This is a genomic window from Paenibacillus sp. Soil750 (genome assembly GCF_001428045.1).
Taxonomy (GTDB): domain Bacteria; phylum Bacillota; class Bacilli; order Paenibacillales; family NBRC-103111; genus Paenibacillus_E; species Paenibacillus_E allorhizoplanae.
In genome coordinates this window covers 56,329-113,999 of sequence record NZ_LMSD01000004.1, presented here as the reverse complement: position 1 = coordinate 113,999, position 57,671 = coordinate 56,329, and the positions used below count along the sequence as shown (strand labels likewise).

General features: G+C 47.9%; 55 protein-coding genes and 2 pseudogenes (2 of these 57 only partly in view). 37 read left to right on the top strand and 20 right to left on the bottom strand.

Annotated features, from left to right (window positions below):
- Positions 1-152, bottom strand: partial view of a TetR/AcrR family transcriptional regulator gene (locus tag ASL11_RS05850; RefSeq protein ID WP_063795483.1) — the beginning only. 430 nt of this gene lie to the left of the window's left edge; 152 of the gene's 582 nt are visible here — the first part of the coding sequence; it begins with the start codon at positions 150-152; its stop codon lies beyond the left edge, outside the window.
- A 281-nt stretch (positions 153-433) separates the two neighbouring features.
- On the opposite strand from ASL11_RS05850, the pseudogene ASL11_RS37975 reads away from it, so the two are divergent.
- The 4 genes and pseudogenes from ASL11_RS37975 to ASL11_RS05835 all read left to right on the top strand — a co-directional run.
- A pseudogene (locus tag ASL11_RS37975) lies at positions 434-613 on the top strand (YiaA/YiaB family inner membrane protein); the annotation flags it as partial.
- Positions 590-904: a YiaA/YiaB family inner membrane protein gene (locus ASL11_RS37970; RefSeq protein ID WP_235550400.1), complete on the top strand. Its 315-nt coding sequence runs from the start codon at positions 590-592 to the stop codon at positions 902-904. The pseudogene ASL11_RS37975 and the gene ASL11_RS37970, both read left to right, overlap by 24 nt.
- Positions 905-989: 85 nt before the next feature.
- Positions 990-1,637, top strand: coding sequence for a hypothetical protein (locus ASL11_RS05840; protein WP_056610950.1), 648 nt, complete (start codon positions 990-992; stop codon positions 1,635-1,637).
- Entirely contained in the window at positions 1,634-2,371 is a 738-nt protein-coding gene (locus ASL11_RS05835; protein ID WP_056610947.1) for an S-layer homology domain-containing protein, read from the top strand. The genes ASL11_RS05840 and ASL11_RS05835 overlap by 4 nt, the downstream gene beginning before the upstream one ends.
- A gap of 339 nt (positions 2,372-2,710) precedes the next feature.
- Here the strand turns inward: ASL11_RS05835 and xylA are convergent, their stop codons facing one another.
- Positions 2,711-4,030, bottom strand: a complete 1,320-nt coding sequence (gene xylA, locus ASL11_RS05830; RefSeq protein WP_056610944.1) for a xylose isomerase — start codon at positions 4,028-4,030, stop codon at positions 2,711-2,713.
- A gap of 173 nt (positions 4,031-4,203) precedes the next feature.
- Between xylA and ASL11_RS05825 the strand changes: the two genes are divergently transcribed.
- The 3 genes from ASL11_RS05825 to ASL11_RS05815 all read left to right on the top strand — a co-directional run bounded on the left by ASL11_RS05825 (position 4,204) and on the right by ASL11_RS05815 (position 6,609).
- A complete protein-coding gene (locus ASL11_RS05825; protein WP_056610941.1) occupies positions 4,204-5,379 on the top strand; it encodes an ROK family transcriptional regulator in 1,176 nt (391 codons plus the stop codon).
- A gap of 146 nt (positions 5,380-5,525) precedes the next feature.
- Positions 5,526-6,032 (top strand): HPP family protein, encoded by a 507-nt coding sequence (locus ASL11_RS05820; RefSeq protein ID WP_056610938.1) that lies wholly within the window; start codon positions 5,526-5,528, stop codon positions 6,030-6,032.
- Between the two features lie 73 nt (positions 6,033-6,105).
- Positions 6,106-6,609, top strand: coding sequence for a Crp/Fnr family transcriptional regulator (locus ASL11_RS05815; protein ID WP_056610934.1), 504 nt, complete (start codon positions 6,106-6,108; stop codon positions 6,607-6,609).
- Positions 6,610-7,189: 580 nt separating this feature from the next.
- Here the strand turns inward: ASL11_RS05815 and hmpA are convergent.
- Complete coding sequence (gene hmpA / locus ASL11_RS05810; protein WP_056610931.1) at positions 7,190-8,407, bottom strand: NO-inducible flavohemoprotein; 1,218 nt, start codon at positions 8,405-8,407, stop codon at positions 7,190-7,192.
- Between the two features lie 108 nt (positions 8,408-8,515).
- Between hmpA and ASL11_RS05805 the strand changes: the two genes are divergently transcribed.
- On the top strand, positions 8,516-10,672 hold the full coding sequence (locus ASL11_RS05805) for a hypothetical protein (RefSeq protein WP_082595279.1): 2,157 nt from the start codon (positions 8,516-8,518) through the stop codon (positions 10,670-10,672).
- A gap of 444 nt (positions 10,673-11,116) precedes the next feature.
- On the opposite strand, the gene ASL11_RS05800 is transcribed toward ASL11_RS05805, so the two are convergent.
- A complete protein-coding gene (locus tag ASL11_RS05800; protein ID WP_056610925.1) occupies positions 11,117-11,752 on the bottom strand; it encodes an FMN-dependent NADH-azoreductase in 636 nt (211 codons plus the stop codon).
- 254 nt (positions 11,753-12,006) lie between these two features.
- Here ASL11_RS05800 and ASL11_RS05795 point away from each other — a divergent pair, with 254 nt between their 5' ends.
- The 5 genes from ASL11_RS05795 (at position 12,007) to ASL11_RS05775 (ending at position 17,159) form a co-directional block, all read left to right on the top strand.
- Positions 12,007-13,047, top strand: a complete 1,041-nt coding sequence (locus ASL11_RS05795; protein ID WP_235550396.1) for an agmatine deiminase family protein — start codon at positions 12,007-12,009, stop codon at positions 13,045-13,047.
- A gap of 6 nt (positions 13,048-13,053) precedes the next feature.
- Positions 13,054-13,929 (top strand): N-carbamoylputrescine amidase, encoded by an 876-nt coding sequence (gene aguB / locus ASL11_RS05790; protein ID WP_056610921.1) that lies wholly within the window; start codon positions 13,054-13,056, stop codon positions 13,927-13,929.
- Positions 13,930-13,931: 2 nt separating this feature from the next.
- Positions 13,932-14,558: a LysE family translocator gene (locus ASL11_RS05785; protein ID WP_056610918.1), complete on the top strand. Its 627-nt coding sequence runs from the start codon at positions 13,932-13,934 to the stop codon at positions 14,556-14,558.
- A gap of 209 nt (positions 14,559-14,767) precedes the next feature.
- Complete coding sequence (locus ASL11_RS05780; RefSeq protein WP_056610915.1) at positions 14,768-16,477, top strand: methyl-accepting chemotaxis protein; 1,710 nt, start codon at positions 14,768-14,770, stop codon at positions 16,475-16,477.
- A gap of 175 nt (positions 16,478-16,652) precedes the next feature.
- Entirely contained in the window at positions 16,653-17,159 is a 507-nt protein-coding gene (locus ASL11_RS05775; RefSeq protein WP_056610912.1) for an ankyrin repeat domain-containing protein, read from the top strand.
- 48 nt (positions 17,160-17,207) lie between these two features.
- Here the strand turns inward: ASL11_RS05775 and ASL11_RS05770 are convergent, their stop codons facing one another.
- Entirely contained in the window at positions 17,208-17,726 is a 519-nt protein-coding gene (locus ASL11_RS05770) for a DUF2812 domain-containing protein (protein WP_056610909.1), read from the bottom strand.
- Positions 17,719-18,051, bottom strand: a complete 333-nt coding sequence (locus ASL11_RS05765; protein WP_056610906.1) for a PadR family transcriptional regulator — start codon at positions 18,049-18,051, stop codon at positions 17,719-17,721. Before ASL11_RS05765 ends, ASL11_RS05770 begins: the two co-directional genes overlap by 8 nt.
- Before the next feature lie 180 nt (positions 18,052-18,231).
- Between ASL11_RS05765 and ASL11_RS05760 the strand changes: the two genes are divergently transcribed.
- Together ASL11_RS05760 and ASL11_RS37380 are read left to right on the top strand one after the other, a co-directional pair.
- A complete protein-coding gene (locus ASL11_RS05760; RefSeq protein ID WP_056610903.1) occupies positions 18,232-18,555 on the top strand; it encodes an EthD family reductase in 324 nt (107 codons plus the stop codon).
- Between the two features lie 53 nt (positions 18,556-18,608).
- Positions 18,609-19,000 (top strand): annotated as a pseudogene (locus tag ASL11_RS37380) (6-phosphogluconolactonase); the annotation flags it as partial.
- A gap of 63 nt (positions 19,001-19,063) precedes the next feature.
- Here the strand turns inward: ASL11_RS37380 and ASL11_RS05750 are convergent.
- Together ASL11_RS05750 and ASL11_RS05745 are read right to left on the bottom strand one after the other, a co-directional pair.
- On the bottom strand, positions 19,064-19,693 hold the full coding sequence (locus tag ASL11_RS05750; protein WP_056610901.1) for a carbohydrate-binding family 9-like protein: 630 nt from the start codon (positions 19,691-19,693) through the stop codon (positions 19,064-19,066).
- A gap of 96 nt (positions 19,694-19,789) precedes the next feature.
- Positions 19,790-22,060, bottom strand: coding sequence for a helix-turn-helix domain-containing protein (locus ASL11_RS05745; protein ID WP_056610897.1), 2,271 nt, complete (start codon positions 22,058-22,060; stop codon positions 19,790-19,792).
- 286 nt (positions 22,061-22,346) lie between these two features.
- On the opposite strand from ASL11_RS05745, the gene ASL11_RS05740 reads away from it, so the two are divergent.
- The 5 genes from ASL11_RS05740 (at position 22,347) to ASL11_RS05720 (ending at position 33,042) form a co-directional block, all read left to right on the top strand.
- On the top strand, positions 22,347-23,330 hold the full coding sequence (locus ASL11_RS05740) for an ABC transporter permease (RefSeq protein WP_082595277.1): 984 nt from the start codon (positions 22,347-22,349) through the stop codon (positions 23,328-23,330).
- A gap of 16 nt (positions 23,331-23,346) precedes the next feature.
- Entirely contained in the window at positions 23,347-24,213 is an 867-nt protein-coding gene (locus tag ASL11_RS05735; protein WP_056610893.1) for a carbohydrate ABC transporter permease, read from the top strand.
- A gap of 56 nt (positions 24,214-24,269) precedes the next feature.
- Entirely contained in the window at positions 24,270-25,841 is a 1,572-nt protein-coding gene (locus ASL11_RS05730; protein WP_056610888.1) for an extracellular solute-binding protein, read from the top strand.
- A gap of 42 nt (positions 25,842-25,883) precedes the next feature.
- Entirely contained in the window at positions 25,884-31,154 is a 5,271-nt protein-coding gene (locus ASL11_RS35365; protein WP_063795482.1) for a cadherin-like beta sandwich domain-containing protein, read from the top strand.
- A 100-nt stretch (positions 31,155-31,254) separates the two neighbouring features.
- Positions 31,255-33,042 carry a glycoside hydrolase family 20 zincin-like fold domain-containing protein gene (locus ASL11_RS05720; protein WP_056610885.1) on the top strand — a complete coding sequence of 596 codons (1,788 nt, stop codon included), beginning with the start codon at positions 31,255-31,257 and terminating at the stop codon, positions 33,040-33,042.
- A 165-nt stretch (positions 33,043-33,207) separates the two neighbouring features.
- Here ASL11_RS05720 and ASL11_RS05715 read toward each other — a convergent pair whose 3' ends face one another.
- On the bottom strand, positions 33,208-34,428 hold the full coding sequence (locus ASL11_RS05715; protein ID WP_056610882.1) for an MFS transporter: 1,221 nt from the start codon (positions 34,426-34,428) through the stop codon (positions 33,208-33,210).
- 227 nt (positions 34,429-34,655) lie between these two features.
- Between ASL11_RS05715 and ASL11_RS05710 the strand changes: the two genes are divergently transcribed.
- On the top strand, positions 34,656-35,375 hold the full coding sequence (locus ASL11_RS05710; protein WP_056610879.1) for a hypothetical protein: 720 nt from the start codon (positions 34,656-34,658) through the stop codon (positions 35,373-35,375).
- Between the two features lie 86 nt (positions 35,376-35,461).
- On the opposite strand, the gene ASL11_RS05705 is transcribed toward ASL11_RS05710, so the two are convergent.
- Entirely contained in the window at positions 35,462-35,653 is a 192-nt protein-coding gene (locus ASL11_RS05705) for a CDGSH iron-sulfur domain-containing protein (protein ID WP_056610876.1), read from the bottom strand.
- A gap of 259 nt (positions 35,654-35,912) precedes the next feature.
- On the opposite strand from ASL11_RS05705, the gene ASL11_RS05700 reads away from it, so the two are divergent.
- Complete coding sequence (locus ASL11_RS05700) at positions 35,913-36,347, top strand: DUF1232 domain-containing protein (protein WP_056610873.1); 435 nt, start codon at positions 35,913-35,915, stop codon at positions 36,345-36,347.
- Positions 36,348-37,174: 827 nt separating this feature from the next.
- On the opposite strand, the gene ASL11_RS05695 is transcribed toward ASL11_RS05700, so the two are convergent.
- Positions 37,175-38,245, bottom strand: coding sequence for a branched-chain amino acid aminotransferase (locus tag ASL11_RS05695; RefSeq protein ID WP_056610870.1), 1,071 nt, complete (start codon positions 38,243-38,245; stop codon positions 37,175-37,177).
- 132 nt (positions 38,246-38,377) lie between these two features.
- Here ASL11_RS05695 and ASL11_RS05690 point away from each other — a divergent pair, with 132 nt between their 5' ends.
- Entirely contained in the window at positions 38,378-39,268 is an 891-nt protein-coding gene (locus tag ASL11_RS05690) for a LysR family transcriptional regulator (RefSeq protein ID WP_056610867.1), read from the top strand.
- Positions 39,269-39,290: 22 nt separating this feature from the next.
- Positions 39,291-40,289, top strand: a complete 999-nt coding sequence (locus ASL11_RS05685) for a TRM11 family SAM-dependent methyltransferase (protein WP_235550395.1) — start codon at positions 39,291-39,293, stop codon at positions 40,287-40,289.
- A 6-nt stretch (positions 40,290-40,295) separates the two neighbouring features.
- On the opposite strand, the gene ASL11_RS05680 is transcribed toward ASL11_RS05685, so the two are convergent.
- The 5 genes from ASL11_RS05680 to ASL11_RS05665 all read right to left on the bottom strand — a co-directional run bounded on the left by ASL11_RS05680 (position 40,296) and on the right by ASL11_RS05665 (position 45,019).
- Positions 40,296-40,934 carry a DUF3298 and DUF4163 domain-containing protein gene (locus tag ASL11_RS05680; RefSeq protein WP_235550394.1) on the bottom strand — a complete coding sequence of 213 codons (639 nt, stop codon included), beginning with the start codon at positions 40,932-40,934 and terminating at the stop codon, positions 40,296-40,298.
- Positions 40,935-41,092: 158 nt separating this feature from the next.
- Complete coding sequence (locus ASL11_RS36300) at positions 41,093-41,257, bottom strand: hypothetical protein (protein ID WP_157256827.1); 165 nt, start codon at positions 41,255-41,257, stop codon at positions 41,093-41,095.
- A gap of 128 nt (positions 41,258-41,385) precedes the next feature.
- Positions 41,386-42,486, bottom strand: coding sequence for a Ger(x)C family spore germination protein (locus ASL11_RS05675; RefSeq protein WP_056610864.1), 1,101 nt, complete (start codon positions 42,484-42,486; stop codon positions 41,386-41,388).
- A complete protein-coding gene (locus ASL11_RS05670; protein WP_056610861.1) occupies positions 42,483-43,583 on the bottom strand; it encodes a GerAB/ArcD/ProY family transporter in 1,101 nt (366 codons plus the stop codon). Before ASL11_RS05670 ends, ASL11_RS05675 begins: the two co-directional genes overlap by 4 nt.
- A complete protein-coding gene (locus ASL11_RS05665; RefSeq protein WP_056611335.1) occupies positions 43,580-45,019 on the bottom strand; it encodes a spore germination protein in 1,440 nt (479 codons plus the stop codon). Before ASL11_RS05665 ends, ASL11_RS05670 begins: the two co-directional genes overlap by 4 nt.
- Before the next feature lie 209 nt (positions 45,020-45,228).
- Between ASL11_RS05665 and ASL11_RS05660 the strand changes: the two genes are divergently transcribed.
- The 6 genes from ASL11_RS05660 (at position 45,229) to ASL11_RS05635 (ending at position 50,776) form a co-directional block, all read left to right on the top strand.
- Positions 45,229-45,798, top strand: a complete 570-nt coding sequence (locus ASL11_RS05660) for a pyridoxamine 5'-phosphate oxidase family protein (RefSeq protein WP_056610858.1) — start codon at positions 45,229-45,231, stop codon at positions 45,796-45,798.
- Between the two features lie 95 nt (positions 45,799-45,893).
- On the top strand, positions 45,894-47,294 hold the full coding sequence (locus tag ASL11_RS05655) for a spore germination protein (protein ID WP_056610855.1): 1,401 nt from the start codon (positions 45,894-45,896) through the stop codon (positions 47,292-47,294).
- A gap of 20 nt (positions 47,295-47,314) precedes the next feature.
- On the top strand, positions 47,315-48,484 hold the full coding sequence (locus tag ASL11_RS05650) for a Ger(x)C family spore germination protein (protein ID WP_056610852.1): 1,170 nt from the start codon (positions 47,315-47,317) through the stop codon (positions 48,482-48,484).
- 22 nt (positions 48,485-48,506) lie between these two features.
- A complete protein-coding gene (locus ASL11_RS05645) occupies positions 48,507-48,728 on the top strand; it encodes a hypothetical protein (protein WP_056610849.1) in 222 nt (73 codons plus the stop codon).
- Positions 48,729-48,750: 22 nt separating this feature from the next.
- Positions 48,751-49,848 carry a GerAB/ArcD/ProY family transporter gene (locus tag ASL11_RS05640; protein ID WP_056610846.1) on the top strand — a complete coding sequence of 366 codons (1,098 nt, stop codon included), beginning with the start codon at positions 48,751-48,753 and terminating at the stop codon, positions 49,846-49,848.
- A gap of 91 nt (positions 49,849-49,939) precedes the next feature.
- Positions 49,940-50,776 (top strand): DUF2935 domain-containing protein, encoded by an 837-nt coding sequence (locus ASL11_RS05635; RefSeq protein ID WP_056610843.1) that lies wholly within the window; start codon positions 49,940-49,942, stop codon positions 50,774-50,776.
- On the opposite strand, the gene ASL11_RS05630 is transcribed toward ASL11_RS05635, so the two are convergent.
- Positions 50,773-51,165 (bottom strand): acyl-CoA thioesterase, encoded by a 393-nt coding sequence (locus ASL11_RS05630; RefSeq protein ID WP_056610840.1) that lies wholly within the window; start codon positions 51,163-51,165, stop codon positions 50,773-50,775. The two genes, ASL11_RS05635 and ASL11_RS05630, sit on opposite strands and share 4 nt — an antisense overlap.
- Positions 51,166-51,363: 198 nt before the next feature.
- Here ASL11_RS05630 and fumC point away from each other — a divergent pair, with 198 nt between their 5' ends.
- On the top strand, positions 51,364-52,752 hold the full coding sequence (gene fumC / locus ASL11_RS05625; protein WP_056610836.1) for a class II fumarate hydratase: 1,389 nt from the start codon (positions 51,364-51,366) through the stop codon (positions 52,750-52,752).
- Between the two features lie 335 nt (positions 52,753-53,087).
- On the opposite strand, the gene ASL11_RS05620 is transcribed toward fumC, so the two are convergent.
- Complete coding sequence (locus ASL11_RS05620) at positions 53,088-53,501, bottom strand: hypothetical protein (protein ID WP_056610833.1); 414 nt, start codon at positions 53,499-53,501, stop codon at positions 53,088-53,090.
- 45 nt (positions 53,502-53,546) lie between these two features.
- A complete protein-coding gene (locus tag ASL11_RS05615; RefSeq protein ID WP_056610830.1) occupies positions 53,547-53,870 on the bottom strand; it encodes a YtxH domain-containing protein in 324 nt (107 codons plus the stop codon).
- Between the two features lie 256 nt (positions 53,871-54,126).
- On the opposite strand from ASL11_RS05615, the gene ASL11_RS05610 reads away from it, so the two are divergent.
- The 3 genes from ASL11_RS05610 to rsbW (ASL11_RS05600) all read left to right on the top strand — a co-directional run bounded on the left by ASL11_RS05610 (position 54,127) and on the right by rsbW (ASL11_RS05600) (position 56,114).
- Positions 54,127-55,263 carry a SpoIIE family protein phosphatase gene (locus tag ASL11_RS05610; protein ID WP_056610829.1) on the top strand — a complete coding sequence of 379 codons (1,137 nt, stop codon included), beginning with the start codon at positions 54,127-54,129 and terminating at the stop codon, positions 55,261-55,263.
- Positions 55,264-55,341: 78 nt separating this feature from the next.
- Positions 55,342-55,674: an STAS domain-containing protein gene (locus tag ASL11_RS05605; RefSeq protein ID WP_056610825.1), complete on the top strand. Its 333-nt coding sequence runs from the start codon at positions 55,342-55,344 to the stop codon at positions 55,672-55,674.
- Positions 55,671-56,114 carry an anti-sigma B factor RsbW gene (gene rsbW / locus ASL11_RS05600; RefSeq protein ID WP_056610822.1) on the top strand — a complete coding sequence of 148 codons (444 nt, stop codon included), beginning with the start codon at positions 55,671-55,673 and terminating at the stop codon, positions 56,112-56,114. Before ASL11_RS05605 ends, rsbW (ASL11_RS05600) begins: the two co-directional genes overlap by 4 nt.
- Before the next feature lie 28 nt (positions 56,115-56,142).
- On the opposite strand, the gene ASL11_RS05595 is transcribed toward rsbW (ASL11_RS05600), so the two are convergent.
- Complete coding sequence (locus tag ASL11_RS05595; protein WP_235550393.1) at positions 56,143-56,607, bottom strand: Dps family protein; 465 nt, start codon at positions 56,605-56,607, stop codon at positions 56,143-56,145.
- Between the two features lie 169 nt (positions 56,608-56,776).
- On the opposite strand from ASL11_RS05595, the gene ASL11_RS05590 reads away from it, so the two are divergent.
- The 3 genes in view from ASL11_RS05590 to rsbW (ASL11_RS05580) are tightly spaced (at most 14 nt apart) and all read left to right on the top strand, a layout consistent with a single transcriptional unit that may run on beyond the window.
- Positions 56,777-57,235: a DUF948 domain-containing protein gene (locus ASL11_RS05590; protein ID WP_056610815.1), complete on the top strand. Its 459-nt coding sequence runs from the start codon at positions 56,777-56,779 to the stop codon at positions 57,233-57,235.
- Positions 57,236-57,249: 14 nt separating this feature from the next.
- On the top strand, positions 57,250-57,621 hold the full coding sequence (locus ASL11_RS05585; RefSeq protein ID WP_235550392.1) for an STAS domain-containing protein: 372 nt from the start codon (positions 57,250-57,252) through the stop codon (positions 57,619-57,621).
- Positions 57,618-57,671: the 5' end (the start) of an anti-sigma B factor RsbW gene (gene rsbW / locus ASL11_RS05580; RefSeq protein ID WP_056610812.1), read on the top strand. The gene runs 393 nt beyond the window's last position; only the first 54 of its 447 coding nucleotides appear in the window; its start codon is at positions 57,618-57,620; the stop codon falls past the right edge of the window. The genes ASL11_RS05585 and rsbW (ASL11_RS05580) overlap by 4 nt, the downstream gene beginning before the upstream one ends.

Here is a 57,671-nt window from a genome sequence, read left to right as displayed (position 1 = left end):
CTTTTGAAATAATAGTAAATATTCGTCTTAGACACCTTGCTGGTGATCACGATTTCATCCATACTCGTCGCCAAATAGCCTTGAGTCAGAAAGAGATTCCTGGCGGTGAGAAGTACAACATCACGATTGGTTATTTTTTTTGTTTTTATCATGAATAGTACTATACAGTACTAAAAAGTCGATGTCAAATCGTTCCATGTTGTGTAGGCGAGGTGTTGGTCGAGCTGTAGTGATGTTTTTCACGCTTACAGCAGGTGAAACGAGGGCTGGAGGGGTGTTGGTAGCTGTGTGTGTATAAGTAGACTTTAGGTTTAGTCTTAGGATCAGGTACTACTTAAAAATAGTACTATTTGGAAAAGGCGCGGCACCATATACTCAGTATCAAGAGCAAGTCATTCATAACGTTGCTTGGCAACGATAGGGGGATTTTAACATGATGAATCAGCGGAAACGGAATACAACAGCGTTTACTTTTATGGCGTGGGCGTCCTTTATTGGAGCTTTCGTAGCAATGTTTATTGGGATATATACACTTGAAGAATCGCTTAGTGTGAAGGGGTATTTCGCCGTGTGCGCACTTTTTCTTACCATGTCGGCGTTCGTGCTGCAGAAGGTCATTCGTGATAATTTGGAGGATGGATACGAATCTCGCAAACGGAATACATCGGCTTTTACATTCCTAGCATGGAGCTCGTTTGCCTTAGCTTTGCTAGGCATGTTCATCGGCATCATTAATCTCGATCAGATTCTTTCGGTCAAAGGGTACTACGCCGTCACGGCTTTGTTCCTGACCATGTCCTCGTTTGTTCTGCAAAAAACAGTCCGTGATAATAACGATGACGATGCGCTGACTTCTACTGTAAATACACCTTTTCATTCAAATGAAATTAAAGTAGAAGAGTAGTCTTCATTTGCTAATTGCCTATAGCTTATGACATATTGCCAACCTCCCGCTCATCTAGTAATCTATGAGTTGGGAGGGATTTGGTATGATTAGGAAAATAAGTAAAGTAATCTCTGTGTTTATGCTAATAGGCTGTCTTGGCTTTACAGTTCCTGTGTGGGGGGCTGAGCAAGTCGTCACTAAGCCCGGCAGTATTACGTATGAGATGCAGGATATTCAGGTACAGTATGCGGCCGAATTTACTGCATATCCGCAAGCAATGGTGGGGAAACCATCGGTATCCAAGTCAGTCTACGATGCAGTTTACAATGACTCGGCTAAGCCATTGCAAGTGTTGTATGGTGTGGTTAAGTTGACGATGCCGACGGGCTACTCCTTCACAGAGGAGTTCATTAGCGTTACGGATGGCGTGAATATTGCGCGTGGTTTATCTAATGGTGGGGGTCCTATTTACAACTTGAATAACCAAGTAAGAGGGCAGAACACCGAGTTCGTTACAGGAAAAAAGCTAACCGATAAAAGCGTCGTAAAGGACTACTCCGATGGTTGGAAAACGATTAGACTGACGCGCAAATGGGATGATTATGGGAATCCAATGGATTTTGCCATCAGCTTTAAATGGGATTTGATGGGTTCGGTAGATCCCTTTTTTCAAAGGCTAACGGAGACTTCCTACGTGATTGATCTCTCCACGCTTCGTCATAAAGGCGCGAATCAGGCGGTGCAGCGATGATGGGATCCTTACGCAAGGCATTTATGGTCAAGAAGTTGGCTATGACAGTGGTTGGAACTGTGCTTCTATCCACGCTGCTTGCCGCAGGAGCTTTGGCAGCGGACGCTGGGGTGAAGCACACGGCGGAGGCCGACAGCTTGAACAAGCTGCAGCTGTTCCAAGGCACAGATCGCGGCTACGATCTCGAGCAGACGCTAACACGGGCGCAAGGCGCCACGATGCTGCTGCGTCTGTTCGGCTGGGAGACCGCCGCCGCGAATACGCAAGGGCTGAGTTCACCGTTCACGGATGTGCCGGCGACGCACTGGGCCGCGAAGTCCGTCGGCTTCGCGTTTAGTAAAACGTTGGTGCACGGTGTGAGCGACGTGCACTTTGCGCCGGATGCGAGCATCACCGGCGAGCAGTTCTTGGCGCTGACGCTGCGCGCCCTCGGCTATGCAGAGGCAGAGCCGCAGACGGCTAGCGAGCTTGCGGCGACAAGCGGTCTGCTCAGCGCGAGTGAGGCGCAGCTGATCGCGCAAGGCGCTGTGTTCCGCCGCGACGAGATGGTCGCGGTGGCGTATCGCGCCATCCAGACCAAGCTCAAGGGCAGCGCGCGCACGCTGCTGCAGAAGCTGGTCGAGGATGACAAGGCAGTGAGCGTAGGCGCAGCTGTAGCTAGCGGACTTTACAAGGCGCCGAGCAGCGACCCGATGGATCAGATCGAAGATGCGATCCGCGATGCATTGAAATAGGCGCGATCGAAGTAGGCCGCGATGTGTCGAATAATCCCGCACGACGAGGTACTTAACTGCAAAAACTACAGCTAATTTTCTTCAAATCAGTTAATTTAGACGAATAGATGGAAGATATACAGTTAAAATTACCGTATTCGCTGATTTCGGACTGATGCGACTAAATTAGCTTCATTTTATCCATTTATACCAATGAAATGAGCATTTACCATGAAATTAGCTACAGAAAATCCAGTTATTTCATCGGGGGAGCAAGGTTCATACGTTTCAGTGACTCAAATCCAAAAAAATCCCGCCACAGCCCAATGGCTGAAGCGGGATTTTGTCGTCTATAACAATTTAAGCGTTAAGCAAATATTGATTCACAGTTGCTTTGATCAATTCCAAACGACCGGATTGGTTCACAATCGGAGCATTGTTCTCAAGTGCATAAGCTTCAAGGGACTTGAAGTCTGCTTTGCCAGACACGATGTCTGCGCCGATGCCGGACTTGAAGGAACCGTAGCGCGTATCAAGGATGCCCTCAAATACTTTATCTTCGATCAATTTAGCTGCTACTTGTAAGCCACGAGCGAATGCGTCCATACCTGCGATATGTGCATACACAACGTCGATAGGTTCGAAAGAAGTACGGCGAACTTTTGCGTCGAAGTTCACGCCACCACGGCCGATGCCGCCTTCGTTCAAAAGGATTTCGTACATCGCCATCGTTGTCGAGTACAAGTCAGTTGGGAACTCATCAGTATCCCAACCTAGCAATAAGTCACCTTGATTCGCATCGATGGAACCAAGAATGCCGTTAACGCGAGCTACGCGAAGCTCGTGCTCAAACGTGTGACCTGCAAGCGTAGCATGGTTAGCTTCAAGGTTTAATTTGAAGTAAGGAAGCAGGTCGTATTTTTGCAAGAATGAAAGTGTTGTCGCTGCATCGAAATCATATTGGTGCTTGGAAGGCTCTTTCGGTTTAGGTTCGATCAAGAATTGACCTGTGTAGCCGATTTCTTTGGCATAAGCAACGGCCATGTGCAGGAAGCGAGCAAGGTTGTCGAGCTCAAGACCAAGATCCGTGTTCAAAAGCGTTTCGTAACCTTCACGCCCACCCCAGAACACATAGTTTTCAGAGCCAAGCTCTTTCGCGTGGTCCAAAGCTTTTTTCACTTGTGCAGCTGCATAAGCAAAAACTTCTGCATTATTGGAAGTAGCAGCCCCGTGAACGAAGCGCGGGTTGGTGAACATGTTGGCTGTGTTCCATAGAAGCTTTTTGCCTGTGGAAGCCATTTTATCTTTGATCAACCCAACGATTTCGTCGAGGTTAGCATTCGTTTCTTGCAGGGTGTTGCCTTCTGGCGCGATATCGCGATCATGGAATGCGAAGTAGTCGACACCTAGAATGTTTAGAAGCTCGAAGCAAGCGTCAACGCGAGCTTTCGCCAGCTCTAAGCCGTCGTATTTGTCCCAAGCACGGATGTTAGTACCCGCACCGAATGGGTCGGAACCATTAGCAGAGAAAGAATGCCAGTAAGCAACTGCGAAACGCATATGCTCACGCATTGTTTTGCCTAGAATAACTTGATCTGGGTTGTAAAATTTAAAGGAAAGTGGGTTCGTGGATGTCGGGCCCTCGTAATTAACTGGTTGAATGTTGTCAAAGTAGCTCATGAATTCAGCCTCCGTATAAATGAATGATAAGTGCTTATGAAGTCATCATAGCATCATTCCGAAAGTTTGTAAATTCATTAAACAAACTTAGTTAGTGCGCGAAAAAGTCTTCTATGTTAGAATCATTTCCATAGCGAAGACTCGTAGCATTTGGAACGGTATGGGGGATAATTATGAAACAAACAGGCGACTTAAACCTCGTGAAAAAGATAAATAAAACGATCGTTTTGCATCACATCCGCACGGATTCGCCGATCTCACGCGCTAAAATCGCTGAGATTACAGGACTGACGAAAGCGACGGTATCTAGTCTTGTGAATGAGCTGATCGAAAGCTCCCTCGTCCAGGAGATCGGCGCTGGAGAATCGAGCGGCGGGCGCAAGCCGATGATGCTTCTTTTTAATGGCATGGCAGGATATGCGATAGGCGTTGATCTGGGTGTGCATGATATGTTGGCTGTTCTCACCGACTTAACGGGTAAAGTGATTCGGGAAAACCGCATCCAGCATCACAATGAATCTGTCGAGCAGGTTACGCATCTACTCAAAACGACGATCCGTGAGCTGATCGAAACAGCACCAGAGAGCGTTTATGGTGTGATTGGTATTGGTCTTGGTGTGCCAGGCATCGTTGATGAGGAAGGGAATTTGTTGTTTGCCCCGAATTTGGGCTGGGAGAATGTGCCGCTGCAGAGCCAGTTAGAAGCTGAATTCGGACTTCCTGTTGTGATTGATAATGAAGCGAACGCTGGGGCAGTAGGCGAGAAACAGTTCGGTGCAGGGAAAGATACTGCGAATCTCATCTATGTATCTATCGGTATGGGGATCGGTGCGGGCATTATTATCAAAAACGAGCTGTATCGCGGGGCGACGGGTTTCTCCGGCGAGATTGGCCACATCTCGATTCAGCATGATGGTCCGAAGTGCCGCTGCGGCAGCTTAGGTTGTTGGGAGCTATACGCATCGGAGCATGCCTTATTGGAGCAAGCAGGGAGAGAGCTAGGGCGCGAAGTCGACCTAAAAAGTCTGCTTAGCAAAGCCGAAAGCGGCGATGCAGGGGTCATCAAGCTTTTTGAACGGCTGGGCTACTACCTCGGGGTCGGTGTTGTGAACATTATTAACGGATATAATCCGGAATTTATCATTCTTGGAGGCCGGTTGGCCGGTGGCGAGAAGTGGCTGATGAAGCCGCTTTTGGATCTGCTAGAGAAGCGATCATTACCGCATCCGCGCAAGCAGTTGAAGGTGGAGTTTTCGGAGCTTCGTGATCGATCTACTGTGCTTGGTGCGGCGTCTTTTGCGGTGACGAAGTTCTTTGCTTCGACAACCGTGTCGGTGGAACGGAACTAATCAAGTGAAAAATGAGGAAAAAATGACATAACATAACATGTAAAGTTATTGACTGATTCTCTGTCTATTTTGTAAAATGGGAAAGGTCTGGTTTAGAACATGAACGGGCCTCATGAATCCCATATAGAAAAGGACGGGAACCAACGATGTTTCTTCGTTCACTTATCATTTGCTGTTATCTGATGGGAGCTTATTGGGCATCCTATCACTTTCCATCGATGAAGATGGTTTTCTACCCAACGCTGGGCGCATTTAGTTTTCTATTCATGCATCGTGTAGACAACATAAGAGAAATACGTCGCATTATTATCGGAGCCATTATTGCGGTTACGATGGGCAGTATTTTTTATACCATTAGCACGGGAGCCGTTTCCTTTTTCCTAACAGCCCTTGTGACGATTACGTTAATTCAATTTTTCAAATGGAATGCGGCGCCAATCTTAGCGGTTTCATTCATCCCTTATTTCGCTCATCCAGTCTCCATGTGGGCATTGCCGATTGCGGTTCTCGTGTCGCTTACAGGTTTACTGGTATCCATTTGGCTGATTGGCAAGGTCGAGCAGTTGAATTGGTACGTGAGCTTATCGGGCAAAATAACACAGGCACGTCTGCAAATTCGGACTCCTTTTGAGTCTTTGAAAAAGGAAATATAGTCGTTCAAGATATTCATAAAAGCGATCAGCCCCAAGCGTGCTGTCGCTTTTTCTCGTTAAAGGGGATACGAAGATGAAATTGCATAAAGGGGAAATCCTGTTCCGCCAAGGCGAGATGGGTTCACTATTCAAGCTACATTCGGGACTGTTGAAAATTGTCCGTTCACATGAAGATGGTAACACGACACTTGTGAATATCATTGTACCTGGTGAGACAATTCCGCATCATTCGCTAATTAGTCCAAGTGCCTACTATGCAACGGCGATCGCACTCGTGACAAGTGAGGTTGAAGTGCTGCCTGCGGAGCCCTGGTATGAGGACTTGGAACGCAACCCAGACCACTTTCGTACGATCGCGCGTCAATTGCAGGAGAAGCTGCGCATGATGCAGCAGCGGATTGATCAGCTAACAGCAGTTGCTCCAGCGGCTAAATTGTTGAAAATGGAGGCATGGTTTCAAACGTATATTGGTACTTTGAAGCTGACCGACGTGCTTACCCAAGAGGAAATAGGGCAGTTCATTGGACTTCGCCGAGAAACGGTGAATCGGCTGCTACGCGAAAAGGGGAGAAAGTAAATATACAATTGGGAATTAGCAGGGAAAGGAATGAGTGCTAGGGGCAAATCTTCGGTCAAAGTATGGGAGGGGATAATCTTAAACAAATGAACCGCAGAACTTCCGGCAGATAGATTGCTGACCCTCCAACAAATGGACCGCACACCCTCCAGCAAATGCCAAGTACACCCTCCAGTAAATGCCCCCACACATTCCGACAAATGGGCCGCTCACCCTTCAACCAATAGACCGCTCCGCCCTTCAACAAATTTGATGGATTTTATGATGTTAAATTAGTGGAATCTGGAGCGAAAAGAGGAATAGCTGGATTATATGTAGTTATTTTTAGTGATTTCTCTCCAGATTGAGAAAAGTGGCGAAATTACCTGTATAAAATCCAGTTAACCACCTTTTTCGCACAAAATGAGCGCAATTAGATGGACAAGATCCAGTTATTTGGATTCTCATCCTTCGATGAGATCCCCGCTCTACCCAGATGTCTACAAACAAAACGGCCCTGTCGCATTATGCGAACAGAGCCGTTTTTCATGTAGGGTCCGAGAAAATTGCTGCAATTCATGGACAGTAGGCACTTATGTTACTAGGAAAGAGCACCGGAAGGTCCGAAGAATTCGTAATGACGGTCTGATTCAGGAACACCCCACGCGATGAGCGATTGGTTCACGGCTTTCATGAACGGCAGGGGTCCACAGAAGTAAAAGCTGCCATCCACAGATGGAACAAGGCTTTGGATCCATGGGAGATCTACATAACCCTCTTTGTGGTAAGACTGCTCCTCGGTATCGGCAGCTGTCGGTTGCGCGTAACACCAAGCAAATGTGACTTGAGGATGCTCTTCAGCCAGCCGTTCGATCTCTTTGCGAAGCGCGTGATGCCCCCCATTTTGAGCAGCATGGATAAAAGTAACCTTTCGATTCGGCTGCGTGGTGACGAGTGAATGCAGCATACTCACCATAGGGGTGAGTCCGACACCGCCGCTAAGAAGCGTAACAGGTCGTGTATCCGTTTGATCTAATGTAAAGTCACCTGCTGGCGCGGAGAGCCATATAACATCTCCCTCTTGAACTTGATTGTGCATAAAGACGGAAACTTTGCCCGCAGGCACAGCTGGATTGGTGTTTTCGCGTTTAACCGAGATTCGGTAGAACGGTTGTCCAGAAGCATGAGAGAGGCTGTATTGACGAATATGTGTGTAGGCATCGCCGGGTATTTGGACACGAACACTGACATACTGTCCAGCTTCGAATGCAGCAATCGGACCATGATCCTGCGGCGTTAGGTAAAAGGAGGTAATGACGTCGCTTTCTCTGTCTTTGCGGGCGATGACAAAGGGTCTGAAATCGGACCATCCCCCAGGCTGCAGAGCGGAATTGGTATACATATCCGACTCAATGCCAATGAATGCACTGGCAATGACCCCATAGGCTTCAGCCCATGCCCCGAGAATCTCATCTGTCGCTGCATCGCCCAGTACATCTTTAATTGCGCCTAGCAAATGTTGCCCAACGATGGGATATTGTTCGGGTTTGACGCCAAGACTGCGATGTTTATGAGCAATTTGTTTAACAGCTGGCAGGATCATTTCCAATCGATCGATATGCTTCGCTGCCGCATAAACAGCATTCGCTAGAGCAGTCTGCTGTCGGCCTTGCTTTTGATTGGCGTGATTGAATAGATGTAAAAGCTCAGGGTGAGATGTGAACAATTTGTCGTAGAAACGTTTGGTTATCGCAACACCATGAACTTCTAATACAGGCACGGTGGATTTAATGATTCGGATGGTTTGTTCGCTTAGCATGTCGGATCATCTCATTTCCAGTAGAATGACTTGATGCTTTCAGTATAGCGAATAAGTGGAGGGAACCTCTGTGATTAGAATCACAGGGAATCGCAACAAAGTGTGTCTATGTGCAGAGGCAAGGATACACGGTATACTGGAACTATCATCCAAAAGAGGAGGCGGCCTATGCCCGATTGGTCGTATCATACGTTATTTAAACCACTGCTTTTCCAGCTTAGCGGGCGGAGGGCAAGAGATCTTACACTGCATGCGATTGGCGAGCTAAGTCGCATTCCTGGTGGGACTTTCGTGATCCGCACGATGGGCCACATGGAAATGTCGCCGCTGCTGGCGAGCGAGCTGGCAGGCGTGCCGATTGCTTGCCCCGTCGGCCTCAGCGGCGGTCTTGACCCGCACGGCACGGCGCACAAAGCCCTCGCCCAGTTCGGGCTCGGGTTCATCGAGCTCGGACCCGTCACGGTCCGAGCTGTTAATAGCCATGCATCGATTACTCGCATGGCGAATGAGGAAGCCATCGTCTACTCCGATGGCTACGAGAACGACGGCGCGGACGCGATCGCTGCGCGCCTGCGCAAGGGCATGGGGCATCGACTGCCGCACTTCGTGCGGCTGCGGCCGATGCCTGGAAGTTCGCCGCGCGAAGCGATTAAAGAGCAGCGGGAGCTGATCTTCAATCTGACGCCGTACGCGGCGGGGTTCACCCTCGATGGCCTAGCCGAAGGCTGGCCATTAGATGAGGCTTTGGCGTACCTCGCGGAGGTACGCCAGCTTGCGGAGGCAGCGGCACCGGGGAGGCCGCTGCTTGTGTATGTGCCGCAGGAGCTCCCGGTGGGGGAGCTGCGGGCGATCTTGGACACCGCGCGCAGCTTCAGCGGTGTCGTCCTCGGCGACGCGCAGCGGGAGCCGGGCACTCGCCGCGAGCGCGTCGGCGGCGGCGCTTCGTTGCTCAGCGCGCAGCTGAGCAAGGTCCGGTTGCTGCGCGAGTCGCTGGGCGAGCGCAGCGCGATTGTGGCGGCCGGCGGCGTGCATCAGCCGGAGGATGCGTGCGCGCTGCTGGCAGCAGGAGCGACTAGCGTCATGCTGCACAGCGGGCTCGTCTACGCGGGGCCAGGGCTGCCGAAGCGGATCAACGAAGCGATCCTGTATGATCGCATCACAGCTTCTGTGGCCTTCACGGACAATGAGGCTTTGCCGTACGAAGGAGGTGTTGACGCTAACGAGCAGGATTCCAATGCCAAAACTGCTGTTGATAAATCTTCCTTCCCTTCGACGGCTCCCCAGCGAGGGGAGATCTCACCCTTCGTGCCTTTATCACTCCCGCCTTCCCCTTCTTTCTGGGCGAATTGGGGCTGGATGAGCCTGCTGGGATTAGGAATGATGATTGGTGGTGTACTCGCGTGGTTGATCGCAGCGACGACGGTGCTGTTGCCTTATGATGAAGACTTTTTGGGCAAATCACGCAGTGAAATTATCCGTTTCAATACACATTTATTACACTTCATGTCTCATGATCGCATTACCTTAGCGGGTACGATGATCTCCATTGGCATTTTCTATTATCAGTTAGCGCATCACGGTTTACGTTACGGGCTGCATTGGGCGCGAACGGCCGTCATATCCTCTTGCGTTGTCGGTTTTAGCAGTTTCTTTCTGTATCTGGGTTACGGTTATTTTGATCCACTTCATGCGGCTGTAGCGGTAGTTTTGCTGCCTATGCTGCTGCTGACACTGCGTGGCTTGAAGGATTATCCGTCTCGCAAGCCGCCGGGGCTACGAAATGATCGAGTTTGGCTAAGAGCGCAATGGGGGCAGTGTTGCTTCGTGATACTTGGCTTTGGTCTGGGAATCGGGGGACTTACAATATCCTTTGTCGGTATTACGGAGGTATTCGTCCCAAGCGATTTGGCCTATTTAGGCGTAACTTCTTCACAATTGTCAGCTTGGAGTGAGGCCATTGTTCCGCTTATTGCACATGATCGTGCGGGCTTTGGCGGTGCATTGTTTTCCTTGGCAGTAGCGATAACTGCTTCGGCACTTTGGGGTGTCAATCAAGGTGAGGGTTGGTTATGGTGGACATTCCTCTGGGGTGGGCTGCCAGGCTTTGCAGCAGGGCTTTTGGTTCACGCACATATTGGCTACACGGACTTTGTACATTTATTGCCTGTTTACATAGCGGTGATGCTATATGTTGGCGGGTTATATTTAACTTATCCCTTTTTGGTAGGAAAAGGGGGCATTAGCGTTACACCAGCTAGATCCTAATTCCGAACTGTAAGATGAGTGAGCCTCCAAATGTCCACGTGAGTGGTATTGGTGGCTTATTTGCTATATTGAGGGGGGAGAGTGCTACTTGCCGGCTTGTCTTGCCTGTGGATTCTAATTTTCTATCCACCACCTATCTCCCACCTATCTAACGGACACTAGCGACGTTATTCCGCAGAAAAGAAGCCATTCTTCAACGTAACGGACGCCAGCGACGTTATTTGATCATTTAGTGTGATTAGCATGTGCAATTAAGCAAATAGCGACACTCATGTCCGTTAGCTGTGTTAAGGGACACTTTTGAACCGATTAGCGTCTTCTGTGTCCGTTAAACAGCCCAACTCCTGCTAATAAAGAAGTCGTCAGCTCTACGGAGCTGAGCAGCCAATGCAAAAAGTAAAAACTGTCCCCCAAGATCTATTCATCTTGGGGGACAGCTCCCTATTAAAACGTATGTGCCAATTCCTTCGCCTTACTAATCGCATCCGCCTTGATTTGCTCCGCTTTATCGGGGAATTGGTTATGCCCCTCAACGAACAAACCTTGTGTCTCTGTAATACCAAAGAACGCCATAATAATGCTGATATACCGATGACCCGATTCCATGCCGGCCGCTGGCCCTTCTGAATAGACACCGCCACGTGCTTGGATATGCAGTGCTTTTTTGCCAGAAAGTAAGCCAACAGGGCCAGCTTCGGTGTACTTGAACGTTTTGCCAGCTACGCAAAGAGCATCCAGATAGGCTTTCATCACAGGAGGGAACGAGAAATTCCACATCGGCGTAACGAATACGTATTTGTCTGCGGCAATGAACTGCTCGGTGAGTTCACTGATTCGTCCTACCTTGGCGCTCTCATCGCTAGTTAAGGAGGAGAAGTCCTGCCCACTGCGCAGCTTACCCCATCCGCTGAACACGTCCGCATCAATATGCGGCACTTGGACACGATACAAATCAATAGGAATCACTTCGTCATTGGGGTTCGCTTCGCGATAGGCATCGATGAAAGCTTTACCTACGGCCATACTGTAAGACGTTTGATGATCATGAGGATGTGCAGTAATATGCAGAACAGTTGCCAAAGTGATCCATCCTTTCGGGTATGCAGTCTGTGAAATCCTCTTCTAATTTGTATTAAAAGCACTTCAAATATGCTGGTAGGTAATGGGGAAGCTTTAGCATGCCGTATAGCGAGTTCCTTTCGACAAAGATTTGGTCACAGAACTACCTATTTACATTGAGCCTTGGCGGCTTTTGAGTTATGATGGGAGACGATGTTTTTATTTGAATTTTCCTATGCGATGATTAACTAAATTGAGATAAAGTGAGATGACGAATGATGACGAAACCTAAAGATGTAAACTATAGCATGCCAGCCGAATGGACAGAGCACGAGCGAACTTTTATTTCTTGGCCGGTGCAAGCGTCGATGGTTTACCCAGAGGATCACGCAGTTGTGTCCCAAGGGTATGCGGATTTGGCGAAGGCGATTGCCGAGTTTGAACCTGTTACCGTAATTGTTAACCCTTCGGATGCAGAGCAAGTGAAGGCGATGTTCACCGAATCAAATGTGGATTTCCTTGAGATCCAGCATAATGACGCTTGGTTCCGCGACAATGGTCCAACCTTCGTCTTGAACGAGCAGCAAGAAATCGCCGCAGTTAACTGGAAATTCAACGCATGGGGCGGCAAATATGCGCCTTGGGATCTTGATGATAACGTAGCTCCACAAATCGCAGAGCATCATGGTGTGAAACGTTTTGACGCTCCGCTCGTCATGGAGGGCGGTTCCATCCACGTGGATGGGGAAGGTACGCTTTTGACCACAGAAGAATGTCTATTGAACACGAATCGCAACCCGGATCTGAGCCGCGAGGAGATTGAGGAGCATGTCCGCAATTTCGTGAACGTGGAGAAGATCATCTGGTTGAACAAAGGACTGGACGGCGACGAGACGGACGGTCACGTTGATAATATTGCTTGCTTCGCGGCTCCAGGCAAAATCATTCTGCAAGTTTGTAACGATCCTTCGGATGCCAACTATGCGATTACACAGGAGAATTTGGAAATTCTCCGCAGCGCGAGGGATGCCAAAGGTCGGTCATTTGAGATTATTCAAATTGAGCAACCACCGCTGACGTTCTTTGAAGAGCAGCGCTTGACGCTTAGCTATTTGAACTTCTATTTTGTGAACGGCGGCATTATTTTGCCGGTATTTGGTGGTACTTCGGAAGAGACAGATCGCAAGGCGATTGAAGTGCTTCAAGCGACATTCCCAGAACGTCGAATCCGTACAATTAACGGCATGTCCATTATCAAAGAAGGCGGCAATGTTCACTGCACGACGCAGCAAATGCCAGCCAGCAAGAAAGGGTGATTTTACGTGAGAAAAGTGACTGTAGCAGCCACACAAATGAGCTGTTCCGATAATATAGAAGAAAACATCGCCAAAGCGGAGAAATTGGTTCGTGAAGCCGCGGCAAAAGGTGCGCAAATTATTTTGATTCAAGAGTTGTTTGAGACGCCTTATTTCTGCCAAAAAGAAAAGTCCGACTACTACCGCTACGCGACGGAGCTGGAGACGAACAAAGCGATCAATCACTTCCGTGAGATTGCGAAGGAGTTGGCCGTCGTATTGCCAATCAGCTTCTATGAGAAAAAGAACTACGCGCGCTACAACTCGCTTGCTGTCATTGATGCCGATGGTTCTGTTCTCGGCACGTACCGCAAAAGCCACATCCCTGACGGTCCAGGGTATGAGGAGAAGTTCTATTTTAACCCAGGAGATACAGGGTTCAAGGTCTGGAAAACCCGCTACGCCAAAATCGGTGTCGGCGTTTGTTGGGACCAGTGGTACCCAGAAGCTGCTCGTGTAATGGCGCTGATGGGGGCGGAATTGTTGTTCTACCCAACGGCCATCGGCTCAGAGCCGCAGGATGGTTCTATTGATTCGAAGGATCACTGGCAAATGTGCATGCGCGGTCACGCGGCTTGCAACTTGATGCCGGTTATCGCATCGAATCGTATTGGCAAGGAAGAAGATGAGGATTCCAGCATCAACTTCTATGGTTCGTCTTTCATTGCAGGCCCGCAGGGCAATCTGATTGAGGAAGCTGGGCGTGACGAGGAAACGGTTCTCGTTGCCGAGTTCGACTTGGATCAGTTGGAGATCCAGCGTATCGAATGGGGGATTTTCCGCGATCGTCGTCCGGATCTATACAAGAAAATCGCTACGTATGACGGTGAGCAGGTGTTCTAAACGTGTGGCTGATTCCCTTACTTAAGGGCCTGTTATTAGGTTTTTCCATCGCGGCACCAGTTGGCCCTATCGGGATCCTATGTATGCGCAGAACCTTGACGCTTGGCCGCTTGCATGGCTTTCTATCTGGACTAGGCGCTGCAACGGCAGATGCCATCTATGGCTTCATCGCAGGGTTCGGTTTGACGTTGATTACTAGCTTTTTGCTAGATCAAAAGGTGATCCTGCAGTTGGTTGGCGGTCTTTTCCTTATCTATCTGGGCGTGCAAACATTTCGATCCAAGCCTGCGGTTGAGGCCGCCAAAGCGAGTGGGGACACGCTGTTTAAATCGTATGCGTCGACCCTGCTGCTCACCATTACGAATCCGATGACGATCATGTCGTTCGTCGGTGCATTTGCGGGGCTCGGGCTGGGCGATAGCGCGGATGCAGGCTTCACACCTGCGATCGCCTTGGTTGTCGGTGTGTTTGCGGGCTCGGCATTATGGTGGCTGCTGCTCAGTTTGTTGATTGGATTGTTGCGGGAGCGGCTCAAAGGAGCGGCGTTCCTGTGGATTAATCGCGTCTCTGGTGCGATGTTATCGGTGTTTGGTTTGTTTGCAGTAATAGGGCTACTCTTCCAGGGGTAGCCTTTTTTGGCATGTTATGGAATGTAACGTAGTACCTTATTTTTTCAATCGTATTTGTCGATATATATAAAATAGCCCGCGAAATTTGTCGATTGTTGACCTCTTAGATGACTACTTAGATGAGAAAAAGACTTTCTTGAATTCAATGGCAATGGAACGATGCACGTAGGTAGCGGCTAGAATTCAAAAGTAGAAAGAAGGGGTCTTTTATGATTAAAAATTGGTCTTTAAAAACGAAACTACTATCTGGCATGCTTTTAGTTATTTTATTATTTACAATTGCTGCAGGGAACAATTACTTTAAGCTGTCTCAAGTCCAAAACGCATTGGATCAGGAAACGGAACGCAATGCGGAGGTCAAGGCTGCTTACGAGCTTAAGAATTATGTAGGTATCTTATACAGTAATCAAGCAGATGTCATTATCAATCAAAGTGATGAAGCTGCTAAAGCGTACAAGGAAAACGAGGTGAAATTCAGAGAATACCTCGAGTTCATTGCGCTAAGATCGGACAGCCCGAAGGAAGTAGAGTTGGCTGCAAGTTTGAGAACCGCCAGCGAGGGGTTTATCAAATCATTTGATGTGGTCAAGGACATTAATAAAAAAGACAGTAAACTAACGGCTGCGCAGCTTCGCGATGAAAATAAGAAGGCAGATGATCAGACCGACCAATTCAAACAAACGATCTATACCATGGCAGATCAATACATTAATAGCTTCAATCAAGAATCTAAGGAGTCAACAGATCATTTAATTGAGGAAATTCATTCCGTCAATTTTACACTCATAATATCCTGTATTATCGATGTTTTACTTGGCATAGGCATTGCACTGTTACTTAGCAGAATCATCATTAGGCCTATCAATGTGTTGATGAATGTAGCACAAAGTATTGCTGGGGGAGATTTAACGCGCACGATTACGAGTCGGAGTAAGGATGAAGTAGGGAAATTAACCGATAGCTTCAGTCGAATGATTCTTAATTTGCAAGAGTTGATTAGAGAGGTGAACGCAAGCTCACAGGATGTAGCCATTTCCTCAAAGCAGCTTTCGGCAAGCGCTGAAGAAACCTCGGCGGCTTCGAACGAGATTGCGACGTCCATCCAGGCCGTAGCGCGGGGGGCTGAAGCTCAGGGCTTAACTTCCAATGAAAGCGCTCGAGCCATGGAGGAAATGTCAATAGGCATACAACGGATTGCAGAAACATCTTCTTCCGTGTCAGAGGTTTCCATGGATGCCTCCGAGAAAGCAAGGCATGGCAACGTATCTTTACAACAAGTTATTCGGCAGATGGAGTCCATACGGGCGACAGTCGATCGTACAGCCTCTATGGTGCAGATGCTTGACAAGCAGTCGATAGAAATCGGCAGCATTGTAAGTGTGATCTCCAGTATCGCGACGCAGACGAATCTGCTGGCACTCAATGCAGCTATTGAAGCGGCTCGTGCTGGGGAACATGGTCGGGGTTTTGCCGTCGTTGCCGGAGAGGTAAGGAAGCTAGCCGAACAATCAGGCAGTTCTGCCAATCAGATTATCGGGTTGATTGAACAAATCCAGCAGGGTACTCAGCTAGCTGTCGAGGCGATGAGTGAGGGAACCAAAGAAGTTCACACGGGGATCGTCGTCGTACATGAGGCTGGTGAGGCGTTTCAATTGATCCTGCAGGCCATCGATCAAGTGGCAGATCAGATCCGTGATGTTTCGGCAGTGGCTGAAGAGATGTCGGCAGGATCCGAACAGGTGACGGCCTCGGTGATCGAATCGTCTACAATTGCACAGCAATCGGCCTTCGCTGCGCAGAATGTAGCGGGGAGCGCGGAGCAGCAGCTTGCAGCACTGCAAGAAGTTGCTGCATTCGCGAACGACTTGAACAGTATGTCACTGAGACTGCAGCAAGCCGTCGGTAAGTTCAAGATATAGAATGATTTTCCTTCATGAACGAACGAAGTAGATCATGATTTGAGGACCTACAGCGAAACTGCTGTGGGTTTTTCTCGCATTCGGCGGGTATAACGATTTATTTAAACGGGAAAAAGGAAATATCTAGATATTTGCCGAATTGAAATAGCGAATAAATTAGAGGAGGCCCCCCTACATGATTAACGATGTATTTACAGCAGCACGCACAGGCGATGTAAACCGAGTCAAGGATTTGCTGGACACGGATCTTTCGCTTGCCAATGCTGAGAATAGCGATGGCCTTACCCTTCTGGGATTTGCAGCGCATTTCGGTCAGAGCGAAGTGGTTCGGCTGCTTTTGGAAAATGGCGCTGATGTGAATGCCTTATCGCATTCTAAAGTTAGTTACATTCCATCGAATACGGCACTGCACGCGGCTATTGCCGGTGAGCGGAGTTTAGAGGTCATACAATTGCTGCTCGCTCACCGTGCGAAGCCGACGATTATGGATAGCAATGGGCATACAAGTTTGCATGTGGCAGCCTTTCATAAGGATAGTGCGCAGATCATTGAGCTTTTGATCAACCAGGGTGCGGATGTGAATGCCAAATCAGAGGATGGCGTCTATGCGATCGATCTAGCCAAAGAGCAGGGTCATACTGCAGTAATTGGCTTGTTGCGAGAGCACGGGGCTATTGGGTAATGGATCGCGAAGCGTGAATAGAGGACATTCAGCTAGCCGGCTAGCGGTTCAAAGAATGTCCTTTTTGGCTTGTAGTTTTTTATTGGCCGCGACTAAACGGTATAGACTAATGACCAGTAAGACAAGAACTGGTACATAGAGGATCAGCAAGGGATAAAAGAACGTATTTTTTATGTTTATCATGAAAACTGGGATTTGTGCGGCAGTAACCGCCGTAAATACACCAATGAGTCGTTTATTCCGTTCGATCATGGAGTCAATGTCAGTGAAAATTTCAGGCTTTGTATGCTGATACGTTTGTCTCCAGATATACCACCCTGCGCCGCTGTAAATTTTATCCCACCCTGTGTCTTCAAAAATGCTAGCGTAGTTGGGATCCACCTTCGTTTGGTAATCTACGCAGTAGCTCATTTTGCGAGGAGCACCTTTCTCAAAGTGAAAACGCAGGCCATTCCAATTTACACGTTGTAAATGCCAGCCTTGCGCCTCCATATCCTCCAACCATGCCGTAATTGTCTCCGATTGTGAACTGTCCCACCATTTAAACACCTTTTTGGTCTCATTCATATAAAGATCCCTCTACTTTCTTCGCATTTTCGTAAAGCTCTGTAATTCTGGCGATCTCCAGCTTGAGCAGTTCTTTACCAGATGGGGTAATACGGTACAGCTTACGACGCTCTTCTTCAGCTACAGCCTGAATCAAACGATCCTTCTCCATCCGTGACAAGCTGCCATAAATCGTTCCAGGACCGAGGTGAATTCGACCTTGCGTGAGCTCCTCCACCCACTGAATAATGCCATAACCATGCCGAGTTGTAGTCAGGGAAAGCAAAATGTAATAAGCCGTTTCAGACATCGGCAAGTACTGACGGTAGAGCTTCTCATTATCCATAAAGTCTCCTTCTTCTTATATCAGGTTATGTTGTATCGCCCTTCGTTGTATCACGTCATGATATATCATGAGATGAGTATATCACCGCGTGATATAGAGTGCAATAGGCATTTGCGAATTGACACTACCACTAATGTCATCGTTTATGATGAGCTTATAACCATATAAGGAGATGATTGCATGCTAGTATTAACGTTTCACTACAAACAAGGTATCCCATTCGATGAAGCTTATTATCTGAATACACATGTTGCTTTGTTATCCAAGAAGACAGTGCTTGAAATGGGGGCCACCAAGTATGAGGTCAAAAAGGTCCTATCCTCAGCAGATGGAACGACTCCGAGGTATTCGTTCATATTCAGCTTGTATTTTGAAACAAAAGAAGCTTTGGAGGCGTTCATCAGCGACCCTAGAGTTCAGGAATTGAAGGATGACGTAGCAAACTATTATATCGGTGAGCAGGATATCTATATCGAGGAAGTTGTGGCTTCGTTCCAAGCATGACTCCTGCGGGCCTAAGTGATTCGATCGGTGGGATTTCCATCAGTGGGATTTCCCGTAGTACTCGGCTAATGCGTAGAAGGATTTCTTGCATCGTTTGCCTGGGTATCGGGGAAAACGGGCATATTGCCTTTAACGATCCTCCAGTGGCGGATTTTTTGGACTCTGCAACCGTAAAGCGGGTTGAGCTGGAAGAGGCGTGCCTGCAGCAGCAGGTGAACGACGGGTGTTTTGGGGATATCGCGTAGGTCCCGACTCATGCGCTAACTTTAACGGTTCCTGCCTTGATGTCGGGAGCTCATTTATTCTGTATAGTTCCTGGACCGACGAAGCGAGATGCAGTGCGCAGGACACTGGAAGAAGCGGTTCAACGGCATGTCCAGCTACGATTCTGAGACAACATCCGGACTGTCTCTTGTTTGTAGACAGGGATTCTTATGGAGATTAAGGCGATACATTATCGGACAGGAGAACCAGTGGAATAAAAGTCTATGGCTAAGCGTTAGTAAGGTTAACCAAACTCCAGCTCACCGAAATCGCAGCTTCGATGGAAATCGGGTACGGATGAAGTGATTCGATTCCAACATCCGTAGTGTGGAAGGGGCGTTTCATCCCCGCATTTGTAAAAATTGGCGCGAAACGTACGGCCAGTCTCAGGACGGAAATCTGGAAACATTGTCTGAATCCAGTCGAAAGGGATGGAAATTTCAAGTTGCCAATATGACATATTGGCAATCGGATCATAGCATCCTGTCGATGTATGGATAAGGAAAAGAGCTGGATCCACATTCTGCAAATAAGTCCGGTCATTCCGGTCGCTGCCCAATTTCAACAGAAGGGTGCCAGCGGCGTTCATCTCGAAATTTAAATACCGGGGATCGGACTCCGGCAGCGGCTGGAAGAAAAATTCTACACAGCTGTCTTTGAATACTGGTTCATTCATCGTGTGATAGAGGATCGTGGGGTTCGCTTCATAAATGTTGTAGTGAAGATGGATACATTCGGACGTGTACAATAGCTTTGCCTTCACTGTCGGTGTGTAGCCATTGTCAAGCCAAAAATAATGATCGATGGCTAACTCAGGAGTACCATTCCAGGAAATGGGACAAACGGTATCCCTAGGTTGAATAAGATATTTCATAGTTCCTCCTTGATTATGTTCAGCCGTCTTGATTATATAACAGAAATCCTCCTGCGCTTTAAGCATTAAGCAGGAGGATTTTTCAATTTTACGGAATTACGCCTTCTGCGTGCCATACATCTTCCTGTATTCACCAGGCGTAATGCCAGAGTAGCGTTTGAACATGCGGATAAACGAATTTACGTTCTGGTAGCCAACCTTGACGGAGATTTCCTGGATTTTCAGATCCAGGTTATTCAGCAGTTCTTTCGCTTTCTGTATGCGCAAGCCGTTCAAGTAATCGCTGAAGTTCGCTCCTGTCTTTTCCTTGAAATAAGTCGATAAGTAGCCTGGTGTAATGTTCAATTTGTCCGCCATGATATCCAGCGTGATATCTTGCTCCAAGTGCTGGTTCAAATACTCAAGGATAAAATGGGTCGTCGGATCATGATCCGATTTCTTGTGATTCACTCTTTCTATGGCGGGTGACAGAAGCTGTTTGAACCATTGTTTGTATGTGTCGATACTGTAAAAGCTGTTCAGGTGATCCAACACTAGAGGAGGCAACTCGCCTTGTTCCCGATGCAAATTCAGTTTCATGAGCGACTTGTTCAGTTGGCCGTATACTTCTTTGGCGAACCGTCTGAATTCGTCCACGGAGGCTTCTCTCTTGCAGAGTGCGTCCAGGTGCCGGTGGATCCAGTCCAATACCGACTGTTCGTTACCGGACATGAACCGGGTGGAGAACTCCTCTTCTTCTAGCACGGTGAAATGAATTGCCCCTTTAGCAGGACGAAATGTGCGGATGAATTGCGTTTCGTCGTTTAATTTTCGCTGCAGCAGCATGGTGGAGGCATATTCATAAGCCGAAATTAAATGGCCAGAATCGGGATAAATCGGGCTTACGGCCATAGTCAGGAAAAACAGATCACGGTCCACTTCGAGCACCTGAATCAATTGCTCCAACGCAGATTCAATGTCTGCCGTATCGTCTGGGAAGAAGAATAGGGTAAGCACCGTATCCTTATCCATTTGGAACGTAATCGTGTCCTTGTATGCCTGTGACAGGAAAATGTTGATATATTCCCGGATAAAGTATACGGCTTTTTCGAGCTCGGAATCGAGTTCCGCAAATTTTTCTTTCATCGTCAATTGATACAATACGAGTGTGAAAGGGGTGTCGGCAACAACCAGTTCCCGCAGGTCGGTTAAGTTCATATGGATGTTTCGCAATTTATTTGTGTAAGCGTAATAGCGAAGCTGGTCTTTCTTTTTGTCCAAATCCTCGGTCATCTGGTCATTGGTTCGGAGGATGCTGCTCATTTTTTCGCTAATCATATTAAATTCGTGGATAGGGCTGCTCACAAGCATGTCTGCAGGATGACGCTGCAGGACGGCTTCGATGATTTTTTTGACGGGCCGGTTCAATCGCATCGTGAGTACCACAGACGTTACGATACTTAGCAGGATGATGATTAGCAGTAAAGTAATGAAAAGAATATTCAACCCCATCAACTGATTGGAAATGCTCTTGATCGGAACGACGCTAACATAGGTCAAGCCAGTCTGCTGCCCTTTTTGATAGAAGTAATAGAGATTATCACCAGTAAAGCTTCCGTTCTGACCATCAAGAGATTGGCCAAGAGGCGCCTTCACGCTGGGAGACGAGGAGAAAATTGTGGCGCCTTCTTCATCTAATATGTAGAAATTAGAATGATCTGAGTAATGATACGAGTTGAACATTTTCTTCGGATCGAGCATGACGATGAAATACATGTCTTTATATGGCATCAGCTTGATAACAACTGGAAGCAGCTGTCCCTTGTTCTTTTGGATATTAGCTGAGATTTCCGTGAATGAGGAGGCAGGGATCAACCGGTAAGTATAGGATTCGTCGAACTGGCGGAACCAAAATTCCGGCGGATACTCGCTGCTGGCATAATATCTGGAGAATAAGTCCTTAGCCCCGCTCGTCCCTTCCTTCTCCACCACATAAGAATCGTTCTTGAAATAAATCATGATATTGTCAATAGAAAGAAAAGGGTTGGCAATCAGCACTTTAATCGCCGACATGACGCTGCCTACTTTGTCATAAGCATTAAATTCCTGTACATTCCGCAACATATTCAGATTCGCCCTGAATATGTCATCTTGATTTAAACTAATGATCGTTTCCCAGGTCAGTCTGAAATGGTTCTCGTATTGCTCCACCGTATGATTCAAGTTCGATTGGTTATATTTGACGATCTCCTGGTGGATTTTCGATTTCAAAAATAGAAAGGATGCGAAATTGAAGAGCACGAGCACGGCAATTACAACAAGAAAACTGATCATTAACTTGGCGAACAAGGAATTGGTTTTCCAACTGAACCTTTTCAATCTCAACATCCGATAGACCCCCCATGTTCTATGTGCCGATTTCCGTCAAATCCCGTGGGATCTATACTTAAATTTATCATACCACTATACTACGGGAACGGAATGTACGGGAACAATATTCATTTCTTATAAATCATACACACTTTCTTTGCTTATCCAATAAATTGCGGGTTCTCTGGTAAATGTGGAGATTTATTTCCCCAAAATGGCGTGCGTATAATGATGGTATCAAAGCCCGCTGCACGAAGGCGCCAGCAGCAGGCAAGCATCTATAACTGAATGAGGAGATATGCGCATGGCCCAAACGAATACGCACGCAATCGAGCAAAAGCAAAAGCAAGTATCCGCCGAATCGTTCAATCAGATCAAGACAACGAGTCTGCTGAGAAAGTCATGGAACCATAACAAATATTTATGGCTGCTGGTTCTGCCCTGCTTGCTCTACTATGTCATATTTCGCTATTTCCCTATGTTTGGCTTGGTGATCACGTTCAAAAACTTTAATCTCTTTAAGGGCATCTGGGCTAGCGAATGGGTAGGGTTCAAATATTATGTGATGTTTTTTCAGAATCCAGATTTCTTTCTCTTGATGCGCAACACGCTTTTACTGGGCTTCTACAAGCTGCTGTTCGGCTTCCCCGCCCCCATTATTCTGGCCATCCTGCTGAACGAATTGAAAAATATGGCTTTAAAACGGTTTGTCCAGACGGTCAGCTATTTACCGCATTTCATCTCGAACGTGATTGTGGCCAGCATGGTCATTATGTTTCTGTCTCCGTCTGGAGGCCTGATCAATCAGATTATACAAAAGCTCGGCTTCACGCCGATTAACTTCATGATGGAGCCCGGTTGGTTCCGTTCCATCTATGTCGCTTCGGATATATGGCAGCAAATCGGCTGGGAATCAATCATTTATTTGGCGGCACTGACAGCAGTGGACCCGCAGCTCTATGAAGCAGCCAGTATTGATGGAGCGGGGCGCTGGGGAAAGCTGTGGAACGTGACGCTGCCCGGTATTGCGCCGACGATTGTTATCCTCTTTATTTTAAATGTCGGGAAAGTATTGGAAATCGGATTCGAAAAAGTATTTCTTATGTACAATGCGGCTGTCTATTCGACGGCGGACATCATCAGCACTTATGTTTACCGTGTAGGTCTGGAGCAAGGTAATTTCAGCTACGGGGCCGCGATCGATTTATTCATGGGCATCATCAGTCTGATCTTTATCTACTCGGCGAACTACATCAGCAGAAAAGTGGGAGAAAACAGCTTATGGTAAAGGTGGAACTAACGGTATGAAAAATCGGATCAGCCTTCTTGGCCTAGTGAATTCTCTGATTATGCTCTTTGTCATTGTCGTTACGCTTTATCCATTCATATATATGCTGGCCGTTTCATTAAGCAAGGATATATATGTCATGAAAGGAGAGATTAGCCTATGGCCCAAAGGCTTCAACCTGAAGATGTACGAATTGGTGTTTCAAGATCCGAAAATATGGACCTCCTATAAAAACACGCTGATCTATGTCGGCTTGGGCACACTGATTTCCGTCATTATTACTTCTATGGGGGGGTATGCGCTGTCACGCAAGGACATGGGGTTTCATAAGTCGATGACTGTGCTCATCATTTTCACGATGTTTTTCAGCGGAGGCATGATTCCTACGTTCCTGGTCGTACGCTCGCTGGGCTTGATCGACACTGTTTGGGGCATGGTGCTTCCGGGTGCGGTGAGTACATGGAATTTGATCATTGTGCGCACATTTTTCAGCAACATGCCGAAGGAAGTTGAAGAATCCGGCAGGATGGACGGGCTGAACGATATTGGCATTTTCTTTCGCCTCGTCCTGCCGCTGTCGAAGGCGGTCATCGCTACCGTCTCCCTGTTTTACGCGGTGGGGCTATGGAACAATTTTATGCTGCCTCTGCTTTACTTAAGAGATCCGGATCTATTTCCGCTCCAGGTGCTTCTGCGCAATCTGGTATTGGCCGGCAACGTCGCATCTGGCGATGTAACTCGAATTGGAGGTGATAATCTCATTGTAGAGGACTCGTTGAAATTCGCGACAATCATGGTATCGACACTGCCGATTCTACTAGTCTATCCGTTCATCCAGAAATATTTTGTCAAAGGTGTCATGATTGGCGCAGTAAAAGGATAATGCACAATCGCACGGAATGTAGTCAGCAACCAAAACGATGACGAGGGGGAAAGAAAATGAAAAGAAACGCAATGATACTTGTAACTTTGATGCTCGGATTATCGGTTTTAGCGGGATGTTCAGGCGGCAAGACGGAGGGGAATGCAAGCGGGGAACTGAAGAGCACGGCATCGGGGAGTACTACGGGAACGTCGGCGCCAGCCACAGAGAAGAAAACGTTCAAAGCTTTGTTGGATAGCAACCCAACGTTTCCTTACAGTAAAGATTGGCCGATTTGGAAATGGATCGAAGAAAAAACGGGTGTGACGCTTGACGTCCAGACACCGTCTGGTAAACTGGCCGATTCGCTCAATTTGGTCGTGGCTTCCAATAATATGCCAGATTTGCTGTATATTCCGACCCGCGTGACCTCGAATAAATTCGGTCAGCAAGGCGCACTCGTCAACATTCTCGATTATTTGAACCAGATGCCGAACCTGTCGGCATGGTTGAAGAAATATCCAGAAGAGGGCAAAGCTACTCTCTCCACGGATGGCAAGATGTACATGTTCCCGAACCAAGGCTTCGGGGAAACAAACCGGATGATTTGGCTGTACCGAGAAGACATCTTCCGCAAGCACGGTTTGACGCCGCCGAAAAACTACGATGAGCTGTATACCGTTATGAAGAAGCTGAAGGAGCTGTATCCGAACAGTTACCCACTCTCCATGCGTTTCGGTCAAATTCCGGACGAAATGTATGCCAACCTGACGACGAATTTCAATACTGGTGAGAACGTTTACTATAACTTTGACAAAAAGGATTGGGGATTCGGACCGACAGAAGACGCGTATAAAGCGATGTTAGGCGCTTGGAACAAGTTCTATAAGGAAGGGTTGATCCCACCTGATTTCCTGACGACGCAAACGAAACAATGGCAGGATATGATTTCCAATAGCAACTCGTTTATCACGATCGACTATATCAGCCGTATTGACTTCTTCAACAACGCCATGAGAAAGGATAATCCAGAGTATAACATGCAGTTCATGGCGCCTCCAGCAGGGATTGCGGGTGGCAAGCAACTGAATCCGTACTTCCATTATCTGGAGGGTGGTTTAACGGTGGCATCCACGTCTAAAAACGTGAAAGAGATTATGAAATACATGGATTTCTTCTACTCCGAGGAAGGCAAAACGTTGACGAGCTGGGGGAAAGAAGGCGAGACGTTCACGTTGGAGAACGGCCAGAAGAAATTTAAGCCTGAATTTACAGATGTAACGGAAATGCGTAAGAAAACAGGCCTTCAGACGAGTGGCGGTTACACTTGGATCGATTTCGGGGCGCATTTGTCCCTGTTCTCAAAAGATCTGCGTGCGGCGTATCAGGAGGTTGTGAAATACGATCTGCCAGCGATGCAGCCGAAACCGGCGTTTACGGAAGCGGAGAACGAGGGATTGGCCGTGACCGGTCAAGCGGTGAAAAAGAGCCGAGATGAAAACTTCGCCAAGTTCGTTACGGGCTCCCGCAGCTTGAGCGAGTGGGATAAGTACGTCATGGAAATTGAAGGACTGGGCGTGCAGAAGCTGGTAGATACGTATAAAACGGCAAATAAACGGGTAGAGTCGGTCGAATTGAAATCGAAATAATTCGAAATTAGCAACAAGACAGGACTCGCTGAGAAAGAACGGATGCTGTTTGGCTCGAGCTTCATGCTGGAGAAGCAGCATCCGATTTTTCAAATTTTTGATCATGTTAAATTAAAGGAAGTGGACACATTGGTCATGCTCGCGAAAAAACTTTGTCACATAGGATTGCTTGTATGCTTGCTTCTGCTGGCTGTGACGGCTGGAATGCCGTCTCATGCCGGTGCGGTTGTAGTCCCGGGCGTTACGATCGATACGCCGACCGACGGCGCACAGCTGGTCAAAGGCGTCACTCGTTTTTCTGGAACGTATACGGGCGCATATGATGTCATGCTGTACATTAACGGGGAAAAGCAGGTTAATACGGTGATGATCGACCCAGATGGGGACGATACGGGCACTTGGTATTATGACTTTGATGCTAGTTCCTACGATGGCGATGTGCAGGTGCTCGCCAAAGCCAGTGACATGATCTCACGGTACGCGGTCTGGAGCCCTACGATTCATGTAAATGTGAATAACCCCGAGGCGGGTCTTCCTCAAGTGACCGTCATCAATCCAGCTGACGGTGGGAATATCAGCGGCACGGTGCCGATTCGTATCTCCGCCACAAGTACAGAAACAATTCAGAGCGTGCAGGTCAGAATCAATAACGGCGCCTGGTTGAATACAGTTCTGAATGAAAATGAATACGTTTACAATTGGAGGTCTGACGGGATCGGCGACAAAACGGTGAGTATCGAAGCGAAGGCTTCGGACACCAAAGGCAATGTCGGCTTCAGCATGACGACCTATGCCAAAGTAGGAGCTGGCACGAACGAGCTGTTTCACATGTCCCGGCAGGACCGTGCGATGTGGATATGGGAGCCGGAGACATATAAGCTGCTGCTCAATCCGAATTCCCGCCAGGTGCTCGATGAGCTTGCTCAAGATACGGCGACGTTCGGCTCCGATAAGATCACGACGTTTTATTTGGCAGTTGGCTCTTTTGCTGCTATGGACATTCTGGAGGATGATCCGGGCAAACTGCGCGAATTCGTCGCCTGGGCGCATCAACATGGCTATGAAGTTCAGGCTTGTATATCGGGCGGAACATCTCCGCCGTACTTGGGCGCATATGCAGCATACCACAATAAAGCGATCCGCGAGATCGAGCGTGTCATCAATTATAATTTGGCTGCAGGCGCAAATGAGCGGTTCGACGGCGTGAACGTTGACATCGAGCCTTACATATCCGCGGAATTTAATTCGAAGAAACCATCGCTTCAGATTCAATATTTGGACGGCATTCAGAAAATGAAGAACCGCATTCAAACCGCCGGTATTAATCTGCCGTTCGGTCCAGCCATACCGAAGTGGTACGATTCGAGTGACAATTCCAAGGACATTATGTGGAACGGCAGCACCAAATGGCTGTCTCAGCATGTGCAGGACATCAGTGACTATATCTCCATCATGGACTACCGCGATACGGCCGATGGCACAGCCGGCATTACGGCGGGTGCGCAAGGCGAAATCGATTATGCGAATTCGATTAATAAGCCGAACTCTGTCGTCATTGGCGTTGAGACGAAAGATATCGCGAACAGCGGGGATCCTGAGACGATCACGTTTCAGGAAGAAGGCCGTGCAGTTCTGGAAGCTGAGCTTGATAAAGTGTATACGGCTTTCAATGACGACGCATCGTTCGGTGGCATTGCCATGCATCACTACGACGACATCCGCAAGCTGCCATCCTATTGGGGAGCTGGCGGCGTGTTCTGGGAGCCACCGGCCGATACGGAACCGCCTGGCGCTGTAAGCGGTACACCATCTGCGACGGCGCTCGATTACCAGCAGATCCGTATCAGCTTCGGCATGGCGATGGATAACTCCGAAATTGACCGGTATATTGTTTACCGCAGCACACAGAGCGGCTTTACGCCGGGCTCTGAGTATGTGGCAGGACTCGCCAGAAGCTTATCGTACAATGATATCGGCCTGCTGCCAAATACGACCTATTATTACAAAGTCGCTGCCATGGATATGCAGGGCAATATCGGGCCGGCGTCAGCGGAAGCATCTGCCAAAACGAGCAGCACGACGCTGAAGCCGATGATCGTGACTGGCTTGCATGTAACGGGCGGCGCGGGGAATTCAGCAGCCAGCATGAAGGTCGTCGATAAAGCGACGTCTCAAGCGATAGGCGGCGCCGCAGTGGAAGGACGTTTCCATTTTGCAGGTGGTAAATATGTAACGGGTACTGCCGACGGTAACGGAATGATCTCCTTTACTTCGGAAAGCATTCCAAACGGGCAGCAGTCCGGATTTGAGCCCCGCCGTGTTACGGCACCTGGCCATTATTGGGCTCAGGCCTACGATCAGCCGCATATGACGGGGATGTATCCGCAGGTCGGCTTAAGTGGATTGACACTGAGCACCGGTAGCTTGTCTCCGGCATTTTCGACAAATCAAGCTTCCTATACGGTATCGGTGCCAAACGGTGTAAGCTCGCTCCAAGTCACGCCGACTGCATTAGTGAACGGAAGTGCGATTACGGTGAATGGGCAAAAAGTCGCCAGCGGCAGCGCGTCGCAAAGCATCGCATTGAACGAAGGGGGAACGACGATTACGATTGTCGTGACTGGCAACACAGGTGTAACGGATAGTTATGCCGTCAAAGTAACGCGTTCCGTGTATGTCAATAATGTATTTACGGTGACGGCGGATACGTATGTGCATCAGAATTTCCCGACAACCAATTATGGTAGTGAAACGACACTGGAAGTGGTCGATGTGCCGTCTTTGGCCGGCGGCGGGGACCGGATCTCGTTTATGAAATTCGATTTCGGCGCATACTCGGAGCCCATCCAAACCGCCAAGCTGAACTTTTACGTTAGCGAAGCGTCCAGCGGCACGAATAATGTGGAAATCTACGTGTATGATGGCGATAACTGGGTCGAGAACACGATGAACTGGAACAATCGCTTGACCGGCACTGGCGCTACGAAACTGACTACGAGTAATATCAATCACACAGGCTGGTACAGTGTGGATGTAAAGAATTTCGTAGAAGCGCAGATGGCGTTGGATAAAAAGGCGTCGTTCCGCTTCCTGCCGCTCAGCCCGAATCTTGTGAATATCAACAGTCGGGAAAATGCCGAAAATCAGCCATACATTGTAGTGAACTCGTCCAGCAACACCAACCTGCGTTCACTCATGCTCAACGATACCCTTGTATCGCAGGGACTTGACGGCATATATGACACTGTTGTCACGAATGCGGTCGATGCGGTGACCGTTACGCCGGTGGCGGATGAGCCTCATGCGCAAGTTATGGTGAACGAAACGCTTGTCGCCAGCGGTCAAAGTTCATCCGCGATCCCGCTAATCGTAGGCGTCAATACGATTACCATTCAAGTTACGTCGCAAAACGGCATGATCCATGCGTACACTGTCCATGTGACCCGCCAGCTTCCTGGCATGACGGACCTGCATGCGTTGTTCTTGAGCGCAGGCACCTTGACTCCGGCGTTCCATGCCGCCGAGCAGTACTACTCGTCGACGGTAACTAACGATGTTGTTGAGATCACGGTTACACCGGTGCTGGAAGATCTGCTTGCTACGGTTACAGTGAATGGAACTGCGGCTATGAATGGTACAGCGTCGCAAGCCATTCCGCTGCATGTCGGCGCCAATGAGGTGAGCCTTGTCGTTACAGGGCAAAACGGCGATACCCAGACATTCGGTATAACCGTTACACGCTTGCCTTCTACTAATGCAAGTTTGAATTCACTCGCGATTAGCAGTGGTATGTTAACACCTGCCTTCCAAAAGAATGTAATGCGCTATGAGGCAACGGTAGCGAACAGCGTAAATGCCATCACGGTGACGCAATCTGCATATGAGTCTCTGTCGGTCGTTACGATTAACGGTGACATTGTGGCAAGCGGAGCAGTATCAGCGGCCATTCCGCTGAAAATTGGCGTCAATACCATTAAGGTGGCAGTAACGGCTCCAAATGGAATTGACCATGCGGAATACGAAATCCGGATCATTCGCCAAGATGAAGAGCAGCACGGTTCATCAGGATCGGCTCCAGGCACGCGCACTGAACAGGCCACATCGGGCGAAAAAGCGGTTCATATTGAAATCGTACGCACGGTTGGGTCAAACGGGGCAAAAGTGGACGCGATTATCCTCAATCAGTCGATTGCCAAGCAAGTGTTGGCCGCAGCTCCGGCAAATACAGAAAAAACCGTGCGGATTAGTCTGGATTCTGATGCCTCGGACCAGCCAGATGAATATGCAATTTCGGTGAATCCTGCATTTATGGAGGAGTTGATGAAAGAACAGCTAAAGCTCGAAATCACTTCAGCCCATGCGCGCATTGAACTGTCGGTAGATGCTCTTCGCGGATTGAAGGAAGCTTCGCAAGATGCCATCTTCCGCATGAAGTCGCTTGCAGGTGAAGGTGGAAACAAGGAAGCCGCCGTGCACGTCATCAATGCTGGCGCCAAGGTCATCGGGCAGCCGATGGACATCGAAACCAACTATACAGGACACAAAACGAAACTGTATTTCCCGCTCACGGATGCCGATCTGGATTTGAACGGACATACGCTCGCCGTGTATATCGAGCATAGCGACGGCGAGAAAGTGCTGCAGGAAGGCACCATTGATACGGATGTGAACGGTCATCCGATCGGGATTGCTATCGAAGTGGAGAAATTCAGTACGTTTACAGTAGTAAAGCTGCCGAAGTCGCAATCCAAAGCGCTTCCGCGCTACGTATTCGGATATGAGGACGGCACCTTCCGCCCTGAGCAGCATCTAAGCCGCGCCGAGCTTGCTTCTATGCTGAATGGCTTGCTGGATGACGAGCAGCTAGCGGGTGGCAGCAGCCAGATGACATTCGCCGATGTGCCAGATACGTTCTGGGCGGCAGCAGCGGTCAACAGATTGTCGGCAGCGCACATCGTTGAAGGACGCACAGCGGGAAGCTTTGCACCAGGCGAGATGGTTACACGTGCGGAGCTGGCTGCGATCGCCGCCAGATGGAATGGATTCAAGGCGTCCTCCGCAGCGCAACCATTTACCGATATAGCTGGACATTGGGCGTCGGGTTGGATAGCCGCAGGAAGTGAGAGCGGCAGGCTGACGGGATATCCGGAAGGCACGTTCAAACCAGACGGCAAGGTGACCCGTGCCGAGGCGGTTGTCATCATCAACCGGATGACTGGACATTTGCCAGCGAACAACACGGAGCATATCACTTGGAAAGACGTTCCTGTAGATCACTGGGCTTACGGATATATTGAAGCTGCGTCCAAATAATAAGGGACAATACCTCTAAGGACCGTCTGGCGAAAATCAACAGCAAAGAAAGCACGAACGCAGCCTATTTAGTCATCAAATAACGTTGAAGGAGACCCCTATGATTCAAACGATACCGCAAGTGAAACAAATCCGTTATCTCGAGGGAGCATGTTTTCTGCCCGATGTAAGCTCGGATATCCTTCTCCGAATTGAGGAGAAGGATCCAAGACTCGTCGATTTGGCGAGTCGTCTGTTCCCAGGGCAATCCGTCGTCTGCGAGCAGCTGGAGGGTGTGAAAGGCTATACGTTCAGTATCCAAGGCTTGAATGGAACGGAGCTTTTGCGCGAGTTGCGCCTGGAAGATCAAAGAGAAGGCTACGTCTTGAGGATGGAGAACGCGTCCGTTACAATCGCGGCAGCGAAAGCTGCCGGATTGTTCTACGGCATTCAGACCTTACGGCAAATCATGGATAACCACGACAGCATTCCAGCTGCGGTAATCACCGATTGGCCCGATGTTGGTTTGCGTTGTATGAATTTTGATTTGCGGCAAACGTTCTCCAAACCGGAGAAGCTGCTGGCTTATATAGCGGAGTTCGCCAAATTCAAAGTCAACGGGCTGCTGATCGAGTATGAGGATAAGCTTCCGTACGAGCGGTATCAGCAAGTGTGCCACCCCAATTTCGCGTTTAGCCGAGAGCAGTTCGAGATGCTCAAGGAAACGGCGAAAAACAACTTTATCGAAATCATTCCGCTCCAGCAATCATTCGGACACTTGGACTACGTGCTTCGTTATGATGCGTTCAAATGGTTAAGGGAAATAGAGTCGTCTACTGGGGAGCTTTGTCCTTCTCGGCCCGAGTCATACGAGCTCGCCACTGGCTTGTTGGATGAGATGATCGCGATGCATCCAGACTCTAGATACATTCACCTTGGCTGCGATGAGGTGTACAGTCTTTGCGAGTGTGAGACGTGTCGCGACACCTATCAGGGCGCAAGAGAAAAGACGTTCATCGCGTTCGTCAACTGGTTGATTGCGTATGCGGCCGGCAAAGGGAAAACCCCGATTATTTGGCATGATATGCTGAAAAAATGCAGCGAAGAGGACTTGAAGCTGTTAGACAAACGGGCAGCGGTCATGATCTGGATCTATAACGGCCGCAACATCGATTCCGATGTGTCCAGACTGACGGCCACATTCCGCAATGCCGGCTTCGAGGTCATGGGCGCCCCTGCGGTTAGATGCTTTGACGACCAAGAACATCAGAATTATCCCGTCGTGGCCAGTCGGATTGACAATGTGCTGCAGTGGTCCCAAATGTCAGGCAAACTCGGCATCGACTGCGTCGTTGCGACGAACTGGTCAACGTCGTTTAGTTTCGGTCTGCCGTACGGCATTTTTGAAACGACTTGGTATCTCATGGCCCTTTTTGCGGATGTCCACTGGAACCGGGAGGCGGATACGAGACGGTTCGTAGATAGATTTCTTAAGCTGTTCCACGGCGTGGATCAGGAGACGGCTAAGAACAAGCTGGGGAATTACTTAAATGAAGACTATTATTTAATCATTGGCTCCCTGCTTGATGAAGTGGTGAAAAACAAAGATGTAGCCGAGCTGATCGGCATTATGAACGCGTTCGAGCATTCGTCAGACAGGATGAGAACGATTCATAAATATTTGTACCGGTGGGAGCTGTTCCCGGGTGATGAGGCCGAATGGCAGTCCTTGCTCAGTTATTACCAGAGGAATACGGCTGGCCGCACCAAAGTGCGTCCGCAAATGAGCGCAATTTTGAGGCATTTCCAACCGGAAGAAATGGCTGATCATTTCGTGATGTCTCGTTTTTACTTGCATGATTATCTGGAAAAAAACGTATACAGTAAAATGGGATTGAGCCTTGCCTGATTCGAAGAGGGCAGCAAAGGAAGGTTGATAAGCGGTTTACCTTTCGCACGAAACAGAAACAGAGCAGTAAAGGGTGGCACATGCCTGGTTGAACCAACCGTGGAATGTGCCACCCTTTATTTTTCAAGGGTAAACGGATCGTCCGCGAACTTGGCAATGGGTTCCTCAGACAGCACTGCGAAGGGAGCTTCCTGAGCTCGTCGTCCTTTGCTCTTTGAGCATAAATCGAATATTCATAAGCCCAAACACCAAGAAACACACCCAAGGAAGGCCTTGCCAACCAAGCACATTTCCTAGATCATACAGATAGCCACCGCCTACGTTTCCGATAATAGCCCCGATGGAAAGGGCAAAGCTGTTAAAACCGAAATAGCTAGCAATCTGCTCATCCCCGGCATAATCGGAAACCATGGTATTCATCATGGGCTGTAGAAAAACCTGTCCAATCATGAAGGCGATAACCCCCGCATAAATCCCCCACATGGACCCCATCATTCCCATTGTAAATAAGCCCCCAGCAAGCAGCAAGGTGCCTAATGACATCACGCCGAAAGGCTGTAACTTCCTGTTGCCTAATTTAGAAAGTGGAACCTGCAGCAGGACCATAACGATAGCCCCAGAGCTGTAAATGAGTCCGATATTCGCATCCGAAGCGAGCTGATGAACACGAAACGGAACGGCAATGTATAACTGAGTGACCAGGGACCACGAGATCATCGTGAAGAGCATGAAGCGTCGGAAAGGGCGATTACTCCATACGGTTTGCATTTGAGACCAGATGCCTGTATATGCCTTGCGAGATTGTTCACTTTGGATAGCTGGCAAAAAGAAGAGACTAAAGAAAAAGGAAAATGCGAAAATAAGGGTAGCGGCCAAACTAACGTATTTGAAATGAAAGCCCATGAGTAAGGCACCTAGGACAGGACCCACGACGAATCCCATATTGCTTAACATTTCTCGAATGGCATAAATCGTGATCCGATTACTCGAAGTCGATAAAGCTGCATAATACGCATAACTAGCTGGGTTGAACAGTGATCCGCCTAAGCCTGAGAAGAAGCAAGCGATGATAAAGCCTGGGATGCTGTCGACAAAGCCGAACATGCCGAATCCAAAGGTACGGATGAGCAAACCAATCAGAATCGTGCGCTTATAGCCAAGCTTGTCGGCCAAGGTACCGCAAAGGACGGAAAGACCTTGCTGGCTGAAGCTGCGGATAGCGGAGATGATACCAACCATGGTAACGGTCAGCAGAATGTCGTTTAATAAATAAGAAGCAAGCAGGGGGATCATCATATAAAATCCGACCGCCATACTGAAGGTATTCATAAACATGACCCAGAACGGCAGCCGAATGGAAGTAAGTTTACGTAGGGCTGAAATCATACGATGGCCTCATTTCATGCTGTAAGTTGTTGATTTCAACACCATACAGGATATGGTATGCGTTGTATAGGGCTTTCTTTAGATGGACTTGGGTAAAAGTTAGTTGAGGCTGCTTGAACCTATGATGGGGATAAAATCGTGACAGTAACTTCCAACGAATGGTAAAATAAGCGAGTGGTGTGTTCAACTTACGCCCCCAATTATCATCGAACGGAGGTAGAATGCACATGCTAAACGTAGTCCGGCGAATGCCCAGATACGCTTTGGTGACAGGGATGCTCTTTGTTGTGCTTATCCTAGCCTATTGCACGATCTATGTGATAGAAAAGCCGGGAGGTATAGCAGATTGGCGGCTGTCCAAGGCGATGGGGCTTACAGAGACACTGCGTATCCCACTCGAACGAACGTCCGAGGAGGCAATCCGACAATTTCGAGGATCTTCCATTGAAGATAAATATAAAGTCATTTTTAGGGAGCCTGTTCACGAAGGCGTTCTACAATTCAGCAAACGGCTGCAAGATCATAGCGGGACAGACTTGAAAGTAGAAATCGCTAAGAAATCATGGCTGGGGTGGAAATGGGCTTCTGGTGGTGGGTACTCTATTGGCGCAGATAAGATGGACACATCGTCGGATACTGCACTTTCCTATATGATGATGCCAATTCGGTTGGAAAAACCCAGAGGGACATTCCTGTTATTTGGAGAAATCGGAGATACGTCTATCACACATATCATTGTGAAGGGAGATAAAGCAGGGGCGAGGGAGTATGAAGCCGAGATTGTAAAGACTGATGAGGGTTATACCGTTTGGTATATCGTTTTGCCTGCTTCTGTCAGCGTACCTTTCGAATTGCAAGCGTACACGAATCTGAACGATCTGCGTGCCACGCTGATGATAACCAATGAGCGAGAGAATGGTTCGATCGGGCGATCGTCCATACACTAAATATACAAAGGGCTATTCCTCAAGTATCAACTTGAGAGCAGCCCTTTGGTAGTAGAACGTTAGAACGGTCGTACGCGTGCTATAAGTTAGTCGCGAACCTGGCTTTCAAAATGCCCTTTATGAGCACCGTTACAATAAGGTTTGTTCGAAGAGAGTCCGCAACGACACAGGTAAATCTGTTCTTTTGTTTCCATGGGATCTCCTTCACCATCCATTAACGTAACGCCAGTTACAAGTAGGGGACCATTATCCAGAACTTTAATCTCTGCCACAACCATACGCCTCCAATTTTTTTGCCATCGTAGAAAGTATGAGATTTTGATTCCCGCAATCATCTTTCTACTGGCGATAATAGTTCCTCTAACGCGGGCTGCATCTTTGCATGGCCGTGGGTAGAGGATTTCTCACCATTGTTGCCAGATGCGATTATCTATAATCAATTAGTGCCATAACAATAAGAATTAAGCTTCATGCGTGAGATAGGTGTAAAATAGGGGTATATACAGAGTAATTGCTGATGAATGGAGTGATCGCTACATGAATGCGTCCAAATATGAAAAGTATTTCACTATTGATGGCTTCTGGTCCAAGTTGAAAAAAGGTGCTAAGAAAGCCGGCAGTAAAGTAATTTATAGCGGATTGCTGCTTTTTTATGCATTGGATAGCCCGAAAACACCGCTCCGCGCAAAGGTTCAAATCTATGGTGCATTGGGGTATCTCATCTTGCCGTTAGATCTAATGCCTGATTTACTGCCGATAGTGGGATATGTGGATGATCTAAGTGCACTAGGCTTAGCCTTGGCAGCTGTGTCAAAGAGCATCGATGACGAGGTTAGGCGGAAAGCGAAGAGCAAGCTGAGGGATTTCCTTGGAGACGATGCTGTGAGCAGCAAAGATATTATCGATATTGATGGTCACGTAGTTCAGGAGCAGGGGAAAGCGAAGGACGATGACGTGCATGTGGAGAAGTAGTTGGTAGAGGGATGCAGGTATCCGATAAGGGAACGTGAGGGCACTATTTGAAGCAAAAAGAAAAGGAACGAGGAGCCGGCGGATGCCGCGCCATATGTGGGGAGCGGTTGAAGGAGCTGAGCCCGTTGAGTTCCTCGTTTAACTGGAAAATCTACAGCTAATTTCACGGTTTACGGGTAAAAATCACGATTAGATGGAAAATACGTAGTTATTTTCCTCATATCCGCCAGTTTCGCTGAAAACGAGCGGAATTAACTACATATTTTCCAGCTATCCCGCTAAAGTCGGGGAATAGTGTGGATTTAACTGTATGATTTCCATCTATTCGTCGGATACGGTAACCTCAAAACAGCAACTTCCAGGTGCTAAGTACCAACCTTAACCCTAATCTTAATCTTAATCTTAACCTGAACCTGAACCTGAACCTGAACCCAAACCCGATAAATCTACACCTAAACCTAACTCCCCATTGGATTTATCCACTGAAATTCTAAATCCGAGAGATGAAATGGCTGTTTCATTGGATTTATACAGCAGATATTCCCGAAATCGGGCTATTGGGGCCTTAATTCAACTATATGAGTGGATTTATCCAATCAAAGTTGATATTTAGCGGTTGAAAATGAGATTCTACTGTATTTATCCAGTGGGGAGAGCGGCGGTGGAGGCAGTTGAAGTAGTTGGTGAGGGCCAACTAACTTGCCAAGCCCCCAACTCTGTCTCTATTCAAACATCTATCTACCTAAATAGAATCAATGAACAAATAACCGACGAATAGAAACTTCGTCGGTTATTTGTCGCGCAGTTATTTCGCGACAACATAGATTTTAAACCTTCAACAACCAACCGAACGTGTCCGGCAGCTTCCCACTTTGAATACCGGTGATCGTTGTATATAGTCGCTCGACAAGCTCACCGATCTCTCCATGGTTGACGACCATCGGTGTACCGTTCCACAGCAGGCTGCCAATTGGCGATACAACCGCAGCGGTGCCGGTGCCGAAAGCCTCTTCCAGAGTCCCATCCGCATGAGCCTTAACGATGTCATCGATTGATATTTTTCGCTCAGATACGGGGATACCCCATTCTTTCAGCAGGTGGATGATGCTTCCACGCGTGATTCCTTCGAGAATGCTGCCGCTTAGGCTAGGCGTGACGACTTCACCGTTAATTTTGAAAAAGACATTCATACTGCCGACTTCTTCTAAATATTTCTTCTCAATAGCGTCGAGCCATAACACTTGGGCGCAGTTATTCTCTTTGGCCAGCATTTGTGCCTTCAAGCTAGCTGCGTAATTGCCGGCTACTTTGGCATTGCCTGTCCCGCCTTGCACGGATCGAGCATAATAGCTTTCCACAAGGATGTTAATCGGCTGCAGCCCCTCGTCATAGTAAGCATCAACAGGCGACATAATGATGATAAAGGAATACTGCATAGATGGGCGGACACCTAGAATCGCTTCCGTTGCAATAACGAAAGGGCGGATGTACAAGGAGGAGCCGTTCTTCTTCGGCACCCAAGCAGCATCAACACGAACTAGCTCCTGAATGGCACGGACAACGAATTCTTCATCCATTTGCGGGATGCTTAGACGTTCGCTAGAGCGGTTCAAACGCTTAGCATTTTGATCTGGCCGAAATAAAACAACGTCATCGTTCTCGGTGCGAAATGCCTTCATACCTTCGAAAACTGCTTGCCCATAGTGGAAAACCATCGCCGCGGGATCATGGGAGATCGGACCGTAGGGAACGATGCGCGGATCATGCCAGCCTTGACCTTCTTCGTAATCCATCATAAACATATGATTTGTAAAAAGCTTTCCAAACCCCAGATTTTCGTCTAAATTGGGCAGGGGCTTGCCCTTTAGATTTTGTTCGATGCGAATGCTTCCGTACATATGTTGTGCCACCTTTCCTATTGAGGTTTCTCACAATCTTTTACCCTTAACTATAGAAAAATCGCAATCATTGATCAATTGCGATTTATCAATTACTATCATAGTTAATAGCTATGATCGGGGGGACGTCAGGTGGATTATCGGTTATTGGTGTATTTTTTGGCGGTGTGTGAGGAACTGCACTTCACCAAAGCAGCAGAGAAGCTGGGCATTAGCCAGCCTACACTGAGTCAACAGATTCGATTGCTGGAGGATCGAGTGGGTTCTCCACTTTTTCAGCGAATCGGCAAAAAGATTTATGTGACCGAAGCGGGCGAGATTTTGCGCAAGCATAGCCGGAATATTTTCCATGAGCTGGAGCAAGCGCAGATGGCAATGAATGAGCTCCAAGGCATGCAGCGCGGACGATTGCGAATCGGCTGTTCAGGGAATCATTTGCTGACGGCGACAATCATGACGTTTCATGCCAATTATCCCAAAATCGAGCTATCGGTGATGGAGTTGGCAACGGAAGAGACCAAAGAAAAGCTGCTGAGCAATGAGTTGGATGTGGGTGTTGTCTTTTTGCCTGAGGAGGACGAGCAGCTTCGATGTATGCCGTTATACCAAGAGAAGCTTCAACTTGTGGTGTCGGCTCAGCATGCATTTGCCCAAGAGCAGGTGAAGGAGATCAGGTTAGCGGAGTTGACCGAGATTCCAATAGCGATGCTGCAGCAGAAGTTCTATGTTCGGCAAATGATGGATGATTGCTGCGCGCAGATCGGACTTGCTTGGAAGCCAATTGTGGAGCTCTCAACGCTCGAATCTTTGCTGCAAATGGCGAAAAATCATGTGTGTGGAGCCATATTGCCTCAATCCTATGTGGAGGGCATGGGTGATCAGATGCGTGAGCAGAAGCTGTGCGCAATCCCGATTATCGATCCCATTCCACAGAAGGAAGTGGGCATTGTGTATCGGAAAGATATGTTTTTGTGTAAAACGATGGATACGTTCGTGAAGCAGGTTATTCAGGAATTTGCTTAAGTGTGCAGGAAAGAGTGAGGGTATGAAGCAGATGAGTATGAAACATAAGAGTCTAGAACAAAACGGGAAATATGTCTATGTATTTGCCTGTCATGAAGATGAGCAGGCGTTGTGTCAGCTGGAGCTGCGCACATTGTTGGGCGCAGAGGCTGTGATTGAGGCGCGTTACGCCGTCAGCGCGCGCAGGGTGGAGCCGAGCCGCAGCCCGTTTCTAAAGCTGCGGATGGATGTTGCCTTTGAGGCCGACAGCCTGCCTGCGCTGGCCTCTGAATTAAAGACGTTGACCGTGCGCGGCGCAACGTTCAAGGTCGTGTTCGCGGAGACGGACACGGCGGTCAGCTATGACTGCCAGCGAAACGTCGAGCGCGAACTAGGGCTGGGGCTGCGCGGCAAGGCCGAGATGCGCAGGCCGGAGCAATACTTCGCCGTGACGGAGCTGGGAGGCCGGTGGTTGTTCGGCGAGGGCAGCTACGGCGAAGCCGTGTGGCTTCAGCATCAGCAGAAGCCACAGAACTACTCCACCGCCCTGGGGACGCGCCTCGCGCGGGCGGTGGTGAACATCGCCGTGCCCGAGGTGGCGGGCACGCGGGTCATTGACCCGTGCTGCGGCATCGGCACGGTGCTGGTGGAGGCGATGTCGATGGGGATCGACATCGTGGGCTACGACATCAACCCGCTGGCCGTACGCGGCGCGCGGGTGAATCTGGACCACTTCGGCATGCCGGATGTGGTCCAGATCGCTGACATGCGGACGCTCGTTCCGCATCCTACGGCCCTGCAAGGCAGTCCAGAGCTCCTCTATGATGCGCTGATTCTGGACATGCCTTACAATCTTTGCTCGGTTCTGCCGGAGGATGAGAAGCTGGACATGCTGCAAACCGCCCGCCGATTAGCGCGGCGCGCGGTCATTATTACAACCGAGCAGATGGACCCGCTTTTAATCAAAGTTGGGTTTCACATCGATTCACGCTGCACCGTGAACAAAGGCAACTTCAGTCGGCAAATAATCGTTTGCGTCTAGCCGGTTTTAGTACATCATTTTCCCGAGCGGGCCGTCTTCCGCAATGATATCCTGGAGCTCATACACCGAAATCGGGAAGTATAGGAATCCATACACATAAGCGGCTAGTTCGTAAAGTTGAAAATAGATCACAAGCGATTTATCTGCGATATAGAAATCTTGATCAGGGCGAATGCCTTTAAACTCAACTAACAAGGGGATTTCGCGTTGTTTGATCTCGGCGGCAACGATATCACTAATTCTTTTGACATAATCGCTGCCTGGTTTGAACAAATCCTTGAGGGTGTAGCTTTGCCCAGTTTCTGTGCTGAAGGTCAATGATTGTTGGATGGTCATTCCGTGAGCGCCGCCCGAAAAAGCATAGTTGAGCAACGACAAACTTAGTACGCGACGTTCATTCGTTTTGATTTCATAATAAGCGGTCACATCCGTTTCAGGGTTCTGCGGGAATCCTTGATCATGCAGCTGCTTGTTGACGGCATCGACAATCGTTGTATTGATTTTATGCTGTACCAGAGGGGCATTCATATGAATAACAGCGGGGTACATCAGGTTTAATTTGCTCTTTAGCACTTTATAGGTTTGTATACTAACGGGTTGGTGTTCCAAGTCCAAGTCCTGGTCCATGTCTCTCGTATCTCTCATGTTTCATCATCCCAACGTTTTTGCTACACCATATTCAAAAACTGGGCGTTTGGTTCAATGGGATGGAGGAATTCGTACCCTTGCCAAAGATAAAGAGCTTTCCCTACATCGCGATTAGCGTGAGGGAAAGCTCTTTGTTGGTGTGGAACTGAAGCGAATTATTCCTGTGAGGTGTTTTCCTCATCACTAACATCGGATGTTGCACTTTGCAGCGCAGCAGATAATTCCTCTACCTGTTGCTGGGATTGGCTGTCTTCAGCATTCGCCTGAGCCGCATTAATTGCATGACTTACTACGTCGTCATTACTATTGGTTGTTGACATGGTACAATCACCTCCTTTACGTTTTCACCAGAAAACTGGCGTCGTAAGTATAAGCTAAGATTCAACCAACTAAGTATTCTTCGAATGGAGGAAAAATATGCAAGCATAACGCAAGTTTTTTGCTGACCTTATTCCAAAATACCCGTGTTCAGAATCTTGATGTTAACTTTTGGCTTAATACTGATTTTTGGATACTGCTCGCGCCACCAGTCGATGCCTCCAAACAGCTTCGGATGATAGGCGGAAACCTCATGTCCAAGCTGTAAGTAATCGCAATTCGTTCTTTGCAAGGTTGCAATCACGTTAGTAACCTTTGCCGTAATATCAGCTGTGATTTGCTTTTCCAGCTCTCTGAGGCTGTCTTTCGTATGTCTTTTAGAGTCAAGTCCCGCTTCGATTAATTTAATATCCAGATTTAACGAGATTCCAATGTCACGAAGACCGCCATCCTTATCGTTAATATGGAAATCCCGATGGGCGTTCTGCACCTGCACCGAGTAATTCTTTCCGTCCAATTTACCCGTAATCAGCTGGTTTTTGCCCGATGTGCCACCCAAAAGAGTGGCGAAGAGGGTGTCCTCATCACCGAGATTGATGCCGGTATATATCCCGTCTCGAAACAAGGAGGTACCCGCTAGACGAACCCCGTTCTCGTAAGGCTCGAACCGATTAAGTGCGAAGTCGTTAAGGAACCCCGCTCCCCCGAGTATAAATTGTACTAATTTGTTTAAGGGGATTTGCCCCCTCTTCTTCTCCTCTTCTAATAAACCTACCAGAAATTCGGATAAGGTCTGATCTTTAATTTTCTTCTTATTCAGCAGTTTCGAAAGATCGCCGTCATACACCGCCAGATAGCCGTATAACGGATTGGCAATAAATTGACTGGTAATATTCAGATAGTTCAGCGGCTGATCTTTGGCGAATCGGGTGCTTATTAGAAATAACCTGGTTTCCAGTACAGAAAGAACGCCAGGAAATTCTTTGTTTGTTTTACTCACGGCGTCATAGATGTTATCGCCTGTTGACTCCACGAATATGTTGTTCGGATTGCCTCCCCCTTGATTGGCATTCTGAAGCGAGGAAATGACATAGCTGACCTTAAGCTGCTTGCTGTCACCCTCGTAATCTACGCCGATTACATCGACAAAAAGCAACTTCTTCAGCTGAGACTGATCCCAGCATCCTGTCAGCAGTAAGCAGATGAGCAGCGCCGCTATCACTCTCTTCATATCTCGTTCCTCCCCGCGCCACGTAGCCCGGAAATGATAAGCAGAACGACTGGCAGACCGACGACTAACATGATTGACACGATATCCTGAATCGTAGCAATCTGCAAGATGTCATTACGCTTCATTAGGAAGAAACCTCCAAGGAAACAAAGCGCGACCATCGTCCAAACCCAAACATGCTGCTTACCTAAGCCCTGGCTGCGTAGATGCAGGAATGCTTTAACAGCCATAAAGAAATACACATAAATCGTCGCCGAAACAATGCATACATAGAAGATGAGGAACAAGATGTCAATGCTCTGCAGGATATCAACGCGATAGTTTTTTAAAATAAAAATGATGGGTTCCGGAATAACCTCAAGCTGTTTCAAATTGAACTTCATGGAGCAGATCAGGCAAACTGCAATATAAAACACGGCTGTGGAGGCGTTCGCCAGTGTCATCGAAAGCAGTAGCTTTTTTTTGCTTTGGGATTGTACGTACGGGTAAGCATAAAGGAGCAAATCATAACCAACATAAGCGCTAAATGCGGAATAAGCCCCCTTCAGAATCGGATACCAACCGCCCTGCAGAACCGGCAGCAAATTTTTCACATTTAGACCGTAGATTCCGCTAAATACGATAAGTAAAAAGCTGATGTAAGCGAAAACCATAAAGGTTTGCGATACATTAGCAAGCTGTTTCAACGTTGACGTAGCCGCATAGCCGCAGACCAGAAGAAGCATGAGAATGAGAACCCATCTAGGCGTAAGTGGAAACAGCCATCTTTTTAAGATGTCACAATAAAGTATTGTCAGCAAGAGTCCGGAAAGAGCGTAATAACATCCAAACAACAAATTGATACTGGTTCCAATGGGTTTACCTACAATAAGTGGGATGTAGGCATAGAAGTTACGCGTTGGATAGCGGCTGCCAAGCCACCAAAGCAGCGTGATGCCTACTTGTGCGGCCAGTGCAGCTAGCAAGACAGCCAACCATGTATCATGGCCTACAACTCTAGCTTCTACATGGGGCAGGGATAATACTTCAGTTCCGAGTTGAACCATAATGACTAGCGAGATCAGCTGTCTTGTCGTGATGGTTTCTTCCTTTTTCAACGTTTCCAACTCCTTGGATTCCGTATCCTTATTCGATTGCTCGAAACCGCTCCTATCGGGTGCTTACGCATGCTCCAAAACGGTGCCCGAAACAGCGTATCCTTCGTATCACGAAAGGAGAAGGGCGGCGTATAATACGGGAGTCCCAGCGTTGTCATTTGGCACAGATGGATACAAATCATCATGAAGAAGAATGCGAGGCCAAACAAGCCGAACAACGAGGAAAGAAGGAGCGCAGGATAGCTTAGCAGGCGAACTGTGCTGCTCATCTCGTAAGAAGGCAAGACAAAGGAGGCCAAGCCCGTTAAAGCGGTTACGATAACGATGGTATTGGAAACCAAATTAGCCTGCACGACCACCGTTCCGATTACAATACCGCCTACTACGCCAATGGTTTGGCCGACGGGACTCGCTAGCCGAATTGTCGCTTCTCTTAATATCTCGAGCATGAACATCATCGAAAGCGCCTCTAGTACCGGCGGGAATGTGACGAATTTCAGTGAGCTCTGCAGCGTATTAACGAAATTGATCGGCAGCAGTTGTGGATTAAAGGCACTGACTGCCACATAAACGGCAGGCAGGCCAATCGTAACGAAAAGGCAGCTGATGCGCAAAAGCCGAAAAAAGGTGCCTATCAGCCAACTGACTTGGTAATCATCAGGACTTTGGAAGAAAGACCAGAACGTCACTGGCAGGATGATCGTGTCTGGTGACCCTGCTGTTCCAATGACGACTTTCCCCTCCATTAAATAGGCGCGCGCGCGGTCTGGACGTTCCGTAATAAGCAGTTGTGGAAATAGGCTGAATTTCTTCTCCCGGATCATCTCATCGATAAATCCTGGTGCTTCGACATAGTCAATGTCAATGCTTTTAAGCCTCTTGTCTATTTCCTCTACAATCGCTGTTTTTGCAATTGACTTGATGTACATGACAGCGACCTTTGTCCGCGAAATCCGCCCAATCGTATAGGTTTTTACGACGAATTCTGTCGAATTAATTAGCTTGCGCACGAGATTGATGTTGGTATCTAAGTTTTCTATGAAGGCTTCGTTCGCACCGCGTAAAACCCGTTCGTTGGTCGGGATATTGATGGATCGTTCCTTCTTTAAATCCACCCCGAGCAGGTAAAGCTTACTGTCTCCGCCGTGATGGAGTACGACTTTACCGTACAAAATGGCCTGAACCGCTTCCTCCAGATGCTCCGTTTCGGCATAGTCGAGAATCGACACTACCTCGCGGATCGCATCCTGAGGATGGAGAAGCAGCGGCTTCAGAATAAAATCTTGAACGAGGAACGAATCGACCAACGTGTCGAAATAAAACAGCTTAAACACAGTTCCTCCAATGAGTAACTGTTTCGATTGAAAGTCGCTTTGTTCGGAGAAAAGTTGTTTGAAATAGGGCTCTGCCGTTTCAATCGATGGATTTTGTTTCACACGTGTTCCCTCCCGCATCATCACTTCTCCTTACTTTAACCTGTAAATTCCATAAATATGTAAAAGCTGTAAGTGAGAATTTAATTGATGGATATGCTTTAGATACATTTTTTTATAGGTTTTTCCTATGAAAGAATAGTTATTTATGTATTTCACAAATAGAGATAAGGAGTGCATAATAGAAGAAAATGGAAAGAGGAGAGTGCGACATGGGGAAATCGTTCGAGGCACTTTTACCGGAGCATGAGGCATTTATCGCCAAGCAACATATTTTTTTCGTTGGTTCAGCACCATTATCAGCGGAGGGGCATGTCAATATTTCGCCGAAGGGGCACGATGTGCTGCGGATTCTATCGGCCAATCAAGTGGCCTATCTGGATTTAACAGGGAGTGGGAATGAAACCAGCGCACATCTAGCGGAAAATGGCCGCATCACCATCATGTTCATGGCTATCGAGGGACCGCCACAGATTATCAGGCTGTATGGCAAAGGCCGTGTGATACTGTCTGGATCTGACGAGTGGGATCGGTTGGCGCCGAAGTTCGAATTGCTGCCAGGGGTGCGGCAAATCATGGTCGTTGACATTCACGAGGTGAAGTCATCCTGCGGATTCAGCGTTCCTTTTTACACCTATGAAGGTGAGCGGAATACGTTGCAAAATTGGGCGGCGAAGCAAGGGGACGAAGGGTTGCACGCCTATTGGCAGAAGAAAAATATGACGAGCATGGACGGACTGCCGACACCGATCGGCGAGAAGTTATCCACAGATAATATGTGAAACTGCTCCATGTAGTAATTTCCATTTGATTCGCCATAGGATGCATAATTACATCCGAGTCGGAGGAAACTACTACCAAAAAGGAAGCTCCGTATATGGAATTGACGCAATGGATCCGCGAGAGGCTGCAAGATCGTTTAGACATAGTCTCGCAAAGGATTGAGCAGGATGACTTCATCTGCACAATTTACTATATGATGGATGCAATTGATTTGGAGATGCTGCAAACGCATGTACTGCGAAAGTTGCTGCAGCCATATTCGGGACGCAGCGACGAGCGTCTCCAAAGCATATTTCAGAGTTACACGTTTTTCCCGACTACGTATAACGTTACACATACGCCAGAAGAAGCGCTAAAAGGCTTGTTCGACGGGTATGTCTTACTATGTATTTCTGGTGAGACGGCGGGCGTCTTGTTCCCGTTTTGTCAAAAAGCGAAGCGAGAAGTTAATGTTTCTGAGAATGAGAAGACGATTCGAGGTCCGAAGGAATCCTTCGTAGAAGATGTATGGACGAACTTGTCACTCATCCGTCAGCGCATCAAAAGCGAAAATCTTGTCGTTGAGCAATTCATTCTCGGGAGTGAATCACGTACAGTTGTCCTTCTGCTCTATATGAATGGTCGCTGTGACCCAGACATGGTGCAGCAATTTAAATCGAAGATTCGGGCAATTGAAACGGACCGTGTTCCAGACAGCAGTTTCCTCGAAGAGGTGCTGGATGAACGTATCATATCTCCATTTCCTAAAATGCTGAATACAGAACGACCCGACGTGGTGGTTTCTTCGTTATTTGAAGGACGCTTAGCGTTGCTGACAGACGGAACGCCAAGTAATTTAGTTGCCCCCGCGACCTTATTGTCGTTCATGCAGTCGGCAGAGGACTATTATCAACGGTACTTCTACAGCAGCTGGATCCGTGTCCTTCGATATGTATTTTTCTTTGTTAGTCTTATTCTGCCATCCGCTTATGTAGCGATCACGACCTTTCATCCAGAAATGCTCCCTTACAATATGCTAATTTCACTAGCTGCAAGTAGAGATATTGTACCTTTTCCAGCAATCTTGGAAGCTCTCATTATGGAGGTTACTTTCGAGGTCATGCGAGAAGCGGGGCAGCGCATCCCCACAACAATGGGCCAGACGATCTCCATCGTCGGAGCCATTGTCATAGGAGAAGCTGCAGTTCAGGCTGGCATCGTGAGTGCACCGATGGTCATTATAGTTGCCCTTACAGGGATTTCTTCCTTTGTTGTACCGCATTTCTCACTAACCTTAACGATTCGAATCCTGAGATTCGGGCTATTGTTTATCTCGGCCGTATTTGGGCTTCTCGGATTATTGATTGGGGTCTTTTTTATTTATATTCATTTGTTATCGATGGAGTCTTATGGTACACCTTATCTTTCTCCGTTCATTCCTTTTAAGTCTGAACAGATGAGGGATGCCGCTGGCCGATTTCCTTGGACGAATTGGATTAGCAAGAAACGACCTTGATCAATCAGGGAGGGGCTGCCATGTTGCGAAATATAAAGCGTGTCGTTGTTATGCTGGTGCTTATCACGGCTGTCCCAACAGGGTTAACAGGATGCTGGTCCAAACAAGAGCTTAACGACCGCACCTTCGTATCGACCATGCTGGTTGATTTGAACGAAGATGGACAGACAGAAGTTTCTACGCTGTTCATGTTGCCAAATCGCATATCTAATGGAGTCAATTCGAATAGTGTTAATCAAAAACCGTTCGTATCGATTTCGGGCAAAGGCTCCGATGTCGCTGAGGCGCTCCAGCATATTCAGGCGGAGCTACCTAGATCGGTTACGTGGGGACAGATGCAAGTCATCGTGATTGGTGATCGTTTCGCACGTGCAGGGTTGACCCCCCTGTTTGATCATTTGATTCGTGCAACGGACTTCAGGTTGCCGATCTATGTGTTTTATTTCAACGGCCTCGCCAGGAATCTAGCGAAGTTAGAATCTGTGTTTGAGCGGTTCCCCACTGAAATTTGGCGAGAATCAGCGCATACCAAGCGAATTCCTCCAATCAGAATTCGAGAATTATTATATGCCCAATGGAATAACTTAGGGGACTCTTATATTCCGGAGTTAACTTTGCGTGATCTTAACCTGCTGACAGAAGCTAAGAATGTGAAGTGGTCGGGGGTTGGAGGCGCAGCCATCATGAAAAATGGCGCCGTTACAGGTAGATTTACGAATGATGAAGCGATGGGCATTTTAATCATGATGAATCAGATTCCTGAAATGATCATTACGGGGAAACTCCCAGATAAACAGGGGGTTTTCAGTGCCAGGCTTATTGATGTGAAGCATAGGACGCGAGCGATTCGCAACGGGAGTGGGATCACGATTCAGGTATCTATTCAGGCAAGAGCAGATCTCATTTCCATTGAATCCAATATGAACTTAAGCTCCACAGAAAATATTAAATTGGTGGAGGCGGCAGTGAATGATCGTGTTAAACAAATGGTTCAATCTGCTGCCGATAAAGCGCAAGAGCATCAGGCTGATGTATTTCAGTGGAGCGAGTTAGTGAAATATAAATACCCCGGGATGTGGCAGGAATGGGGGGAAAGCCCCCGCGAGATGATGTTTACACATACGGATCCGGAATTTCATATTCATGTGGGCTTGCGAAGCACAGGTGTAAGCCGCTCAGCGAAACTTTGAATTCGGAAGGAGATCACAGTCATTGTTGTATTTAACCATGGGTATTGCTTGTATTCTGTTCTATCAAATATCGTTGCTGCGACGTCAATCCGCAAGCCCGAAAGAAAGGAGACTTGCGCTGTCGGTTACCGGTATCGCGTTTGTTTTTGGCACCATCAGTATCTTCTGGCCGGAGTGGGTAAATCCCAGTCAGGCAATTCGATTGCTATTTGAGCCGATTCAAAACTTCATTATTCAAGGATAGGCATATGCAGGGAGGCGGCAAGGTGAAGCAACATGGAACAGTGACAGGATTGCAGTTGGGTGCCTTGACCTTTGTGTTCGTATTTTCTACCACGATAGCCTTTCTCATCAGTCCTCTTGCGGGTGCGGCCTCCTTTGATGGCGGATTATGCATAGTACTTGCTTCAATCTGTGGCACAGGGATTGCCACCCTCAGCCTTCGGTTTGCTCTGCGCCAACCCTCGAACTATCTTGGTGAGTACGGTGGTACCCTCATTAACAAGTACCTGCATAAGGGTATTCTGTTTCTGTGGGCATTCTTTTTTCTACATTTGGCCTCTTATATTTTACGTGAGTTTACCGACTTCTTCATACCGACTTATTTGCGGGAAACACCGCCAGTCGCTGTTGCTGTGCTGGTTATGGCTACCGTTGCATCTTTGACCCAATCCGGTGTTTCAACTGTGTTTAGATTTGCACAGGGGTGCTTTTTATTTATAGGCGTGCTGTTCGTGTTCAAACCATTATTTTTTCTTGCGGCTATGGATACACCCATGTGGTACGAGTTTACGCGCATTCATGATTGGAAGGCACTGTGGGCTCAAACGTATGCGATTATCCCATGGTATGGTGAATTAATTATGTTCTCGTATATCGTCCCGGAGCTAAATATGAAGCAAAAAAACCGCAAAATCATTTGGATAGGATCCTTGGCGGGCACTTACATCCTCCTTGTAGAATTTCTATTGATGATGTTTTTTTTCGGGCCTAAGCTTGGGGCTACTTTAATGTATCCTGCGCTTGAGCTTACCGGATTCCTGCATTTAGGCGACTTTCTACGCAACACAGATGCGCTCATTGTCTCGATCTGGTTCACGGGCTATTTCATTAAGCTAAGTATTATTTTTACGATAGGAACGCTGCTATTCTCACAAGCCTTGTCGCTAAGTAATTACAAACCAATTACATTCTCGCTGGCGGCTATTGTTGTCTCGCTTTCACTTATTTTAGCTAAAAATCCCGTAGAGCTGGCGGAATATTTCAATAGCAGTTGGGCGACTTTTGCCCTATTCGTAGAGAGTCTGTTCTTCATCTATCCAATCGTCTCCTGGGTCAAAAGCCGAAGAACCCGCAGTAATTAACCGCCTTCTCAATCGTAATGCGGTCTATGGGTCCAATTCCTCTCATACATTTTGAATGATAGGAAGGTGTTCGGAGGAGGGGCGGACCAGCATGACACAAGAAGCGCGAATATCCTTGCAAGAGGAACATCTATTTTGGCTCGAAGTGTTGAATGACCACGCGCATTTTCTGAGGGATTATTTATCTCCTGTGGAAACCAAGTGGTGGCAGGAAGCGGAGAGGTTTATCCCGCTATTTCAGGAGGCTATCCGACAGGCGAAAGGGTTATCACCGATAGATACAGCGGATTCTCCGAACATGCAGGTTTTCGCGAGATATGTATATCCCCTAGCGGACGCCTATTGTAGGCTAGAAGGGCACATGCAGCATTTACGGCTGTGGAATCGCGTCAATCTGAATCTGACGCCTTCTTACTTTAATGGGACGATTAATGAAAACCGCGAGTATTTGCGGAAACTTGCGTATTGGACACAAGGCGTTCCCGCTGCGCCCTTAACGCTGACTCAATTGTTGGATTTATGGCTGGAGGATCAACTGGGGCATGCCGTATTGCTGAATGGGCTGCTGGATCCAGTGGAGCGTATCCTTGGCATGGAGACGGATAAGTTTGCTTCGATCTTCTCGTCCTATATGGTAAAAAATCGTGCGATGCAAGGTTACCTGCGCTTTACGCCGCCAGGTTTTCCAGCCGAGGCGAAGTTCGCTAAGGAAGTACTCGGAACCGTGAAAGCCTTCTATGATTTTGTACAGCGAATCGTCGTTGAGTACCGTAACGACCAATTGCTATCGAAAGCAACGCTGCGATTTCTAGAACATCATTTTCCAGAGTCGTGCTATTTCATGCGGAATCTGACTGCATTTATACCGGACGCGCTGCCATTAGGAAATTGCCCGCTAACGCGTCCTTCACTGAATCAGACCGATTAAGCAAAATACTTCCTTAATGCCGCCGGGGCCTCCCGGCTTTTGCGCGTTAGGCTGTCCATCGTCACGCTGGTCACCAGGGCATCGGCACATAGTTCACCTTGCTCATTGCGGATCTCCTGCTGCAGCACATAACTGGTGTTGCCAATCTTCTCGGGGCGACAACTTACTGTCAGGTGCTCCCCTTGCTTGCACTCTCTCCGGTAATTAATGTTGATATTAACAGTCACCGTTTGAATACCGAGGGCACCGAAAGTCTCGTAAGATAGCTCACACGTCTCATACCACTCTTCACGTCCCCATTCGAGGTACTCCAAATATTTCGCATTATTTACATGTCCGTTCACATCAATTTCCGTGGAGCGAACGATGATCGCTAACTTCGTTTCCATATGTGTGATCTCCTTTGTTTGAATGAGTCGTCTACCTATTATAGCTTTCCTGCTAGCGGGATAACCAGCAGCGACTCATAAGGTTCCAACATTTGGGGAAACTATGCGAGGCGTGTTTATATGTACCTAAGTGTGGGTAGTAGTGGGTACGGTACTAAGTAAAATAGAAGTAGTCTGACAAGACCAAGGAGGGAAATTATGAGTCAAGAATATCGCATAGAACGTGATACCATGGGAGAAATCAGAGTACCTGTGGATAAGTTGTGGGGGGCACAGACGCAGCGCAGCTTCGAAAATTTCAAAATCGGCACGGAGCGAATGCCGCCTCGCTTGATAAGCGCCTTCGCACTGCTCAAAAAAGCAGCCGCCCACGTCAACCGCGATCTCGGCGGATTGCCGGCGGATAAAGCGGAGGCTATCTCCCAAGCGGCGGATGAAATCGTACAAGGCCGCTGGGACGACGAGTTCCCGCTTGTCGTCTGGCAGACGGGCAGCGGGACGCAGTCGAACATGAACGTCAACGAGGTGATCGCTCACCGCGGCAGCGAACTGCTCGGGGATGGCGCTTCGCGTATCCATCCCAATGATGATGTGAATCGTTCGCAGAGCTCGAACGATACGTTCCCGACCGCGATGCACGTTGCCGGTGTCATCGCGGTAGAGCAAGAGCTGCTGCCTGCGCTGGAGGGGCTGCAGGCGATGCTGCACACCAAGATGTCGGCCTTCGCCGACATCGTCAAGATCGGCCGCACCCACCTGCAGGACGCGACCCCGCTGACGCTGGGTCAGGAGATCAGCGGGTGGTGGGCGATGCTGGACATGACGGCCCGCATGGTGCGCAGCGCCGTGGATACGATGCGCGAGCTCGCGATCGGCGGGACCGCCGTCGGCACGGGGCTGAACGCGCATCCCGAATTCGGCGCCCGCGTCGCCGAAGCCCTGACTCGCGAGACGGGCACGCGCTTCGTCTCGGCGGAGAACAAGTATCATGCGCTGACCAGCCATGATCAGATCGTTTACGCCCACGGTGCGCTGAAGGCGCTGGCGGCGAACTTAATGAAGATAGCCAACGATGTTCGCTGGCTATCGAGCGGCCCCCGCTGCGGAATCGGTGAAATCACGATTCCGGAGAACGAGCCCGGCAGCTCGATCATGCCGGGCAAGGTCAACCCCACGCAGAGCGAAGCGATGACGATGGTCGTGTGCCAGGTGATGGGCAACGATGCGGCCATCGGCTTCGCCGCTAGCCAAGGCAATTTCGAGCTGAACGTGTTCAAGCCCGTGATCATCCACTGCTTCCTGCAGTCTGTGCGACTGCTGGCTGACAGCATGCGCTCGTTCAATGACCATTGCCTCGCGGGCATGGAACCGAATCGCGCGGTGATTCAGCGCAATCTCGAGCAATCGCTTATGCTAGTTACGGCGCTCAACCCGTATATCGGGTATGAGAAGGCAGCCAGCATTGCGAAGCAAGCGCATAAGGAAGGGCTGACGCTGAAGGAGTCAGCGGTGCGCAGCGGCTACTTGACGGCGGAGCAATTCGACAGCTACGTGAAGCCAGCGGATATGGTACATCCAAAGGCATAAGGCCAGAACATAGGTAAGAGGGTATCCCAAAGCCATATATGTGGCGGGATACCCTCTTCTGGGTGTATGCAGTTGTGAAGCATGTGAAATGCAAAAGTACACTCTTTCTTATCGAATGAAGCTCCTAATCAGAAATGCGTGCAAATAGGTAACTATTTCTGCTAGCATGCATCAATTTGGAGCTTTTTCGGTCATATAGGTGCACTTTCGCACGTATTTGCCTATGTTTAGGTGGTTTCGTCGAAAAAGCGTGCTCTTTTGCATCTTTGCCCATGTACGCTTACATGAGCTATTCTCTATCTTCCGATTGTGGTCCTCTCCACCTCTCCAATCCACTACGGCATCGGATCAGGAACCATATCATTCTCTATGAGCTCGCTATTGGTTTTCATATGTTTCATTTCATTCCCGAGCTTCTTCATTTCATCCATATCCTGAGCCATCGAGCCATTGTTGGCTTCTTCAATGGATTTACCGGCCGATCCATTGCAGATCTGCTCGAGTTCAATTAATTTATCCAGCGCGGCCCGGCGAACTTGAAGTGGAACGAATTGGTTATCATTGAAATCCGCCTCATGGAAATGCACGGTTGTGTTCCCAAGTTCGGAAGTTATGGTGGTTAACGTCAACGGATAAGCCGCTGAGGTAGCATCGTTGTAAATATCGATCCGGTACACGGACTTCTCGACGTATTCCACACGTTCAAGTCCAAGGTCGGTTAATTGTTGATGCAAGGCATGTTTGTCCATCGTAAAGCACTCCTTTGGTGGGGATGCCCCCATGTACAACTGGTGTTAATTATTTTGAAAGGTTGTTTTTACTGCCTGGATCGAGTCTGTGACACGATGCTGACTTTCTTTGGCTGTTTCTTTGGCTGTATCGACAAGATCCTCTGTTTTTTGGCTAACGGTTTCCGCAAGGGCTTTGGAACTTTCGCTTACGGAGGAGGCAAGCTCTTTCGTTTTATCCTGCCAAGTCCGATAGGTGCTCATTAGGTCTTGGCGTAGCTTGGACCCCGCTTTAGGGGCAACTAACAATGAGGCAATCGCGCCGACAGCACCACCAATCATTAGACCTAACCATAATCCGCCTTTGTTCGTCTCGACTACTTCACTCATACGTCATCTCTCCTTCGTTTTGGGGTATATGTTACACGTCCATACTTACATGTACCCGCATAGAGGCATATTGAAACAGGGGAGGGTACAAATAATAACTTGCCGAGTTTATTTATGCCTTGGGTAATGTGAATAGTTGGTTAAATTTAAAAGTTTCTCTATTACATGATTGAATTGTCTGCGATAGGGTTATAGGATATATGATAGATTATACATATGGGACTCAGTTCCTATTTACCCGAAAGGGGTTAGCGCTATGAGTATTGCCATTGTGGATGATAATAAGACGAATTTATTAATTATTGAAAAAATTTTGGAGAAAGCGGGCTACACGGATTTAATTACGCTATCTTCGGCAAGAGAGCTCTATCACTTGCTAGGTATGGATGCACCCGATCCTGCGGAAGTAACGGTTGATCTGATCCTGATGGATATGATGATGCCGGAAATCGATGGGGTAGAAGCATGCCGTACGGTACAAGCTGATGTGCGGTTAAGGGATATTCCCATCATTTTCGTAACGGCGATGGGGGATTCCAATAAGTTGGCGGAGGCATTGGACGCAGGAGCGCTCGATTATGTGATGAAACCGATTAACAAGGTGGAGCTTCTGGCACGGATTCGTTCAACACTTCGCTTGAAATATGAGAAGGATTGGCATAAAGAGCGCGATAAGCGGATTAAGTATGAGCTTGATTTGGCTAAACAAGTCCAGCTTAGTGTGCTTAGTCATCCGCTGAAGAATGAGCACATTGAGATTTCAGCTGTGTATCAGCCCTCGTCAGAACTGGCCGGAGACTTTTATGCGTGGTATCCAATTGGGCCGCAAAGGTATGGCATTATTTTGCTCGACATGATGGGGCATGGTATTTCTTCATCCTTAGTGTGTATGTACATCTACTCGGCTTTGAAGGATACGATCACGGGGATCGGCGATCCAGAGCTAGTGATGCAGGAGCTTAATCGGCGAATGAATCAGCTTCATGTCACAGATAGTCTTATTAATTATTACTTTACCGCGATTTATCTTGTTCTTGATACCGAGCAACGTACAATTGAATATGTGAATGCAGGCCATCCAGCTGGCGTTGCTATGCTCGATGGCGAGGTGCAACTGCTCTCTGAAGGGTGCTGTGCAATTGGTTTTTTTGAAGGGATTGAGATTACCAAAGGGTACGCGACCTACGAGAAACAAGCTCAGATTGCCTTATATACCGATGGGTTGACGGAATGGATCGCAGATGAGGAGCATGATGGTTTGGCTCAAATCACGAGTAGCTTCAAGGATATAACCGCTCACGATCCGGAAGAGCTAATTGAAAAGCTATCAAAGACAACGAAGAGTGGCCCTTCGCAGGATGACATGTGCTTAGTCATGATCTCTGCCTCTTAGCTTGCGTAATCAATGAAACTTGAATACTAGTAGTGGTCTATGTACGATTAAGACAATAATGACTAGGGAGTGTGGCTTATGTCCTCAGAAAGATTTCAAATTAATCTTGAAGAATCGGAGAAGTCAATTCAGCTCATTATCCATGGGGAGCTTGATTTGGCAGCAGCACAAGCCTTCCGCCAGGCACTTGAGGCCGTCGTTCATCGTGAAGATAAAGCATTAATTCTCAATGTGAAGCATTTACGCTATATCGATAGCACGGGGATTGGCATCGTGGTATCTACTTTGAAAATTCGCGATGAAATCAAAGCACCGTTCGCCGTTCATGATATTCCGCCAGGAATACGGAAATTGTTTGATCTGACGGGGATTACTGGATTTCTGAATGAAGGGATCGAAGGCACTGTATGAAGGTCATTCGCTTACATATTCCAGCAGCAGCGGAGCATTTGGAGATCGTAAGGCTTAGCTTATATGGTGTAGCAACGAAACTGGGCTTCACATATGAAGACATTGAAGATATGAAGGTGGCTGTATCTGAGGCTTGCAACAATGCTATTTTGCATGCAAAGCCCGGAGATGACAGCAGTCATATCGACATTAGCTATGAGCTTAGTGATGATGCACTTCGGGTGAAAGTGAAAGATAACGGGACTGGCTACGAGGCGTCTAACGAAAGTCGGCAAACGGGTCCTTTCACGGGGACGACGCCGAGCGAGCTTACCACTGGTGGTTTAGGCATTTATCTGATGGAAGCATTAATGGATGAAGTCTTGGTCGATACAACGAGTGGCACTGAGGTTACTTTAGTTAAATATGTTCACAGCAAAAACCACGGAATGACGGAATAACCGCCAAACCGTGGTTTTTCTTACTTGTCTATTTGCCGAGATAAGCGGCCAGCATCCAGCTGTGTTTCTCCAAAGAGGAGCGGATGGTAATCAGCATATCCGCTGTAGGCTGATCCTTTTGGTCTTCAGCCAGCTCGATCCCTTCGGTCAATTCGGAGCATAATAAAGTGAAATCATCAACGAGCTGTTCCACCATGAGGTTAGCATTATTTTCAGTCTTCTTGGCTTCTTTAATTGAAGCCATTTGCAGATGCTCTTTCAGAGTGGCAGTTGGAATCGCACGCAGGGAAAGCATTCTCTCAGCTATTATATCCAAATGGAGAGTGGCTTCCGTGTACAATTCTTCGAATTTGATATGTAGGGTGAAGAAATTCTCACCTTTCACATACCAATGGTAATTATGAAGTTTCATATAGAGTACCGAGAAGTTGGCGACCTGTTTATCGAGCATGTCTGTTAGCGGGCTAGCCTTCGTTATAGTTGAATTAACCATGATCATTCCTCCACTTAATTGATTTGGTTGTGTCTACAACAAATAAGTACCCTTACGAGGGCTAAGTGAAACAGTTAAGTTTAGATGAACCTATTTTGTGCCTGATGTGTTTCAACTTTTTCTAACTTGGGTAACTACGTATTAACACGGCAAAATAGGAGGGATTCCCATGTTGCTTCAAATAAGTGTATGTGTTGTAGCAATTGCATTTGTGTTTCTGGTTTTTTATTTGATCCAAACCTTAAAATCCTTGAAGCATTCTCTTGATGAGATAACCTCAACAATGGGACAGATGAAAAATGAAGTGACGGAGATCAGTTCTGATGTGAAGGATGTCATTCTCAATACGAATGAGGTTGCGATCGATATGCGAATGAAACTTTCCACACTTAATCATCTATTCGGAACCGTGCAGGATGTTGGTCAAGTACTTCATGAGTTATCTTCTTCCGTTAAACAATCAGCTTCAAGCCTGATCGCTGCTGTCAAGCCAACAGAAACGTCTGCGAAAACATCCCCGCTTAATGGGAAGTTGAAGGCGATTCTGCAAGGAGCGACTATGACGCTCGAGATTTGGGATAAAATTAAAGTGAAGAAGTCATCACCGCAAGCCGGTTCGATGAAATAGAGAGGGGTCATCACGTGAACGCTATACGTAAATTTATGTTTTATAAACAGTCAGATGGGAAAGAAAATAGGATATATCTCAGTGGGGAGCTTGATCTCTCAGCGGCGTCTTCCCTAGCTAACGTACTGGATTCTGTAGTAAGGAAAGAGGAAGAAACACTTATCCTAGATTTGAAAGAACTAAAATATATAGACAGCACGGGAATTGGGCTCATCGTATCCGCGATTAAAGTCAGGGCTGCTATGCACGCAGCGTTCCAGATCGATCATATCCCAGCTAAAGTCAGGCGGTTATTCGATATTACAGGCGTTTCCAGTTATTTGCATAACAATGGCAGCTTAAGAGAAAATCAACGTGTAACTGAAAGGAAAGAAGAAATCATATGAGCCCATACATTGGCCTAACCATACCTGCACAAGCGGAATATTTGGATATT

Coding starts and splice junctions, on each gene's coding strand:
- ASL11_RS37970 (WP_235550400.1), top strand. CDS start 590: ATGTCGGCGTTCGTGCTGCAGAAGGTCATTCGTGATAATTTGGAGGAT.
- ASL11_RS05840 (WP_056610950.1), top strand. CDS start 990: ATGATTAGGAAAATAAGTAAAGTAATCTCTGTGTTTATGCTAATAGGC.
- ASL11_RS05835 (WP_056610947.1), top strand. CDS start 1,634: ATGATGGGATCCTTACGCAAGGCATTTATGGTCAAGAAGTTGGCTATG.
- xylA (WP_056610944.1), bottom strand. CDS start 4,030: ATGAGCTACTTTGACAACATTCAACCAGTTAATTACGAGGGCCCGACA.
- ASL11_RS05825 (WP_056610941.1), top strand. CDS start 4,204: ATGAAACAAACAGGCGACTTAAACCTCGTGAAAAAGATAAATAAAACG.
- ASL11_RS05820 (WP_056610938.1), top strand. CDS start 5,526: ATGTTTCTTCGTTCACTTATCATTTGCTGTTATCTGATGGGAGCTTAT.
- ASL11_RS05815 (WP_056610934.1), top strand. CDS start 6,106: ATGAAATTGCATAAAGGGGAAATCCTGTTCCGCCAAGGCGAGATGGGT.
- hmpA (WP_056610931.1), bottom strand. CDS start 8,407: ATGCTAAGCGAACAAACCATCCGAATCATTAAATCCACCGTGCCTGTA.
- ASL11_RS05805 (WP_082595279.1), top strand. CDS start 8,516: ATGTGCAGAGGCAAGGATACACGGTATACTGGAACTATCATCCAAAAG.
- ASL11_RS05795 (WP_235550396.1), top strand. CDS start 12,007: ATGATGACGAAACCTAAAGATGTAAACTATAGCATGCCAGCCGAATGG.
- ASL11_RS05780 (WP_056610915.1), top strand. CDS start 14,768: ATGATTAAAAATTGGTCTTTAAAAACGAAACTACTATCTGGCATGCTT.
- ASL11_RS05775 (WP_056610912.1), top strand. CDS start 16,653: ATGATTAACGATGTATTTACAGCAGCACGCACAGGCGATGTAAACCGA.
- ASL11_RS05770 (WP_056610909.1), bottom strand. CDS start 17,726: ATGAATGAGACCAAAAAGGTGTTTAAATGGTGGGACAGTTCACAATCG.
- ASL11_RS05765 (WP_056610906.1), bottom strand. CDS start 18,051: ATGGATAATGAGAAGCTCTACCGTCAGTACTTGCCGATGTCTGAAACG.
- ASL11_RS05760 (WP_056610903.1), top strand. CDS start 18,232: ATGCTAGTATTAACGTTTCACTACAAACAAGGTATCCCATTCGATGAA.
- ASL11_RS05750 (WP_056610901.1), bottom strand. CDS start 19,693: ATGAAATATCTTATTCAACCTAGGGATACCGTTTGTCCCATTTCCTGG.
- ASL11_RS05745 (WP_056610897.1), bottom strand. CDS start 22,060: ATGTTGAGATTGAAAAGGTTCAGTTGGAAAACCAATTCCTTGTTCGCC.
- ASL11_RS05740 (WP_082595277.1), top strand. CDS start 22,347: ATGGCCCAAACGAATACGCACGCAATCGAGCAAAAGCAAAAGCAAGTA.
- ASL11_RS05735 (WP_056610893.1), top strand. CDS start 23,347: ATGAAAAATCGGATCAGCCTTCTTGGCCTAGTGAATTCTCTGATTATG.
- ASL11_RS05730 (WP_056610888.1), top strand. CDS start 24,270: ATGAAAAGAAACGCAATGATACTTGTAACTTTGATGCTCGGATTATCG.
- ASL11_RS35365 (WP_063795482.1), top strand. CDS start 25,884: ATGCTGTTTGGCTCGAGCTTCATGCTGGAGAAGCAGCATCCGATTTTT.
- ASL11_RS05720 (WP_056610885.1), top strand. CDS start 31,255: ATGATTCAAACGATACCGCAAGTGAAACAAATCCGTTATCTCGAGGGA.
- ASL11_RS05715 (WP_056610882.1), bottom strand. CDS start 34,428: ATGATTTCAGCCCTACGTAAACTTACTTCCATTCGGCTGCCGTTCTGG.
- ASL11_RS05710 (WP_056610879.1), top strand. CDS start 34,656: ATGCTAAACGTAGTCCGGCGAATGCCCAGATACGCTTTGGTGACAGGG.
- ASL11_RS05705 (WP_056610876.1), bottom strand. CDS start 35,653: ATGGTTGTGGCAGAGATTAAAGTTCTGGATAATGGTCCCCTACTTGTA.
- ASL11_RS05700 (WP_056610873.1), top strand. CDS start 35,913: ATGAATGCGTCCAAATATGAAAAGTATTTCACTATTGATGGCTTCTGG.
- ASL11_RS05695 (WP_056610870.1), bottom strand. CDS start 38,245: ATGTACGGAAGCATTCGCATCGAACAAAATCTAAAGGGCAAGCCCCTG.
- ASL11_RS05685 (WP_235550395.1), top strand. CDS start 39,291: ATGAAGCAGATGAGTATGAAACATAAGAGTCTAGAACAAAACGGGAAA.
- ASL11_RS05680 (WP_235550394.1), bottom strand. CDS start 40,934: ATGAGAGATACGAGAGACATGGACCAGGACTTGGACTTGGAACACCAA.
- ASL11_RS36300 (WP_157256827.1), bottom strand. CDS start 41,257: ATGTCAACAACCAATAGTAATGACGACGTAGTAAGTCATGCAATTAAT.
- ASL11_RS05675 (WP_056610864.1), bottom strand. CDS start 42,486: ATGAAGAGAGTGATAGCGGCGCTGCTCATCTGCTTACTGCTGACAGGA.
- ASL11_RS05660 (WP_056610858.1), top strand. CDS start 45,229: ATGGGGAAATCGTTCGAGGCACTTTTACCGGAGCATGAGGCATTTATC.
- ASL11_RS05655 (WP_056610855.1), top strand. CDS start 45,894: ATGGAATTGACGCAATGGATCCGCGAGAGGCTGCAAGATCGTTTAGAC.
- ASL11_RS05650 (WP_056610852.1), top strand. CDS start 47,315: ATGTTGCGAAATATAAAGCGTGTCGTTGTTATGCTGGTGCTTATCACG.
- ASL11_RS05635 (WP_056610843.1), top strand. CDS start 49,940: ATGACACAAGAAGCGCGAATATCCTTGCAAGAGGAACATCTATTTTGG.
- ASL11_RS05630 (WP_056610840.1), bottom strand. CDS start 51,165: ATGGAAACGAAGTTAGCGATCATCGTTCGCTCCACGGAAATTGATGTG.
- fumC (WP_056610836.1), top strand. CDS start 51,364: ATGAGTCAAGAATATCGCATAGAACGTGATACCATGGGAGAAATCAGA.
- ASL11_RS05620 (WP_056610833.1), bottom strand. CDS start 53,501: ATGGACAAACATGCCTTGCATCAACAATTAACCGACCTTGGACTTGAA.
- ASL11_RS05615 (WP_056610830.1), bottom strand. CDS start 53,870: ATGAGTGAAGTAGTCGAGACGAACAAAGGCGGATTATGGTTAGGTCTA.
- ASL11_RS05610 (WP_056610829.1), top strand. CDS start 54,127: ATGAGTATTGCCATTGTGGATGATAATAAGACGAATTTATTAATTATT.
- ASL11_RS05605 (WP_056610825.1), top strand. CDS start 55,342: ATGTCCTCAGAAAGATTTCAAATTAATCTTGAAGAATCGGAGAAGTCA.
- rsbW (WP_056610822.1), top strand. CDS start 55,671: ATGAAGGTCATTCGCTTACATATTCCAGCAGCAGCGGAGCATTTGGAG.
- ASL11_RS05595 (WP_235550393.1), bottom strand. CDS start 56,607: ATGGTTAATTCAACTATAACGAAGGCTAGCCCGCTAACAGACATGCTC.
- ASL11_RS05590 (WP_056610815.1), top strand. CDS start 56,777: ATGTTGCTTCAAATAAGTGTATGTGTTGTAGCAATTGCATTTGTGTTT.